A 45,207-nucleotide genomic window follows, 5' to 3' on the forward strand; every position below is an offset into this window, starting at 1 on the left:
GTACTGCAGGGGGGACCCTGTGGGAGAGTAGGACGCCGCCGAACAATTATTGTGGGAATGCCCCGCACCTTCTGGTGCGGGGCATTTCTGCGTTCTGGGGAGTTTTACGGCGTCCCACGGGTGATATTTCGTTTGCGGGTGAGGGCGCGCGGCGCGGAGGATCGGTGGATGAACCATGTGATTCGCGCCGTACAGCCCGACGAATGGGCCAAGGCCAAGGACATCCGTCTCGCCTCGCTCCAGGATCCGGCCGCGCCGGTGGCCTTCCTGGAGACGTACGAAGGAGCTCTGAAGCAACCCGATTCGTTCTGGCAGGAGCGGGCGGCCGGGTCCTCTCCCCGGCACGGGGCCAGGGCGGGGCAGTTCATCGCCGAGGCGCCGGACGGGACATGGTCGGGCACCGTGACGCTGCTGATCGAGGAGGCCGGCGACATGGACTTTCTGGGGGCCACGTCCGAGCAGGCGCAGGGGCATCTCGTGGGTGTGTTCGTACGCCCCGAGCAGCGCGGTACCGGGCTGCTCGGGGCGCTGGTCGACGCCGCGCTCGACTGGGCCTGGTCGCTGGAGGAGCCACGGCTCGCTCGGGTGCGGCTCCATGTCCACGAGGGGAATCCGCGGGCACAGGCCGCCTACCGCAAGCTGGGATTCGTACCGACCGGCGTGTCTCTGCCGTTGGACGACAACCCCTCGGTGGCCCCCGGCAGGGACCTGGAGATGGTGATCGACCGCTCCTAGGACTCCTCCAGGGGAGGGCGGACCGTCAGACGCTGTACGGATGCTCCGTCCGCGCCGTTCGCAGCGCGCGGGCCCACCAGTCGAGTTGGTCGAGCATCGCCTTGGCGGCCCCGGCGGCGCCTTCCGGGTCGTGGGCCGTGCCGTCAGCTGCGAAGACATCACTCGTGACCTTGTGGAAGCTGACGGTCTCGCGCACCGTCGTGCTGTGCAGCTCGGCGAAGACCAGCCGCAGCTGTTCGACGCTGCGCAGCCCGCCGCCCACGCCGCCGTACGACACGAAGCCGACTGGCTTGGCCTGCCATTCCTCGCGGTGGAGGTCGATGAAGTGCTTCAGGACCGCCGGGAAGCTGTGGTTGTACTCGGGTGTCACGACGACGAACGCGTCGGCCGCGCCGAGCCGGGCGGACAACTCGGCCAGGGCCGGGGTCGGTTCCGTACCCCAGTCGGGGTGGACGACGGGGAGTTCGGTGTCGGCGAGGTCGATGAGGTCGACCTCGGCGTTGCCGTGGTCGGCGGCCAGGGCGGCGAACCAGTTTCCGACGGTGGGTCCGAGACGGCCTTCGCGGGTGCTGCCGATGATGACGACGAGCCTTATCGGGGCCGTCCGCTGGGTGGACATGGCGTTGCTCCTCAAGGGTGTTCTCTCTGCGCGTGGGACATGAAGGTAAAGTACAACGTGTATGGCAATTATTGCAACGAGCGTTGTAACTTCTGAGGAGGGCGGGACCATGGCGAGCCGGGAGCGGGATGCGGAGGCGGGGGCGGCGCTGGTGTCAGGCGCGCCAAAGCCTCCGCGCAAGGGGCTGCTGGAGAAGCGGCAGGCCATCGAGCGGGGCGCGCGTACGGTCTTCGGGCGCGAGGGGTACACCCGGGCGAGCATTGACGCGATCGCCGCCGAGGCAGGTGTCTCCACGCGCACCATCTACAACCACTTCACCGACAAGGAAGAGCTCTTCCGTGCGGTCTTCCTGGCGTCCGCCGCCTCCGTGACGGCGGACTCCATGGACCTCTTCGAGCGGCACTTCCGGCACTTCGGGAGGGCGGCCGACGTCGAGGCGGACCTGCTGGCCCTCGGACGCGACTGGGTCGGCCAGAACTCCAAGCACCCCGAACACTTCGCGCTCGTACGCCAGATCATCACCGAGGGGCCGCGGATGCCGGCTGATGTGGTCGAGGAGTGGCAGCGCGTCGGGCCACGGGCCGTGCGCGCCGGACTCGCCGAGCGGCTGCGCGGGCTCGCCGATCAGGGGCTGTTCGACATCGACGACGCCGATGCGGCGGCACGGCATCTGAGCCTGCTCATCGGCGGCGTCACGCTGGAGTCGTTCTACGGCGCGGTACGGCTGAGCGCGGCCGAGGTGGAGAAGTTCGTGGCGAGCGGGGTGTGGGCCTTCCTGAAGTTGTACGGGCCTTCCTGAAGTCGCACGAGCCTTCCTGAGCCCGTGCGTGGAGAGCTCTTCCTGCCCCCCCGGTGGGACGGGGTCCTGGGCGGCGCCGTACGCCTCAGACGCTGTCGGGGACCGGCAGTTCGTAGTGCGGCCAGCGGTCCAGGCCCTGCTGTCGCGACCGGAGCAGGGCCAGGGTCGGCAGGCCGCGGTCATGACCGGTGGAGAGCAGCTCCGGGAGCTGGGGCAGCGGAGCGACGGCGGCGACATCGTCCAGGACGCATGTCATTGGTGGGTCGAGCCGACCGTCAGATGACCGTGCGGCCATGCGGCGGCCGTGCTCGACCACGTTCGAGGCGAGTGCGGTGAGCAGCGGCATCGCACCCGGGCGGGAGCGCGGATCCTCGATCGGCTCGCCCACCACATACAGAGTGCCCCCCTCGTTCACAAAAGAATCCAGCGCGAGGGAATCGGTTCGGTTGGGTGTGCAGGCGTCGCGGATATGGATCGAGGAGAGGGACGACAGCGCGCGGGCCGTCAACTGCTGGGAGACTTCCCGGCGTTCGGGGTGCGCGGTGAGCGCGGACTCCAGCAGACCCGCGAGACCGGAGGCGGCCTTGGGGTGGGTGCGGAGGATCCGGACGGCCTCATGGGCGTTCCCGCCCTGCGCCCAGCGGTGCACCTGCTTGAACGGTCGTGACTCCACCGCCGCGGCGTGCAGCCAGCAGCGCAGCAGCGTCTCCGCCGTGTCGGCCATGGCGGCGTCGAGCAGCGCGTGCGGGCGTACGGGGGAGAGCAGCGCGGCGGCACGGGCGGCGGCGGTGGTGGCGTCGTCGCATCCGGCGGTGGGGGACCAGTGGAGCCGGGCCGGAGTGTCGCAGAGATGGCCGGGGTCGTAGACGAGGACGGGGCCGAGCTTGGCCCGCGCGTCCTTGGTCGTGGACCACACGGTCGGGTCGGAGGTGACGACAAGGGCGGGGCCCTCGGCGTCCAGGATGGCCTGGACGGCCGCGGGACGGCGGGCGAGAGGGTCGCCGTATCGCACGCGAGGGGCGGGGACGGCGGCGGCATGCGAGGGAGCGGGAGCGAGTGTGGGCGCGGCAGCGGCGGTCTGGACGGGGTCAGGTGCCGGTGTTGGTGCTGGTGCCGGCGACGGCAGCGGAGCCGGTGCGGCCGTCGCCGCGACGCCCGGCGGGTACTGCTCCTTGCTGAGCGGCGGCGTTAGGGCCGGTGCCTGGCCTTGGGAGTGGCTTTGGTTCGGTACGGCAGCCCGTCGGCCTGCTCGTACCACCCGATAGCGGGCCGTCACGCCCAGTACGAATACCGTGAGCACGACCAGGACCATCATCTGACTGATCAGCAGACCCCAGAACAGGCCGTACCCGGACAGTTCGCCGGGCGGGGTGTCCGGCCAGGCGCCCGCGATGTCGTGCGGAGCCTGCACGAGCTGACGTATCGCCAGCGGCGTACGGGGAAAGGTCACCCCCTGCGGCCAGGCTCCGTGGGTGAAGAGCCCCGCCAGTCCGGTCGCCGTCCACACCAGCACCGCCAGCCCCAGCAGGAAGCCGAGCAGGCCCACGAGCAGTCCGTCGGGGATACCGCCCCGGGCGCCCCCCTGGCCGGCCTGGTAGTGCTGACCGTCGTGGTGGCGCGCCATGGTCACGCCACCGTCGACTCGGAGGACTCGTTCAACTGCCTTTGCCTTTCGAGGAGGGCCGCCCGCTGCTCCGCCTCCCACTCCGCGGCGCGCACATCGTCCGGCAGTCTGCCTTCCAGTTCCAGGGCGTCCGCGGCTTCTGATGCCTGGGAGTTCTCGGTCATCGCCCGGTCGGTGAAGACCAGGGGTCGTTCCGCTTCCGTCACCAGATGCTTGACGACCTGGACGTTGCCGTTGACGTCCCAGACCGCGATACCGGGTGTGAGGGTCGGAATGATCTCCACCGCCCACCGGGGCAGACCCAGTACCCGGCCCGTGGCTCTCGCCTCGTCCGCTTTCTGGGCGTAGATCGTCCGCGTCGACGCCATCTTGAGGATCGCCGCGGCTTCCCGGGCCGCCGCGCCGTCGACCACGTCGGAGAGATGGTGGACCACCGCGACGAACGACAGACCGAGCCGTCGGCCGAACTTCAGCAGCCGCTGGAAGAGCTGGGCGACGAACGGGGAGTTGATGATGTGCCAGGCCTCCTCGACCAGGAAGATGCGCTTCCTGCGGTCGGGGCGGATCCAGGTGTGCTCCAGCCAGACGCCGACGATCGCCATGAGGATCGGCATCGCGATCGAGTTGCGGTCGATGTGCGAGAGGTCGAAGACGATCAGCGGGGCGTCCAGATCGATCCCGACGGTCGTCGGTCCGTCGAACATGCCCCGCAGGTCACCGTCGACCAGCCGGTCGAGGACCAGCGCCACGTCCAGGCCCCAGGCCCGTACATCGTCCAGGTCGACGTTCATGGCCTCGGCCGACTCGGGTTCGGGGTGGCGCAGTTGCTCGACGATGTCCATCAGCACGGGCTGGCGGTTGGTGATCGTCTCGTTCACATAGGCGTGTGCGACCTTGAGCGCGAAGCCGGAGCGCTCGTCCAGGCCGTGTCCCATGGCGACTTCGATGATCGTACGGAGCAGGGCGAGCTGTCCGGTCGTGGTGATCGCCGGGTCGAGGGGGTTGAGCCGGATGCCGTCGTCCAGGGCCGCCATCGCGTCGAGCCGGATGGGGGTTATACCCAGCTCCTGGGCGATCAGGTTCCACTCGCCCGCGCCGTCCTCGCCCTGGGCGTCCAGGACGACGACCTGGCGGTCGCGGAAGCGCAGTTGGCGCAGGACGTAGGTCTTCTCCAGCGCCGACTTCCCGTTGCCGGACTCGCCGAGGACGAGCCAGTGCGGGGCGGGGAGTTGTTGCCCGTACAGCTGGAAGGGGTCGTAGATGTACCCCTTGCCGCTGTAGACCTCGCGGCCGATGATCACACCGGAGTCACCGAGGCCGGGGGCCGCGGTCGGCAGATAGACGGCCTGGGCCTGGCCCGTTGACGTACGGACGGGCAGCCGGGTCGTCTCCACCTTCCCGAAGAGGAAGCTGGTGAAGGCATCCGTGAGGACGGACAGCGGATCTCGCACCACAGGCCCCTTTCGGCTCGTCGGCTATCGGCGGTGTCGGTGTTGGTGTCGGATTCGGTGACAGTGTCGGTATGGGGCGGTATGGGTCGGTCGGCGGCGATGAACCGCGCTAACGGCGGATGCCGGTCGCGAACGGCAGGGTGTTCACAAAGGCGCGGTGGTGCTCGCGGTCGCACCACTCCAGTTTCAGATACGACTTGCCGGCCGACGCTCTGATCGTCCGCTTGTCCCTGGCCAGGGCCTCGGGCGACTTGGACGACACTGTGATGTACCCGACGAGGTTCACCCCCGCCGCCCCGCTGGCGAGATCTTCACCCCGCTGGTCCAGCCGGCCGTGCGCGGCGATGTCGCGCGGGTCGACGGTGCGGTTCATCTTCGCGGCGCGGCTCGCCTCCGCGTCGTCGTTCGTCTTCTCCGTCAGCATCCGCTCGATGGCGATCTCGGTCGGTTCGAGGTCCATGGTGACCGAGACCGTACGGATCACATCGGGGGTGTGGACGAGCAGCGGGGCCAGGAAGTTCACGCCGACGGGGGTCATCGGCCACTCCTTGACCCAGGCGGTGGAGTGGCACCAGGGCGCGCGGGTGGACGACTCGCGCGTCTTGGCCTGAAGATACGTCGGCTCCATCGCGTCCAGCTCGGCCGGCCAGGCGTTTCGTTTCGTCATGGCCTGGATGTGGTCGATGGGGTGGTCGGGGTCGTACATCGAGTGCACGAGGGAGGACAGCCGGCCCTGCCCGAGCGGCTGCCGTACGCGGATGTCCGCCTCGGCGAGCCGCGCGCAGATGTCGGTCAGCTCACGGGCCATCACGACGGCGAGGCCCGCGTCCCGGTCGAGTTTCTTCGTACCGGCGGCCTGGCGGGCGGCGCGGGCCATGGCCTGGCCCTCGGCGGCCAGTTCACGGGTGTAGTGCATGCAGGCGACGAGATACGCGCGGTGCTGCTCGCTGGAGGTGGACACCATCGACTGGAGCTGGTCGTAGGAATCCCGGAGCCAGCCGGGGGAGGAGGAGTCGCCGCGCTGGGCCACGTCCTTCTCGTGCGCGTCGGGGTCGGCGGGCAGCGTACGGGCGAGCATCTGGAGCCGGGTGACGAAGCCGTCGCCGTTGGCGACATGCTTGAGGAGCGTGCCGAAGCGGTCGACGAGGGCCTCCTGGTCCTCGCTGTCGCGCAGCCCGACGCCGGGGCCCTCGATCTCGATGGCGGCGGTGACGGTACGGCGGTCGGCGTGCAGCAGGACGGCGATCTCGTCCGGACCGAAGGGCGCCGCCAGCCAGTTGATACGGCCGATGCCGGGGGGCGGGCCGACCTCGACCTCGCGGCCGTCCAGGCTCGTACCGGCTTCCATGGCGGCGGAGCGGTAGGCCGTACCGCGGCGCAGGCTGCGTTTGTAGCTGCGGTTGATCTCGAACCACTTGTAGAACGTGCGGTGCTTGTACGGCACGTACACGGCGGCGAGCGCGACGAGCGGGAACCCCGTCAGCGTCACGATCCGCAGGGACAGGACGGGGACCAGCAGACCGCACATCATGCCGACGAAGGCGCCGGCGATGATCAGGGCGATCTCGCCGGTCTCGCGGTTCTTGCCGACGATCGCGTTCGGCCTGGCCCGGCCGATGAGATACGTACGACGGGGCGCGATCGGTGGCGACTGAGTCGTCAACGCCCTCTACCTCCTGTGCTGTTGTTGCCGTTACCGGTACCGCGTGAGCTGTGCGGCGTGCCGCTGGTCGGGCCGCCGCCGCGGGGCGGGGGCGCGGGGGACGGCACCGGCCCGCCGCCGCCTCCACCGCCGGACGAGGAGCCGCGTGAGCTGTGCGCGGCGACGCCGCCGGAGACGGTGTTGGCGGGCCGGCCGCCTCCACCGCCCCCGCCTCCGTCGCCCTGCTGGTGGTTGCGGCTGCTGTGGGTCTTGATGCCCTGGGAGACGAGAGCGGCGGGAGAGCTGATGACGGCGGCGGCCTTGGAGCCGTCCGTGGCCTGCTTCCGATTGGAGCGGGAGGAAGCGACCTCGTCGCCGAAACCGGGCACGAAGCGGTAGATCATCGCGGAGGCGAAGATCGCGAGCAGGATGATGGCGAGACCGGACACGACGGCGGAGACCGCGTCGGGGCCGCTGTCGGCGGAGAGCGCGCCGGCGAGGCCGAGGACGATCACGATGACGGGCTTGACCATGATGACGGCGATCATGATCCCGGCCCAGCGGCGGACATGCCCCCACATGTTCTTGTCGACGAGCCCGGCGTAGACGACGGTGCCGAGGAGCGCCCCGACGTACAGGAGCGCGGCCCTTATCACCAACTCCAGCCAGAGCACCCCGGCGGCGAGGATCGACACGAGCGAGACGACGATCAGCATGATCGGCCCGCCGCCGATGTCGTCGCCCTTCTTGAGGGCGGCGGCGAAGCCACCGAAGAAGACGTCGGTCTGTCCGCCGGTGGAGCTGGAGATGACCTGGGTGACGCCGTCGGTCGCGGAGACGATGGTGAAGAGGATGAGAGGGGTGAAGGCGGAGGCGAGGACCGTCAGCCAGAGGAACCCGAGGGCTTCGGAGATCGCGGTGGTGAGGGGCACGCCGCGGATGGCGCGCTTGGCGACGGCGAGGAGCCAGAGGACGAGGGTGAGGACGGTGGAGGCGGCGAAGACGACGGCGTACTGACGGAGGAAGGCGGCGTTGGTGAAGTCGACGTTGGCCGTCCCCTTCACGGCGTCGCTGAGCTTCCCGATGATCCAGGCGGCGGCGTCGGCGCAGCCGCGGGCGAGGGAGGAGAGGGGGTCGAGGGAGCTGGCGGGGTCGGAGACGCCGCCGCGTGGGGCGCCGGCGGCCCTCTCGCCGTCCTCGCAGTAGTCCTTGGCCAGACCGACGATGAGGTCGCACGGGTTGTCGCTCGTGCTGGGCGACGGGGAGGGGGGAGGGGTGGGTGCGGCGGACGCGCGCGTGGCGAGCGCGACGAGGAGCGTGAACGCACCGGCCACGGACGCCGCGAGCGAGGAAACGCTGAGACGGTGGCTACCGGGCATAGGTGAAGCCTCCATATCCCTGAACGGCCTTGGCGATCTCGTCGGCGGTGGAGGCTCTGTTGTCGCCGTTGACCGGTGTGGGACCCTCGGTCTGGCTCGAAGAGGAGATCTTCCAGTCACCGTCGATCCACTTGAGCTTCTCCGTGAGCGTGGACCAGGTTGCGGTCACGGGCTTGGTCGAGCCCTCGCCGGCCAGCCCCACGAGTCCGGTGAACCACACTTCGACGGTCGCCGTGGTCGAACTCATCTCGGTGACCTTGGTACCGACCGGCACGGTCCTTGACACGAAGGTGAGACCCGCGGGTGTGGAGCCGTCCTCATTGAGGCCGACGTTCGTGAGGAAGCCAGGTGAGTAGGCTCTGTCGAGATCGCTCAGAAGACCCTCGGCCGTGGCGGGGTCGTGACTGGCGCGAATGATGTCCTGCCGGGAGGTGGCCTTGAACATGCCGTCGGAACCGAGCGCCACCGCGTAGTTCGCCGCCGCGCTCGCCGCCCCCTGTTCGTTCCGTGCGAACCCCGAGGGGATCTCCCCGTTCTTCCCCGTCACCGGCTTCACGCCCGTCGCCGCCGTCGGTTCCGCGCCCGGTTCCGCCGCCGCGCCCTTGCCGCCGGAGGTATCGCCCCCTCCGCCGCGGTTCGCGAACGCGATAGCCGCGATGAGCAGGACCACGACGCCCACCACCGTGATGAGCGAGCGCGAGCCGCGTGCCGGGCGGCGGGGGCCGCCGTACATGTCGCCGTTTCTGCCGTCGGGCAGGCGGGTACGCGTCTGGCCCGTTCCGCCGAAGCCGTCGTCCGTACGGCCCGAGTCGCCGCCGTAGCCGTGCTCGTCGCCGAAGCTCATGCCGCGTACGCCCCCTCAGCCGTTAGCGGTTCCGCGGTGTCCGCGGTGACCGCGTAGTTCGACGGTAGCCGTGCTGGTTCCCGCGCGGGCGCGGTGTGGTGACTCGACATCAGGGAGACGCAACCTCAGCCGGTGGGTGCGACGGACGGGTGGTGTTGAGGGTGAACCCGGGCACGCCCGGTGCGGACCGGCGGGACGGGAGGGATGGATCGCAGGGGACTGAAGGAGACGTAGGCGACGTGGGGGACGTGGGAGACGTGGGAGACGTGGGAGGAGGAGACAGGGAGGAGCGGCCGTGGGTCAGACGGCCATCCCGTACACGATCGTGAAGAGTGTGCCCAGCGAGCCGATGATGAAGACGCCGGTGAGTCCGGCGACGATCAGGCCCTTGCCCTGCTCAGCGCTGAACGTGTCCCGTAGCGCTGTCGCTCCGATCCGCTGCTTGGCCGCGCCCCAGATCGCGATGCCGAGACAGAGCAGGATGGCCACGGCCATCACGACCTCAATCATGATCCGGGCCTCGTTCCCAAGTGTCCCGAAAGGGCCCCAGTTCGGGGCGATGCCACCGATGATGGTGGTGATGTCGCCCTTTTCGGCCGCCAGGTACATGTAACTCACCGCCCCTGTTGGGTCGTTCACGCCCGAGCCCCATGGCACGGGTCACGCTCTATCTTCGCTGATGGAACCGCCCTCGTAAGCCGCTTGGCGGCTCTCTTTACCCGATCCCCGCACATATGACCGACGACGGTGCCCCGATCAGTCACGGATCGGGTATGCGAGTACGCGTATGGTTACTCTGTGTATCACGGAGCGTGACTCCGGGCAATGACTGTCGTTGTTACACCTTTGTGGTCCCGGGCACGTTCGAGGCGCTTCGAGCCGCTGAGGCGGATCGACAAGCGACTCGTGTCCAAGGCGTCTCTTCCGGCGACCTCGTCGGACGCCCTCCTGATCCGTCTCCTCCGCGCCTACACTGGCCCAGGACAGTGGCCCTGACGCGGAGGGTGTTTGACGGTGCGTAAGGCATGGCTCGTCGTGGCCGCTGTCGGGGGCCTGGGGTTGAGTTTTGTGGCTCTGCTCGTCGTCGGGACCTACTCCGCCGCCGCCGGGCTCGTCGGGGGTGTGGGCGGGGGCGGGCGGGCTGTTGGGCTGGCCAAGGGGGCCGTGCCCGCCGCTTATCAGCCGCTTGTGCAGCAGTGGGGGAATCTCTGTCCCGCCATCAACCCCGCCCTGCTCGCCGCGCAGTTGTACCAGGAGAGCGGCTGGAATCCCAGCGCCCAGAGCCCCGCCAACGCCAAGGGCATCTCGCAGTTCATCCCGGGGACCTGGGAAGCCCATGGCATCGACGGGAACAAGGACGGCACGCGGGACATCTGGGATCCGCGTGACGCGATTCCGTCGGCCGCCTCGTACGACTGCGAATTGGCCGGATACGTCAAGGACGTGCCGGGTGATCAGACCAGCAACATGCTGGCGGCGTACAACGCCGGGGCGTACGCCGTCATCAAGTACGGCGGTGTGCCGCCGTACCGGGAGACGCAGAACTACGTCAAGATCATCCGGACTCTGGAGAAGAGCTTCGCCAGGCCCGTCGGGCGGGTCGAGCCCTCGAAGCAGGCCGCCGCGGCCATCTACTTCGCTCAGCAGAAGCTGGGCACGCCCTATCTCTGGGGTGGGAACGGGACCGCCGAGCAGGGCGGGCGGTTCGACTGCTCCGGGCTGACGCAGGCCGCGTACCGGACCGTGGGAATTGAGCTGCCTCGGGTGGCGAATGATCAGTACAACGCCGGCGAGCACCCCTCGCGGGACGAGCTGCTCCCCGGTGACCTGGTCTTCTTCTCGGACGATCTCACCAATTCGCGGGCGATCCGGCATGTGGGGTTGTACGTGGGCGGCGGGTACATGATCAACGCGCCGTATACCGGGGCCGTCATCCGGTTCGACAAGATCGACACCCCGGACTACTTCGGGGCCACCCGCGTCACCGAGGACGGCGCGAAATCGCTGCCCACCGACCTGCCCCCGAACCGGCCCGCCGCCTGACTCCGGAGGGGGCACGCGGTCGGCGTGGCCGGAACTCTCCGTCCGGACGTGGCTCTGAGCTGCGACTATGTGTCACTCTTCGATAACGTCATGGTGATCGTTCGGTAGAGAGCGGAACGTACGCGGCGCGTAGGCTGTTCCCTGGACGACAGCTGCGGTACTGATCACGCAGCATGTTCCGTACTGACCGCGGGGGTTGGTAGAGGCGTCGCCCACGGAGGTGTGGCGCGGCAGGCGACAAGAAGAGGCAAGGGGCCGCAGCAGATGGCTGGACTCGTACTGGATGGGTCGAACCCCGACGTCAGCCTGCTCTACGACATCAATGGGCTGGCCAAGGACGCCCCGACGTGGTTCGACCGCCTGATGGAGTTCGTCGGTGAGTACGGGATCATGCTCGGGCTTGTGCTCATCGGGCTCTGGGGCTGGTGGACCGTGCGTAAGCGCGGGTCCGAGGAGGACTCGGTCACGGCCGTCGCCGGGCTGGTGTGGGCGCCGCTCGCCGCCGGGATCGCGCTGCTGATCAATATCCCGATCCGGGGTTTCGTCGAACGGCCGAGACCGTTCCTGGACCACAAGGGCCTGGAGGTCCTGGTGGCGGGCAAGACGGACTACTCGTTCGTCAGCGACCACGCGACGATGGCGATGGCCCTCGCCGTCGGCGTCTTCATCGCCCACCGGAAGCTCGGTCTCGCCGCGATCGGTCTGGCCCTTCTCGAAGGCTTCTGCCGCGTCTACATGGGGGTCCACTACCCGACCGATGTCATCGGCGGCTTCGCCCTCGGCACGGCGGTCGCCCTCCTGCTGACCCCGCTCGCCCTCGCCCTGCTCACCCCGCTGGTGTCGGCGATCTCCCGGTCGCCGCACGTCGGGTGGTTCGTACGGTCGCGGGCCGCCCGCGCGGCGGATCTGGCCGCCGGTGCCGGCACCGGCGACGGGGCTGTCGGCGGGACGCGGTCGCTCGGTGTCCCCGAGCCGCGCCCCGACGACAACAATCTCGCTGCCTGAGCCGGTCACGTCGCCCCCGGTCCCGGAAGCCTCGTCCCGGAAGCCTCGTCCCGGAAGCCTCGTCCCGGAAGCCTCGTCCCGGAAGCCTCGTCCCGGAAGCCTCGTCCCGGACGCCCCGTCCCGGTACGCCGTCTAGAAGTCCGCGACCGCGCTGACCACCACATTCGAGTCCCAGTGGCCATTGGCGTCGATGACTCCCCCGCAGGTGATCAGCCGTAGCTGCGGGGTCGGCACCGGGCCGTAGACCCGTTCCGTGGGGAATCGTTTCGTACGGTACGTATCGACGGCCGTCACCCGGAACGTCAGCCGCCGTCCGTCGCCCAGCTCCGTCTCGATCGCGTCGCCGGGGCGCAGCCGGCCCAGCTTGGCGAAGACGGCGTTCTTGATGTCGTCGCGCCCGTTGCGGACCGGGACGGTGCCGGGGTTCGCCGGGGCGTCCCGGTGGCCGATCAGGACGGCCGGGCCGCGTTCGCCGGGGCGTGGACCCAGGGCGAACCAGCCGACCTTCATCGCGTTCCGGAATCCCGGCGCGTCCAGCGTCCCCTCGTCGTCGAGTGCCAGCGGCAGGACGTCCGCCCTGACACCGAGCGCCGGGATACGCAGCCGTACGGGAGCGGACGGCGGGTCCGTGACCTGGACGGTTCGTGGTTCGGCGAACCCCGGTGTCCGTGGCGCGGGCCGGAGCGGGAACACATGCAGCAGTACGGCGGCCGTCGCGCACAGGGCCGCTATGACGAAGAGGGCCTTGATCGCCCTGGCCGACCTGACCGGTGTGGCCGACCCGCCGGTCTTGCCGTCGCCGCTGGATATGTCCGCCCGACCCGCCCTTCCGGTCAGTGCTGACCGCCCGTCGAACGGCGCTGGAATCGGCGCACCACGAGGATCGTGCCGATGGAGGCCGCGGCGGTGGCACCGATGGCGAGGGAGAGTTCGGCCGCGCTGGTGCGTTCCGACGAGTCGGCGGCGGTCATGTGGTCCGCGCCTCCGCGCGCCGCGCCCGACGGCGTGATCGCCAAGGCCCCGACCGAGGGGTTCGCGGTGGTGGTGGTCGTACGGGGGACCGCCGGGTTGGCCGTACGAGTCGCCCGAGTCGCCGTACGAGTCGGGGTCACGCGGGCGCCGGGGCTGGCGGCCTTTGTCGCGGGCTTCGGCGTGGCCTTCGTCGCCGGCTTCGGCGGTGCCTTCGTAGCGGGTTTCGTGGCGGGCTTCGGCGGTGCCTTTGTGGCGGGCTTCGGCGCTGCCCTTGTCGGTGCCCTCGGCGGTGTTCTCGGAGCTGCCTTCGTGGGTGCTTTCGTGGGCTGCTTCGTGGGCGGCTTCATCACCTTCTTGGGAGCCTTCGTGGCTGCCTTCGTGGGTGCCTTCGTCGCGACCTTCCTGGGTGTCTTCGGGAGTGCCTTCGTCGGGGCACGCGTCTGAGTGGGGGCCGCTCTCGTCGGCTTCGGCGTCGCCGCGGGCTTCGCCCTGGACGTGGACGACGTCGTCCCCGACACCGTCGGATCCGGGTCCGGGCCCGAGCTCAGCGGCAGCGTCATCGCGGTGCCGTTCGGGGCGACCAGGGTGAAGCCGTCCACGTGCTGCCCGCGCGGCAGGTGCGGCTGGTCGTCCGTGTAGTAGTACAGCGGGTGCGTGTTGTAGATGACCTGTGGCTGATCGCTGTTCTCCGCGTTCAGCACGGTCTGCGAGGTGTCGTTGGCGACACCACGCCCCTTGGTCGGATAGCCGACCGCGGCGGGCCAGGTGTCGGCGCACTCGCCCGTGCAGTCCGGGTTGTCCGGCTCGTCGGCCGTCCGCATATAGAGCGGATTGCCGAACTTGTCCGCGAGTACCCGGCCGACGGCGGTGTTGATGAGGGTCAGCTGACCCGGTTCGGTGGGCCTGTCCACAGCTGTGGCGGCGCTGCCGCCGAGTGCGAGAAGGAGAACGGTGGCCGCGGCGAGCGCGGCTATCCGGGATCCGTGTCCGTGCATGGCTACGCCCTTGCGAGTCGGGATGTGCCCCCCGCTTGCCGGCCCCCCGCCTGCTAGGTACAGGCCATCGTCAACTGGCCCTCGCGGCCACCTCGGTGGGCCGTACGGGGTACGAAGAACAGCTGGGGACTCACAGCGCCTGCGGGAAGTCGAACAGCCGGTCAGGGTCGTACCGCTTCTTCAGCCGGGCCAGCCGGTCCGCGGCGGCGCCGTAGTAGGACGTGCGCCAGTCGGGCAGCGTCGGGTCGGAGTAGTTCTGGTACGCGGCGCCCGAGGCGTGCCGGCGCATCGATCCATGAGTGCTTTTCAGCCATGCGCGCTGGGCCGATCCGGCGGTACCCGGCTCCCAGCCGGCGATGTACTGCGCCAGCACCCGCGAACCCCGGTGGACGAAGGCCGTCGCGAGCGGGTCCACCCGGTTGACCGCGCCGCCGAGCGCGGTGAGGGCGAGGGAGCCGCTGCCGCCCCCGGATGCCGGGAGCCGGGTGAACGCCTCGGAAGCGGAGATGAGGGCCCCCCGGCCGCCGGGCGAGAGCGGGCGTACGTAGAAGTCGGAGGCGGCGGCGTAGGTCTCGCGCCCGAGCGCGCCCCGGTCGCCGCGGCCGGGGGTCGTACCGGGCAGCCGGCACTGCTCCTCGGTGAAGCCGGAACAGCCCGCGTAGATCAGCATCGCCTCCTCGTAATCGTGCTGCCGCACCGAGACGGAGCTCGCCGGGCCGGGTCCGCCCGGACCGTCGGCGAGCCGGTCGAGCGCGTTCTTCAGTTCGTCCTCGCCGCCCAGGGAGAGTGCGGAGAGTGACAGCGTCGGGGCGACGCCGCCCGGACCGGCGTTGAGATGGAGCGAAGACCAGATCTCGTCCGGCTGGTCGGGCCCCCACGCCTCCCAGGCGCCGAGCAGGGCGTCGGCCTTCGACCACGGCCAGCTCGCGAAGGCGACGACGGCCGGGGGCGCCGGGTGGGTACGGAAGCGCAGCTCGGTGACGACCCCGAAATTGCCGTTGCCCGCGCCGCGCAGCGCCCAGAAGAGGTCCGTGTGCTGCTCGGAGTCGGCGGTCAGTCGCCTGCCGTCGGCCGTGATGAGGGTGGCGGAGGTGAGACTGTCGCAGGTGAGGCCGTAGGCGCGGGTGGCGACTCCGTGTCCGCCGCCGAGGGTGAGCCCGGCGATGGCGACGGTGGGACAGGACCCGGCGGGGATCGTACGGCCCGCGTCCGCGAGGGCCCGGTAGACATCGGCGAGCCGGGCTCCGGCCCCGACCGTGCCGTCCGTGGCCGCGTCCCGCAGCGAGTCGAGCCGCGTCACGTCGATGACGAGCCGGCCGTCGCCGCTGGACCACCCCGCGTAGGAGTGGCCGCCGCCGCGGATGGAGACGGGCGTGCCGTGGGTCCTGGCGAAGGACAGGCACTCCTTGATGTCGTCCTCGCCCGCGGCGTAGGCGATGGCCGCGGGCCTCAGGCTGTCGAAGCGGGTGTTGTAGAGCTGCCGGGCCGTCCCGTACGCGGCGTCGTCGGGCCGTACGAGTTCCCCGTCGAGCCCCTTCGCCAGCGCGTCCCAACTCGGGGCACGGCTCGGGGCAGTTGCCGTGGGGCTCTTGGTGGTCGTGGGGGTCGTGGTGCCGCCTGCGCTGTTCTTGCCGTCCGTACCGCCGCCGGAGCACGCGGTCGCCGTGGCGGCGGTGACCAGGAGGCCGGCCGCCGTGCTCAGAAGTGTGCGCCGTTCCATGGGGCGGCCTCCTCGCGACCGGTGCGGGGCGCGCGGACGTGGTCGCGCGGTGGGACGTTCGGTGCGACGTTCGGTGGGACGTTCGGTGGCACGGCTTCCGCCTCAGCTCTTCGCCGTCCGCGTGGCGGGGTGGGCGGTGGCGTGGGTCGCGGCGTCGGTACGGGCGAGGTCGCGCGATCTGCGGGCGTGGCCTGACCAGCCACAGGTGCAGCGCGCCGTGCAGAACGAGCCGCGCTCGACGGTCGTGGTCTCGTGGAGCGGCGGGAAGGAGAGGGAAGAGGCCTTGGGGGAGGCCGGAGATGAGGCGGCGGTGGGGGGATCAGAAGTGTCTTGCTCGCACACACCTCCACCGTACCGGGGCGTCCGCGTCCCGTAACCGGGACCGGCGTGACGAGGAACGCCGGGCGTCGTTATCCGGAACGGGTGGGATTCGGACAAGCGGCGGTCAGGCGTTGGGGGTTGGCAGGCGATGGTGGTGCAGCAGCACAGACGCAGGGGCGTGGCGTTCGCCGTCGTGACCATGGCGGGGGTCGTGGCCACGACCGCCGGCTGTTCCGGGAGCGGTGGAGCGGCGGCCGACGAGCGGCCGGGCAGTGACCCCGCGGCCGTACGGAGAGCGGCCGACGCGCTGCTCGCGTCGGGCAGTTCGAAGGCCAGTACGTCCATGGAGATGGCGGCCGGCGGGACGCGCGTGACCATTCGCGGCGAGGGCGGCTATGACTTCGGCAAGCGGATGGGCCGGCTCCGGGTGGTACTGCCCAAGGAGCCCGCGGGCGCGAGCGAGCACCGGCCGATCACCGAACTGCTCTCGCCCGGGGCGCTGTACATGAAGAATCGCGGGGCCGGGGTGCCCGCGGACAAGTGGGTCAGGGTCGACTCGACCACGCTGGAGGACGGGAACCTGGTCACGGGCGGGGCGACGGACCCGCTGACCGCGGCCGAACTGCTGCGTGCCGCCAGGAACGTGACCTTTGTCGACGAACTGGATCTCGCCGGCGTTCGCGTATGGCACTACAAGGGTGTCACCCACATCGGGCGGGCCGCGCAGGCGGCGTCGTCCTACGCGCGCGGGGCACTGGGCGCGGCGGCGAAGGGGTTCGGCGAGGACGCGGTGCCGTTCGACGCGTATCTGGACGAGGCCGGGCGGCTGCGCAAGGTCAGGCACAGGTTCAGCTATGTCAACCAGGGGCGTACGGTCGCGGTCGCCTCGACGACGCTGCTGTACGCGTTCGGGGAGCGGGTCTCCGTCGGGCTGCCCCCGCAGGGCGACATCTTCGCGGGCGAGATCAAGTCCTGAGCCGAGTACCCGCGCACGGGCCGCGGATTGCGGAACGCAAAGGCTTCACGGCGGGATCGGCAAGATCAAATCAAGCCGTAACCACAGAGGACCAAGGCGGAAATGGTCCAGACGTGCCATGCGCGGCGTGTATCACGCTCCCTACGCTAGGAAGTCGACAACGGCAGGAAGAGGTGAATGCACGTGGCTCTGTTGCGCACGCCGAACGTCCAGGACCACGTGGCCCTCGCCGAGATCGAGTGGTGCGGGGAGTTGATGATCGCGGCGTCGGCCGCTGACGGGGAACGGCTCAGCCCGGACCGTATCGACGAGGTGCTGAACGTGAGGACCGAACGGCCCGCCGCTCCGCGCCATCCAGGGACGTCCCGGGGGCCGCGGCGAAGAGACTCCTGCGGGGAGTGACCGCCGGGGCCGCCCCTGGTGACGGGGGGCGGTCGGCGTCACATACGTACAGCGTGTCGGATACGTCACAGGTACGTGCGATACGTCAGCGATACGTCAGGTACGGAGCAGCCGGGCGATCGCCTTGGTCGCTTCCTCCACCTTCGCGTCGATCTCCTCCCCGCCCTTGACCGCGGCGTCGGCCACGCAGTGGCGCAGGTGCTCTTCGAGGAGCTGGAGCGCGAAGGACTGGAGCGCCTTCGTCGAGGCGGAGACCTGGGTCAGTATGTCGATGCAGTAGACGTCCTCGTCGACCAGCCGCTGGAGGCCGCGGATCTGGCCCTCGATCCTGCGCAGCCGCTTGAGGTGCTCGTCCTTCTGCTTGTGGTAGCCGTGCACCCCGCGGTCGTGATCGGTGGTGACGGCTTCTGTGCCCGACGTGGTGTCCGTGCTGTCGGCGCTGTCCGTGGTGTCCGTGGTGCCCGTCGCGCCGGTGGAGGGCGCGTCGCTCATCGCCGCGCCGGCCGCCTCAGTGGTCGTCATCGCGTCCTCCCGTTGTGCTGTCAGTGATTCCGATGATGCTGTCCGAAAAGGGGTGTATACCCTACCTGGGTATATGTTACCCGCCTCTGGTTACTGGGGCAGGGGCCTCTGGTCTCCCCCTTGCCACCATGAGTGACACTGGGAACTTGACGGTTAGCCGTGGCCGGATGTTGCGCCTACCATCACCCCTGACCGAACCCCATGTAACCCGAGGACCCCAGGTGCGATTTCGTCTGACCCCCAGGGAGACGAGCTTCTATGACATGTTCGCCGCGTCCGCGGACAACATCGTCACGGGCTCCAAGCTCCTGATGGAACTCCTCGGGGCGGATTCCTCCGCCAGGGCCGAGATCGCGGAGCGGATGAGGGCAGCGGAGCACGCGGGCGACGACGCCACTCACGCGATCTTCCATCAGCTCAACTCCTCCTTCATCACGCCGTTCGACCGTGAGGACATCTACAGCCTCGCGTCCCAGCTCGACGACATCATGGACTTCATGGAGGAGGCCGTCGACCTCGTCGTCCTGTACAACATCGAAGAGCTTCCCAAGGGTGTCGAGCAGCAGATCGAGGTGCTCGCACGGGCCGCCGAGCTGACCGCCGAGGCCATGCCGCACCTGCGGACGATGAACAACCTCACCGAGTACTGGATCGAGGTCAACCGGCTGGAGAACCAGGCCGACCAGATCCACCGCAAGCTGCTGGCCCATCTCTTCAACGGCAAGTACGACGCGATGGAGGTGCTCAAGCTCAAGCAGATCGTCGACGTGCTCGAAGAGGCCGCCGACGCGTTCGAGCACGTCGCGAACACGGTGGAGACCATCGCGGTCAAGGAGTCCTGAACCACGTGGACACCTTCGCGTTGATCGTGACCGTTGCCGTCGCGCTCGGTTTCACCTACACCAACGGCTTTCACGACTCCGCCAACGCCATCGCCACCTCGGTCTCCACCCGGGCACTGACCCCGCGTGCGGCCCTGGCGATGGCCGCGGTGATGAACCTCGCGGGCGCGTTCCTCGGCCAGGGGGTCGCCAAGACCGTCAGCGAGGGCCTGATCGCCACGCCGCACGGCTCGCGGGGGATGGGCATCCTCTTCGCCGCACTGGTCGGCGCGATCGTCTGGAACCTGGTCACCTGGTACTTCGGGCTTCCCTCCTCGTCCTCCCACGCGCTGTTCGGCGGCATGGTGGGCGCGGCGCTGGCCGGCGGGACCGATGTCATCTGGTCCGGGGTGCTTGAGAAGATCGTCATCCCGATGTTCGTCTCCCCGGTCGTCGGTCTGGTCGTCGGGTATCTGGTGATGGTCGCGATCATGTGGATGTTCCGCAGGGCCAACCCGCACAAGGCCAAGCGCGGCTTCCGCATAGCCCAGACCGTCTCGGCGGCGGGTATGGCGCTCGGGCACGGTCTGCAGGACGCGCAGAAGACGATGGGGATCGTGGTGATGGCCCTGGTCATCGCCGATGTGGAGGACTCCGGCGACGCGATCCCGATCTGGGTGAAGATCGTCTGCGCGCTGATGCTGTCCCTCGGTACGTACGCGGGCGGCTGGCGCATCATGCGGACGCTCGGCCGCAAGATCATCGAGCTGGACCCGCCGCAGGGGTTCGCGGCGGAGACGACCGGCGCGTCGATCATGTTCGGCTCGGCGTTCCTGTTCCACGCGCCGATCTCCACGACGCATGTCATCACCTCGGCGATCATGGGTGTGGGGGCGACGAAGCGGGTCAACGCGGTCCGCTGGGGGGTCGCCAAGAACATCATTCTCGGCTGGTTCATCACGATGCCGGCGGCGGCCCTGGTCGCGGCAGTGAGCTTCTGGATCGTGAACCTCGCCTTCGGCTGAGCCGCGCCGTAAGGCTGAGCCGCGCCTTCGGCCGAGCCGCGCCGTACAGCCGAGCCGCGCCGTACAAGCGCCGGCACCGTACGAAAAAAGCGGGCCCGCCCCCCTGGGAGAGGGGGCGGGCCCTTCGCCGTGCGGTGGCACCGCCATGCAGCACCGCAGGACGGACTGGCGCCTATCCGAAGCGGCCGGAGATGTAGTCCTCCGTCGCCTGCACGGACGGATTGGCGAAGATCCGCTCGGTCTCGTCTATCTCGATGAGCTTGCCGGGCTGGCCGACGGCGGCCAGGTTGAAGAACGCCGTACGGTCCGACACTCGCGCCGCCTGCTGCATGTTGTGCGTCACGATGACGATCGTGAAGCGCTCCTTCAGCTCCCCGATCAGGTCCTCGATGGCGAGGGTGGAGATCGGGTCGAGGGCGGAGCACGGCTCGTCCATCAGCAGGACGTCCGGCTCGACCGCGATCGCGCGGGCGATGCACAGACGCTGCTGCTGGCCGCCGGAGAGGCCGGAACCGGGCTTGTTCAGGCGGTCCTTGACCTCGTTCCAGAGGTTGGCGCCCTTGAGGGACCTCTCCACGACCTCGGCCAGCTCGCTCTTGCGGACCTTGCCGTTCAGCCGCAGGCCCGCCGCGACGTTGTCGAAGATCGACATCGTCGGGAACGGGTTCGGGCGCTGGAAGACCATGCCGACGGTACGGCGCACCGCGACCGGGTCGACATTCGGTCCGTACAGGTTCTCGTCGTCCAGCAGCACCTTGCCCTCGACGCGGCCACCGGGGGTGACCTCGTGCATCCGGTTGAGGGTGCGCAGGAAGGTGGACTTGCCGCAGCCGGACGGGCCGATGAAGGCCGTCACGGAGCGGGGCTCGACGGTCATCGAGATGTCGTCGATGGCCCGGTGGGACCCGTAGTAGGCGGTCAGACCGCTGACGTCGATTCGCTTGGCCATGTCAATCACTGCTTCTTTCGTGGCCCCGCGCGGCGGAGCCGGATCTCGGGCCTCAGCGGCCGGTCTTCGGGGCCTTCCAGCGGGCGATACCGCGCGCCACCAGGTTGAGGATCATGACGAACGCGATCAGCACCAGGGCCGCGGCCCAGGCACGGTCGATCGAGGCCGGCTCGAAGTCCTTGTACTGCTGGAAGACGTAGAGTGGCAGCGACGACTGCGGGTCCGAGAAGGGGTTCGTGTTGATCAGCTGGCTGCCGAAGACGAGGAGCATGATCGGAGCCGTCTCACCGGCGATACGCGCGATAGCGAGCATCACACCGGTGGTGATACCGCCGATCGCGGTCGGCAGGACCACCTTGAGGATCGTGCGCCACTTCGGTACACCGAGCGCGAGTGACGCCTCGCGCAGCTCGTTCGGTACGAGCTTGAGCATTTCCTCGGTGGAGCGCACGACGACCGGGATCATCAGGATCGACAGGGCGAGCGCACCCATCAGGCCGGACGGCCCGAGGTTGAACATCAGCATGAGCGACAGGATGAACAGACCCGCGACGATGGACGGGATGCCGGTCATGACGTCCACGAAGAACGTCACGGCCCTGGCCAGCGCGCCCTTGCCGTACTCGACCAGATACACGGCGGTCAGCAGGCCGAGCGGCGCGGAGATCAGCGTGGCGATACCGACCTGCTGCAAGGTGCCGACGAGCGCGTGGTAGAGACCGCCGCCCACCTGTGAGCTGGGGATACCGGCCATGGAGTGGGTCAGGAAGTACGGGTCGAGGACCTTGATCCCGCGGCTGATGGTGGTCCACAGCAGCGAGAACAGCGGGATGACCGCGAGGACGAAGCAGACCCAGACGACGCTGGTGGCCAGGCGGTCCTTCGCCTGGCGCTGGTTCTCGACCGCCGTGGTGACGACGTACGAGATGACGACGAAGGCGATGACGGCGATCAGGCCCCACTGGACCTTGCTGTCGAGACCGGCGGCGGAGCCGGTTCCCACGCCGATGAGAATGCCGAGGAGGGCGAAGGCGGCCGGTGCCCACCGGGGCAGGCTGCGCTGGCTGAGGCTGTTCTGCCCGCCCGACGGCGGTACCGGGGTCGGTGTGTCCTGTACGGCTGCGTGGCTCATGCGTTGGCCCCCGAGTACTCCTTGCGGCGCGCGATGATCAGCCGGGCCGCGCCGTTCACCAGCAGGGTGAGGACGAAGAGCACGAGACCGGAGGCGATCAGGGCGTCCCGCCCGAACGCGTTGGCCTCGCCGAACTTCGCCGCGATGTTCTGGGCGAACGTGCCGCCGCCCGGGTCGAGCAGATGGAGCGAGATCAGATAGTTCGGCGAGAGGACCGTGGCGACGGCCATCGTCTCGCCGAGCGCGCGGCCGAGTCCCAGCATCGCCGCGGAGATGACACCGGAGCGTCCGAAGGGCAGGACCGAGAGCCGGATGACCTCCCAGCGGGTGGCGCCCAGGGCGAGCGCCGCCTCCTCGTTCATCTGCGGGACCTGGAGGAAGACCTCCCGGCTGACGCTGGTCACGATCGGCAGGATCATGATCGCCAGCAGGATGCCGACGGTGAGCATATTGCGGGCCACACCGGGCTGGGTCTGGTCGAAGATGTACGTCCAGGCGAAGTACTGGTCGAGCCAGGAGTTGAGGCCGCCGAGGTACGGCACGAGGACGATGGCGCCCCAGATGCCGTAGATGATCGACGGAACCGCGGCCAGCAGGTCCACCACGTACGCGATGGGCGCGGCCAGTCGGCGCGGCGCGTAGTGCGAGATGAACAGCGCGATACCGACGGCGACGGGGACCGCGATGACCATCGCGACGGTGGAGCTGACGATCGTGCCGACGAGGAGGACGGCGATACCGAAGACCGGCGGGTCCGCGGAGGCGTTCCAGTCGAAGGTGGTGAGGAAGTTGCCCTCGTCCTTGGAGATCGCGATGGCGGCGCGGTAGCTCAGGAATACCGCGATCGACGCCATGATGACGAGCAGCAGAATGCCCGAGCCCCTGGAGAGGCCCGAGAAGATCTTGTCGCCCGCACGCCCGGTGGAGGTGTTCGCCGACGGCGGCGCGGACCGCGGGGGTGGTGGGGTGTCTATTGATGTGGTGGAAGCCATGGTCTTTCCGGTCTGTGTGGGGGAGTGATGGCTCCCCTGGCGGCGGTGCACCGGATGGGGTGGGACGGCAGCCGGCCCGGAGGGTTGGTCCTGGCCGGCTGCCGTCATCCGCTGAGCGGCTCACCCGCCGGGCTGGCGGCGGGTGGGACAGCGGTCGGGACTAGGAAAGGGAAGCGACCGTCTCGCGGACCTTGGCGTTGATCTCGGCCGGGATCGGCGCGTAGCCGGCCTCGGTGAGCAGCTTCTGACCGTCGGCGCTGGCGGTGTAGTTCAGGAAGGACTTGACCGTGGCCAGCGTCTCGGGCTTGTTGCCCTTGTCGCAGGCGATCTCGTACGTCACGAGGACGATCGGGTAGGCACCGTCGGCCTTGGTGGCGTAGTCGAGTTCGAGCGCCAGGTCCTTGCCGGTGCCCTTGATCTTGGCGGCGGCGATGGCCTTGGAGGCGTTCTCGGAGGTGGCCTCGACCGGGGCGGCGGCGCCCGTGTCGACCTTGACCGTCGAGATCTTCTGCGAGGTGGCGTAGGAGAGCTCGAAGTAACCGATGGCACCCTCGACCGTGGCTACCTGGCTGGCGACACCGGAGGAGCCGGAGGCCGACTGGCCGCCCGGGGCGGGCCACTTCTTCTCGGCCTCGTACTTCCAGTCGGACGGGGCCGCGGCGCCCAGGTACTTGCCCAGGTTCTGCGTGGTGCCGGAGTCCTCGGAGCGGTGGAAGGCCTGGATCGGCTCGCTGGGAAGCTTGGCGTCGGGGTTCAGGGCCTTGATCGCCGCGTCGTCCCAGTTCTTGATCTTGCTGTCGAAGATCTTGGCGAGCGTGGGGGCGTCGAGGACGAGGTTGTCCACACCATTCAGCTTGTAACCGATCGCGATCGGGCCGCCGACCATCGGCAGGTTGATGCCCTGGCCGCCGGTGCAGATCTTCTTCGAGTCGGCGACCTCCTCGGGCTTCAGCGCCGAGTCGGAGCCGGCGAAGCCGACCGTGCCCTGGTTGAACGCGACGATGCCCTCACCGGAGGAGGAGGACTGGTAGTTGACCTCTACGCCGGTGCAGGTGGCCATGTAGTTCTTGACCCAGAGGTCCATGGCGTTCTTCTGCGCGCTGGAGCCGGACGCGAGCAGCTTGCCCTCGGCGTCCTTGCACACCTCGCTCGTGGCGGCGGAGGGCTTGGAGGACGCGTCGCCGCCCTCGGAGTTGTTGTCCGAGCCGCACGCCGTGAGAACCAGGGCGCCGGAGACGGCGAGGGCACCGAGCGCGGTGGCGCGCAGCCCGTTCTTGCGCTGAAGCTTCACTTCGGGTTGTTCCTTCCAGGAGCCGCCGGTCTGAGTCTTTGTACGGCGGCGTGCGTCGGGGTGGCTGGTGCGGCGCTGTGACCGTCACCGTGTAAGGCCGAAATTAGGCAGATCAGGTGAAGCCGCCGACGGGGGCGAGTGAACGGAAGGTGAACCTCGCGGGGCGGTGTGGTTCCGGGGTGCGTGCCGTACACCCGACTGGGTGTACGGAGGGCGTACTCGCGATCACGAAAGCGCCACATGGTGACCGGGGCCGTGCCGCGTACGGCGCGCTACGTCGGGTACGGCCCGCTGTGCGGCGTAGGGCCACTACGTCGGGTGCGGGCCGCTATGGCACGTGCGTACGGACCGCTACGTCGCGTGCGACGCGTTCAGGAGCGCGTCCACCAGTAGCCGGTCGCGGGGCTCAGGCGGTGCTGCGGTGGCTCATCCCGGAGGGGAGGAGCCATGGCCGTCCGACACGAGGGGAGAGAGCGGACGAGCCCGGCAGCCCTGACGGTCAGTGCCGGTCCGAGCGTGGCGCTTGTGGCTTGCGGTGCTTGCCGGTGCCCGGCCCCAAGGTGTTGGGGGCAGGGCTCGGCTCCGGCGCGGACGCCTCTGGACAGAGCAGGCGCTTCGCCTCTGCGAGGTTCGGCACGATGGCGTGGAAATCCCAGGAGCTGCCGTTCCACCTCTCGATGACTCGCGGCGCGTCCGGGCTCACGTGAGAGCCCCTCACACTGCCCTCGCTGGTGACGGGCGCGGCGCGGAGCTTGCCAGTCTTCGCGTCACGGCGCTCCGCCCAGTCCTTCAGTGGCTCGTCGTCCATTGTGCTTCCCCAGGATCGGCGGTGGCTATCCGGGGAGGGTAGCGGCCGACGGGGCCTCCCGCGTCGTCGGAGGGCATCGGGCACTGCAGCGCCCTTTGACTTCGCTCAGGAGGCTCGGGATTGTGCCGGCGGTCGGGCGAGGCGGTGTTGCCAACGCAGTGCCGGGTCGTCATCGATCCAGTACGTGTGGGAGTCGGCGGTGATGCGAAGCCGTACGGCGGTGATATCGGGGCTTCCCGCGTCCTGCCACGCGGTGAGAGCCCGTTCGATGTCGTCCCACAGGGCCACGGGGCCACCCTGGCGGACGGTCCAGCCATCGCCGTCAGCGGTGAATTCGGCGAATGACTCCCGCTCCGGGTCAAAGACGTACAGGAGTTGGGTTTGGGTACCGTCGCTCGTCGCGGCGCGGACGAACTGCACGCCGGGTGCGGCGAGCTGGGCGAGAAAGGCGGGCATCCACTCCTCCAGCACCACGGGCGGTACCTTCGTCGCCCGCTCGCTGTCGGCGTAGGCTGTGCGGGCGGACAGGTCCCCGGACACCGGTACCGCGGCCTGAGATCGCGCCTGCATGAATGAGGAGCGATCGGTGATCCGCCCTTCGGCAGTACCGTCCTCGCCCACGGTGACCTTCGCAAGGCCGGCGCCGTAGGGCCAGGAGCCGACGGTGGCCAGGATGATGCCGCCCGGCCTGGTCTGCCGAATCCAGGTGTGGGGGATACGGCGGACGGCACAGGCGGCGATCACCCGGTGATACGGGGCGCGGTGCGGGTGCCCAAGGAGCCCGTCCCCGGTCACGGTCCACGTCGAGAACCCGGCCGTTTCCAGCGCGGCATCCGCACGGGCCGCCACCGCCGGGTCCACCTCGACCGTCGTCACGTTGTCTTCGCCGAGGCGGTGGCACATCAGGGCCGAGGAGTAACCGGTGCCCGTGCCGATTTCCAACACCTGGTGCCCTTCTTCCACGTCCAGGTTCTCGATCATGCCGACGACGGTGACCGGAGTGGTGGACGACGACGTGGGCACGCCCGTCACGAGGTCACCGGCTTGATCGGCGGTCAGGTATCCGTCGAGCTGAGTGGTCAGGGACTGGTCGCTGTAGGCGATCCGCCCCCACTCGGCTGGGTTGGCTCCAACTGCCCTGACCGGCCGCCACCGGCCGCCGTCCATGGGCAGGAACACCCCGGGGTTCAGGAACAGCTCGCGCGGTACGGCTTCCACCGCGGCTCGCCACTGGGGAGTGGTGAGGACACCGGCTTTCTCCAGCCGGTCCGCGAGGGCACGCCGGTCGGGCGCCGTGTCGGTCATGGGGATTCTCCTCGTGTGAGCAGGTCAGCGAATGCTGCGGACATCTCCAGTCCGGTCCTCTGCTCCAGCCACGCCCATTGGCCGTTGGGGTTCAGCTCCAGCCACCAGTAGTCACCCTCCCGGTCCACGGCGAGGTCAAAGCTCCCGGACGCCAGGCCGAAGTGGTCCAGGCAGGCGAGGAGCGCCTTGTTCACGTGGTCGGGCAGCTCGACCACGGTGTAGGTGTGGGCGGCGTAGTCCCTGCGCCAGTCGAGCAAACAGGAGTCGATCCGTACGGTGAAGGTTCGCCGGCCGATCACCAGCACCCGCACGTCGGCGACCTTGTCCACGCGGGCCTGGAACAGGTGTGGTGTCACGCTCACGCTGTCATCGATCTCGGCGGCGGAGACCGGGTCCGCCCACCGGGTCCGCCCACCCTGTCTCAGGCGGTACGACCCGGCCGATCGGCCTTGACGCCACTGAGGAACGTTATGAACGCCGTCGTGCTGAAGGCGAGTTGAGGGCCGTGAGGGATCTTGGAATCGCGGATGCCGGTGGTGGCGTCCGTGACGGCCACCTCGACGCAATTGTCGCCGCCTGAGCTGAAGCTGCTCTTGACCCAGTGGGCGGCTTTCGGGTCGGCCTTGCTACTCACGCTTCCTCCTTGATGAGGCCCTTGATGAACTCGCGTGACGCCGGAATGTCCAACGCCCGTGCACGCAGGTGGTTGAGCGCGGCGTCGTAGCGTCCCACGTGCTCATCTTCCTCCAAGTAGAGGGAACTCGTCAGTGGCTCCAGCACGACCAGCGGGTCGCCCGCGTCGAACCGGAACAAGGTGAACGTTCCGTCGATACCCGCGTGGACGCCGACGCTGAACGGGAGCACCTGTACATCCACGCCGGGAAGTGCCTCAGAAACGTCGAGTAGGTGACGCAGCTGGCCCGCGAGTACCTGTGCCCCTCCCATGGCCCGGCGTAGCGCGGCTTCGTCCAGTACGCACCACATGGAAAGAGGACGCTCACGTCGGAGCGCCTGCTGGCGCTTCATGCGCAGTTCCACGAATGTGCGCACCTCGCGCGCGGTTCCCCACTTGCCGCTGCCTTCAACTACCGCGTACGCGTACTCAGGTGTCTGCAACAGTCCCGGAATCAGTTGGGCCGCGTAGCAGTCCGTGTGCACGGCGAGTTCTTCGAGTTCGAGGTAGTCGGCGAAGGGGTCGCGGACGGCATCGCGGTACTGGTCGAACAGATTGGTACGTCGTGACGACGAAGCCTGCGCGGCCAACTGCCGGATCTCCTGTATCCGCTGCTCGTCCCGTACCTCGTATGCCTGAAAGTACTTGTCCAACGAGGTTGCGGGGACTCGCTGCTTGCCGTTCTCGATCTTGCTCAGCGCGGAGGGACCGGAGAGCCCCAGCAGCTTCACCGCGTCCGGCAGGTTGAGGCCGGATCGCTGTCGCAACGTACGTAGCGCCAAGCCGAGTCGACGACGCATCAGGTTTGGACGGGCATCTGCCATGCGTTGGTCACCGCCTCTCTCGGGCTGGACTTTACACAGGTAGCGGAGCCTTGCATGTGCCGATTCCTCACATTATTAAGAAACTCGACTGACCCACTTGCCTAGAAACCTTTCTCGGCATCATGCTCGCTGTGTCACGTATGGTGACCCTCCTGCGACGCGACGTGAACTTTGATCGCGTGCCCGTCAGGTCGGGTCGACATGAGCCGCTATGCGAAAGGAAGTTGAAGACGTGATCAGTTCCCTTGCTCATGCACTCGTCTTGCTGCCCGTCCTGTTGACGAAGCCGCGCCGCTGGCATCGTGCGAGCGCGTACGGCCCGGAGGTGATCCGGTGAACATCGACGGACGCCCGCTGCGGCTGCTGCCCTGGACCGACGAAGACGGTCGGCCCTGCTACCTCTCGACGGACGGCACCGGCACCGGCCCTGTGTCCAGGCTCGCCGACCGGATCGAGGGCGTACGGCTCGCTCAGGCGTTCAAGCTGCACGAGGAGGCGCTGGACGTGCTTGCGGAACCTGGGCCGGAAGCTGTGGAAGTCGACTGCCTGGTTGTCCGGCTGGCGGACGCGTTGGGGGACATGCTGCTCATCGCGGAGAGCAGAGGCGTCCGCCTCGGTCTACTGGTGTGCGGCGCCGAGGACTGCCCCGACGTCACGTAGTCAGGCGCACCAGCCTCCGGCGGGTTCACCTCACCGGAGGCTGGTGCGCTGCCCTCGATCCGTTCCGTAGGGCAATTCCCCGCATGGGGGAATCTGCGCAAGTTCATGCAAGTTTCTGTCTCCTCAGGTGAGTTCGCCGCAAGCTGAGAGACAAGCATCGTTAGCAGCGAAAGCCGCGAAGCTGGAGGTCATCATGGCTCTGCACATGCTCGGCAAGGACCCGAACTCTCTCGAAGGCAAGTCCCCGACCGTGTACTACGACGACGTGGCGGACAAGTACCTGGTTCAGGGCTTGAAGGTACTCGACGAGGAGCGGTTGTCTCAGATGGATCTTCCCGACCATGAGACCGTTGTAGAGATCCCCAAGTACATGGTCACGTTCTTCCCGGAGGTGAGCGGTGGCGGCGGAACCCACGTTTGACGAACTGTTCCGGCTCGCCAATCGGTCGGCGGTGCACCTGGAGATGCGGGACGGTTACATGAGGTCGGATCCGCGCTTCATCGCCTGGCAGCAGGATAGGACCAGCGTCTCCCCAGACGGCGATCCGGATCAGCGTCCCTGGGTGGAGCTGATGCGTGAGATCACGAGCCGCGGCGTAGCGGTTCGCCGAGCTCGGATCGTCTCCGAGCCGATCAGTGACTACATCCGGTTCGAGCACCACATGACGGCCGGTAATGCCGCCGGCGGCGAGCAGGTTCGTTGGCTTCCCCGCCGCCGGGCTTCGGATCTGGCCCTTCCCGGCAACGATTTCTGGCTGTTCGACGACAGTCTGGTCGTGTTTCTTCATTTCACCGGAGAAGGAGAGCTGTCCCCGGAAGGGGACGAGGAGCGTACGGCTGATCCTGCCGTCGCGCGGCTCTGTTCGGCTGCCTTCGAGGCGGTCTGGGAACGGGCGGTGCCACACGAGGAGTACAGGCCGTCCTGAGCTACGAGTGCAACCTGAGCTACGAGTGAAACAGGCACACTTCTCCTGTGGCCCCGTCGTCGCCGTCATCGAGCGTCCAGCAAGCCAAGGAAGCCCTCGGATCGCGCCTGCGTGAGATCCGGAAGGACTTCGGCATGACGGCCCGCGCTTTGGCGGCGGCTGCCGGGTGGCACGAGTCCAAGACCTCGCGCATCGAAAACGGCAGGACACCGCCCTCCGACGCCGACATCCGCGTCTGGACAAGGCTGTGCGATGCGGAGGACCAGACCGCTGACCTCATTGCCACGGTCCGTGGCATCGAGGGCATGTACGTCGAGTGGAGGCGCCTGGAGAGGGGCGGGCTCCGGCAGGTGCAGCAGTCTGTGCTGCCGCTCTTCGAGAGAACCCGGCGCTTCCGCTTCTACCAGTCGTGGGTCGTTCCCGGTCTTCTGCAAACTCCCGACTACACCCGTGCTGTACTCAACACGGTGGTTGCCCTGCGGGATGCTCCGGATGACGTTGACGCCGCTGTCGCGGTGCGAATGGAACGTCAACGCGTCCTTCGCTCAGGCCATCAGGGATTCGCCATGCTCGTGGAGGAGTGGGTTCTCCGCACAGTGATCGGCGACGCCCGCATCATGAGCGGCCAACTCGGCCATCTCATCGCGGTGGCATCCCAACCATCCGTGAGTCTCGGTGTCATCCCCATGGGGACCGAGCGGGGTAATGCGTGGCCGGCCGAGTCCTTTTCCCTCTTCGATGACGTACAAGCATCGGTGGAACTGGTGTCGGCGAATCTGACGGTGACGCAGCCGCGTGAAGTTGCCGAGTATGTACGTACATTCAAAGAGCTCTCCAGCATCGCGGTCTGCGGAGCGAACGCCCGCAAGTTGATCACTGCCGCAATCGACGCGCTCGGGTGAATCCGCGCAAGTCCGTAGAAGTTCATTGAGGCTCGTAGAGCCATAGGCCGATGCTCTACCTCACGTCAGTAAGCGTTACGCAGCGCGAGGTGATCACTGTGGCAACTGTGGCAAAAGCCGAGACCGAGCCGCTCAACACCATCTACAGCCTTCCTGCCGAAGGAGCAGAGTTCGAGAACTTCTGCGGAGGCAACCTGGGCGGCGAGCATGAGTCGTGCGTCGAGGTCGGTGCGATTCCGGACGCGACGCCTTCGTACGTACTTCACGACAGCAAGCCCGAGGGCGTCGGCCGCGAGCTTCGCTTCACGGAGAAGGAACTCAACGACTTCGCCGTCGGGTGGGTCAAGAAGCAGGGCCTCGTGCTCTGATCCGGCTTCCTCCTCAGCTCGCACCGCATGAGGTGGGTTGCACCCGGTCTGCCGGGTGTAACCCACGACACCCAGGAAAGGCACGGATGAGCTGGTCAGGACACTGGCATGGGTACGGTCCCTGGACCGGCAGCAGGGACGCCTACGGGCAGGAAGGGCTACGCCGCCCAGGGGCACACCCCGACGACGAGCAGACCCGTGCGTTCCTCGCCTCCACGATGCCGCCGATGCAGACCGGTCACTGGCTGATGCGCCGAAGCCAGACGTCGGCAGACCGCGCATGGACGGATCTCGTCGACGCCGTGGACTGGCTGAAGAAGACCTACGGAGCCAACCTGCCCGTCGAGCGTGAGGGTGGCGAGCAGGCGTACATCGATTTGGATACGAAGGCCGACTACGCGGAGGACGCGCTCAGACGGGGCAGTGATGCCGTCTGGGTCCACTACACCAAGTCCTCGAATCTGGTGTCGTTCTCAGTTGTGTGCTGCCCTCATCGCTTTCTCTCTCGGATTCCATGCCCGATGCCGCTTCTCTGACAGCACAGCGGGTGGGAAAGGATGCCATGTCGCTCAGTCTTCTGCTCCCGGAGACCGGCGTAGCCGACCTCTTGACTTCCTGGCCGGACGAACCTCGCGTGTACCGGCGCGACACCACGGGACTCGACCGCATTGTCACTTCGGCGTTCCTCAATGACTACGTCACCACCGGATGTGTGCCCGCGAGTGAAATCGCGGTGGTGAGGGCACCAAGCCCGTCCCTCAACCGTGATGCTTTCATGACCAACGGCCGTACCGATCCGGACAAGCTCCGAAAGCTCTATCGCAACGGATATACGCTCCGGCTCGGCAACCTTCAGAGGGTCATTCCCTTCATGGCAAGGATCTCGCGGGCCATCCAGGAGGAGACGGGATATTCGAACTACGTCCACGCGTTCCTGACGCCGCCGGGAAATCAGGGGCTTCGCCACCACTGGGATCAGCAGATGGCGGTGATCGTGCAGGCGGCGGGCGTCAAGCGGTGGCAATTGTGGCGCCCGCAAGTGGAAGCGCCGATGAGGGAGTTCAACGAATCCTGGCGGGTGTGGCGCGAGAACTATGTCCCGGACTGGGAGGCCGCCGGCCCGGACGCCGAATTCGATCTCCAGGCAGGGCAATCGCTTCTGTTGCCGAGGGGCTGGGTTCACAACCCGTATGTGGCGGACACAGACGAGGACAGCGTCCACCTGACGTTCGCCATCCGGGAGCGCACCCCGGTGTGGCTGGCCGAGAAGCTGATCGCGGGTGCGATGGAGGAGCCTGCGTTCCGTCGGATCATTCTGCCCCGCGACATCAGGGGTGCGGCGCTGGCCGAGCGTGTGCACGAGACGCGCGACGCGCTGGTGAAGTACCTCGCGGCCTTGGACGTGGACGAACTCGCCCTGGTCGTAAGGCAGGCCGCCGTGACTGAGCTGGAGTACTCCACTTGATCCGCAGGACCCCAACGCCCGGGCCGGTGACCCAGCCCGCTCCCGGCCGACAGGCGCTACGTCGCGTGCAGCGCGTTCAGGAGCGCGTCCACCAGCAGCCGGTCGCGGGGCTGCGTCAGCCGGTCGCGGGCCGCCGACGGGGGCAGCCACGCCACGCGGTCGACCTCGTCGTTCGGGACGAACGTCCCGTCCGTCGCCTCGGCGGCCCAGTACGTGACCTCTTTGGGGCGCCCCTGTGCCAGATAGCGCACGGTGGCGAGCCGGGTTCCCGGCACGCAGTGGTGGCCGGTTTCCTCCAGGACCTCGCGCAGGGCCCCGGCCAGCGTGTCCTCCGCGCGCTTGAGCTTGCCCTTGGGGTGGGACCAGTCGTCGTACTTCGGGCGGTGCACCAGGCAGATCTCCGTACCGCCGTCCCCGTACGGCGAGCGGCGCCAGAGCACGCACCCGCCCGCGCGGACGATTCCCCGCCCGCGCCCCTGGGACCCCGGCCGCCCCTCGGGCCCCGGCCGCCCCTCGGGCCCCGCGCCCGGACCCGGGCCCGGTGTCGCCGTCACCGTGCCACCGCCGCCTTCTGCCACACCTGCTGGAACGCGAAGCGCGCCGCCTCCACCTCATGGCGCTGGTCCGCGTGCAGCACGCCCAGGGCGTACGCCGTCGTCGGCGCGATCCGGGGGGTACGGGCCGCGTTCGCCGCCGCAGCCGCCGCCTCGGCCGCGTCGCGGTGCCGGTCCAGCGCCTGGCCCGCGCCCAGCAGCACCGGGTCGGGGGCGCCGCCGGGGCACCACACCTCCTGGGCGTACCGGTGCAGTCGCAGCAGCTGCCGTACGTGGTGCCAGGGAGCGTCCTGCGCCTCGCCCTCCGACGAGGTCGCGAGGCCGTGGACCAGCGCCTCCGCGTTGTACGGATGGGCCGCCCGCGCCAGCGGCAGGGCCGCGACGGCGTCCAGCAACTGCCGCTCGGTGGCCTCGCCGGGACCGGCGAGCACTTCGACGGCGGGGGCACTGGCGAGCGGTGACAGCGGTACTTCCGAGGCCAGCACGGCCACCGCGTCCGCCACCGCGTGGAAGCGTGACGAGCCGAGCGCCTGGAGCGCCGCCGAGTGCGCGCGTGTCCTGGCGAGGGTCAGCTGCCGCTCCAGCAGCGCGCCCGCGCGGGACGCGCCGACGGTGAGCGTCCCGGGCGGCGGCCCGCCGGCCCCGTCCTGGGCACGCGCGCCGGGTACGGCACCGAGCGATGAAGCCGGGGCGCCCACGGGCACGGGCGCCGCGCCCGAGAGCCTGGCCAGCGCCCCCACCAGCCGGTGCAGCCGGGCCGTACAGGCGTACTCCTGGGCCAGGGTGCCGGACAGCCAGCCGAGCTCCGTACGGAGCTGGTCGGCCCAGCCGGGGTCGAGCAGCGGCCGGAACGTATGCAGACCGCCCCCGATCCTGCGCGCCGCGCCGCGCAGTGCCAGGGCGGCCGACTCGGCCGCCGCCGTGTCCGCGCCGCTCTCCCCGTACAGCCGCAGGCCGCGCAGGAAGTCACCGGCGTGGGAGTGCAGATAGCCGGCCAGGACCTCGCCCGCGGTCAGCCCGTCGGGGCCGGACGAGGTAAGCCGGTCGGGTCCGGACGCGGTAAGCCGGTCGGTGTCCACTTCATGGTGCTGCACGCCGGCGCCTCCGGGCGTCTATGAGCATTTCCTGAACGTTCCGCAGCGGCTGGCCCTCCGCATCCGTGGAATGCCGGGTCCAGTTGCCGTCCGCGCCGAGATGCCAGGAGGACGTGGTGTCGGACATCCCGGTCTCCAACAGCCGGGTTATCGCCGCGCGGTGGGCCGGATCGGTGATCCGGACAAGGGCTTCGATACGACGGTCGAGATTGCGGTGCATCATGTCGGCGCTGCCGATCCAGACCTCGGGCTCCCCGCCGTTGCCGAAGGCGAAGATCCGGGAGTGTTCCAGGAAGCGGCCGAGGATCGAGCGGACCCGGATGTTCTCGGAGAGTCCGGCGACCCCGGGACGTACGGCACAGATCCCGCGTACCCAGATGTCCACCGGCACCCCGGCCTGGGAGGCCCGGTAACAGGCGTCGATGACCGCTTCGTCGACCATCGAGTTGACCTTGATACGGACAGAGGCGGGGCGGCCGGCGCGGTGGTGCGCTATTTCCTTGTTGATCCGGGAGATGAGCCCGTCACGCAGCGACTTCGGGGCGACCAGCAGCCGCCGGTAGGTCTCCCGGCGCGAGTAGCCGGACAGCCGGTTGAACAGGTCGGACAGATCCGCGCCGACGCGCGGGTCCGCGGTGAGCAGGCCGAGGTCTTCGTACAGCCGCGCCGTCTTCGGGTGGTAGTTGCCGGTGCCGACATGGCTGTAGCGGCGCAGGGACTCGCCCTCCTGCCGTACCACCAGCGAGAGCTTGCAGTGCGTCTTCAGCCCGACCAGGCCGTAGACCACATGGCAGCCGGCCTCCTCCAGCTTGCGCGCCCACTTGATGTTGGCCTGCTCGTCGAAGCGGGCCTTGATCTCGACGAGGACGAGGACCTGCTTGCCGGACTCGGCGGCGTCTATCAACGCGTCCACGATCGGGGAGTCGCCGGACGTCCGGTACAGCGTCTGCTTGATGGCCAGTACGTCCGGATCGGCCGCGGCCTGTTCCAGGAAGGCCTGGACGGAGGTCGAGAACGAGTCGTACGGGTGGTGCAGCAGCACATCGCGATTGCGCAGGGCCGCGAATATGTCGGGCGCGGAGGCGGACTCCACCTCGGCGAGCTGGCGGTTCGTACCCGCGATGAACTTCGGGTACTTCAGCTCGGGCCGGTCCAGCGACGAGATCCCGAAGAGCGCGGTGAGATCCAGCGGCCCCGGCAGCGGATAGACCTCCGCGTCGGTCACCTTCAGCTCGCGCACCAGCCGGTCCAGGACCTCGGGCGCGATGTCCTCCTCGACCTCCAGCCGGACCGGCGGGCCGAAGCGGCGCCGCATGAGCTCCTTCTCCAGCGCCTTGAGGAGGTTCTCGGCGTCGTCCTCCTCCACCTCCAGGTCCTCGTTGCGCGTGACCCGGAACATGTGGTGCGCCAGCACCTCCATCCCGGGGAACAGCTCCTCCAGCTGCGCGGCGATCACGTCCTCAAGCGGCACGTACCGCGAGGGGGACGCCTCCAGGAAGCGGGAGAGCAGCGGCGGAACCTTGACCCGCGCGAAGTGACGGTGGCCGCTCACCGGGTTGCGTACGGTCACGGCCAGGTTGAGGGAGAGGCCGGAGATGTACGGGAAGGGGTGCGCCGGGTCCACGGCGAGGGGCGTGAGGACCGGGAAGATCTGCTGGCGGAAGAGCGTGACGAGCCGCGCCTGCTCCTTCTCGGTCAGCTCGGGCCAGCGGATGATGTGTATGCCCTCGTCGGCCAGGGCCGGGGCGACATCCTGCTGGTAGCAGGCGGCGTGCCGGGCCATGAGCTCGCGCGAGCGGGTCCAGATCAGATCCAGCACCTCGCGCGGCTGGAGGCCGGACGCGGAGCGGGTGGCGACACCGGTCGCGATGCGCCGCTTCAGGCCGGCCACCCTGACCATGAAGAACTCGTCCAGGTTGGACGCGAAGATGGCGAGGAAGTTAGCCCGTTCGAGGAGCGGCGTGGTGGGGTCCTCCGCCAGCTCAAGGACCCGTTCGTTGAACGCGAGCCAGCTGCGCTCGCGGTCGAGGAACCTGCCCTGGGGCAGATCCGTGCCTTCCGGGCCGCTCTCCTCCTCGTAGGAGTCCAGATCGGCGTCGAGATCGGGTTCGAGGTCGGAGCTGGTCGCGGCCACGGTGTGGGGCCGGTGGGCGGCTATGAAGCCGACGGACGGCTGGGGGTGCTGGACCGGTACCTCGGCGGGCTGCTGGCTCATGTCCCTATTGTTCCGCGCTGAGGGCACGACGGGCGCGTCGGAGAGTGCGGGGGCGAGGTGGATCGTGCCGTTGGTCCTGCCGTTCGGCGTGGGGGGCACAGCGGGCTGCATTCAGAGAGGGTCGCAAGAGCGTCTGAATGGCTGGTAACGGCGACATGACGTGAAGGGAAGCGGGACGGGGCTCCCCGGGGGCGGTGTGCTGCCTCTGGGGAGCCCCACCGTAGCCGTGGGTGAGGCGGTGGCCCCGGGTGGGGGCCGCCTGACGTCGGGGGCCGGTGCGTCGTCCGGCCCCGATGTCAGGCGGGGCGGTGTGTCCGGCCTCTGACGTCAGGCGGGCCCGTGCGTGCGGCTTTTGACGTCAGGCGTGGCTGCGGCGCAGCACCCGGAAGGCCGCGAAGGCGACCGCCGCGGCCACGACCAGCACGATCCCGGTCTCCATGAGCTGGAGCGGCCAGAAATGGGAGGCGGGGTGGTAGTCGGTGAAGCGCGCGCGCCCTTCGAGGAGATCCCGGCAGGGGGACGACGCCCAGTCCGTGGCCCCGCACTGCTCTCGGGTCATCCGCTCGCCCGAGGCCAGGATGACGCCGTCCTGGAGCGTCCAGGCCGACGGGCCCGGAAGGCGTCCGTCGCCCGTGATGGTCTCTATGGGCCACAGGTACGGGCGCACCCACGTGATCATGGCGAGCATGGCCCCGCCCACGGCGAGCGCGGTGGCGGACATCGCCAGGAGCGTACGGCGCACCAGCAGCCCGGCGAGCGCGCCGAGCGCGATACCGAGGAGGCCGTACGCGATGGGCAGCGGGCCGAGCCCGGCGAAGCCGAGTTTGTCGTACCAATGGACGGTGTACACGCCCTCCGGCCCCTGGAACCTGGACCAGCGGTAGAGGACCACCAGCGCCGTGCAGCCGACGACCGTCCACGCCACGGGGACCGCGAGCTTCGACATGAGCCAGCGGGCGGGGGAGACGGACTGGGTCCAGGCGAGCTTGTACGTCCCGGACTCCAGCTCCCTGCCGATCACCGGACCCGCCACGAAGGCGCCGACGACTCCGGGGAGCACGAACAGCACGACGCCCGTGTAGCCGAGCCAGTTGTGGAGGTCCAACTGGGCGTCGAGGAAGCCCCGGACCGTGCCCCCGCAGTCGGTCGTGGTGACCTGCACGGAACAGCCCGTGCCGGCGAAATCACTCGCCGCGCTCGTCGCCGAGTACCGCTGGTAGAGCAGGATCAGGGCGGTGAGTACGAGGAGTGCGGTCGCCGCCCACAGCACGCGGCGGTGCTGGCGTACGGCGACCCAGACCGGGCCGCGCAGGGTCGACGTGCTCATGCCGCCACCGCCGTACGGTCGCGCTCGCCGGTTCCGTCGCCGTCGCCCTCCGGCGATTCGGCGCTCGGGGTGAGCAGGGCGGGCGCGCCCGGGGAGCGCAGATGTGCCAACAGCAGTTCCTCCAGGGAGGGTTCGGCGGTCTGCAAGTTGCTGTCCAGCGGTCCGTCCGGCCGGATCAGCGCCGTACCTCCGCGCCCCGCCGTACGGGACTCGACGACCGTGTGCGGCGCGAGGTCGGCCAGATCCCGTGCCGCTCCGCTCACCAGCAGGTGCGCGGTGAGGATGTCCTCCACCTCGCCGCCGAGCCGTACCCGGCCGCCGTCCACGAGCAGCAGATAGTCGCAGGCGTCGGCCAGCTCCGTGAGGATGTGCGAGGAGATCACGACGGTGGTGCCGTGTTCCTCGGCGTCGGCCATCAGGGCGCCCATCAGCTGATGGCGCGCCAGCGGGTCGAGATCCGCCATCGGCTCGTCCAGCATCAGCAGTTCGGGGCGCTTGCCGAGCGCGAGGGCGAGCGCCACGCGGGTGCGCTGGCCGCCGGAGAGCGAACGGACCCGCTGGCCGTGATCGAGCGCGCTCCCCGGGCCGCCGCCCTCGATGATCCGCTCGGCCGCCGCCGCGTCCCAGCGCTCCGGGTTCAGCTCGCGGCCCATGCGCAGCGTCTCACCGACCGTCAGCTGCGGGTACAGCGGCTTGTCCTGGGCGACGTAGGCGAGGCGCGCGCGGGCGTCGGCCGGTGCCGTGCCGTGGACGCGTACGGCTCCCTCGGTGGGAACGAGCAGCCCGGCCGCGTGGGCGAGCAGCGTCGACTTGCCGGCGCCGTTGGGGCCGACGAGGGCGCAGACGCGCCCGGCGGGAATCCGGAAGGAGCAGCCGCGCAGCGCCCAGCGCTCGCGCCGCCCCATTCCCGCGAAGCGTTTGCCGAGGCCGGTCGCCTCGATCGCCGCCACAGTCATGCGTCGTCCCCCTTGGTGCGTGTGTCATGTGTGCTGGGTGTGTCGTGTGGCTTGTGTTCGTCGAAGCGCTCTTCGACGACGGAGTTGAAGAGCGCGGTCACGTCGTCCTTGTCGAGCCCTTCCGCGCGGGCGCGGTCCGCCCAGGCGGCCAGCTCCGTCCGCAGCGCGCTGTCGGCGGAGCCCCGGCCGAGGGTGCCCCGTACGAACGTGCCCAGCCCGCGCCGCCCTTCGGCCAGCCCCTCGCGTTCCAGCTCGCGGTAGGCCTTCAGCACGGTGTTGGGGTTGATGGCGGTGGCCGCCACCACCTCACGCGCGGTGGGCAGTTTGTCGCCGGGCTCCAGCAGGCCGAGGCGCAGGGCCTGTTTCGTCTGCTGGACGATCTGGTGGTAGGTGGCGACCCCGCTGCGCCGGTCGATGCGGTATTCGATCATCCGCAACCACCCTTTCACTAGGTAAGTAGTGAAAGAGTGTCGTAAGAGAGGGGCGGCGTCAAGCACGCCGCCCCTCGACTCCCCTTGTCCGTCGGTTCAGGACTCCGTGCGGTACGTCACGATTCCGTGCGGTACATCAGATCCACCTCGTGCGTGCTGAAGCCGAGCCGCTCGTACACCGTCACCGCCGCCGTGTTGTCGGCGTCCACATAGAGCATCGCGGTCGGCAGCCCCTGCGCCGCCAGATGCCGCAGCCCGATCGCGGTGAGCGCCTTGCCGAGTCCGCCGCCCTGCGCGTCCGGCCTGATGCCGAGGACGTACACCTCACCCAGCTGCTCCTCGGCGTGCACCTTGGTCCAGTGGAAACCGATCAGCTCGCCGTCGCGCTCGGCCAGGAAGAAGCCCTTCGGGTCGAACCACGGCTCGGCGATACGGTCGTCCAGGTCCCGCTGGGCCAGCGCGCCCTGCTCGGGGTGGTGGGCGAAGGCGGCGGCGTTGACCGCGAGCCAGGCCGCGTCGTCCTGGCCGGGGACGAACGTACGGATGGTGACTCCGGCGGGCAGCACCGGCTCGGGGATCGCGGGCGGGACCAGTGGCCGCCGCAGCTGGCGCAGTTCACGGAAGAGGGTCAGCCCGAGAACCTGGGCCAGATGCCGGGCGGCCGACCTGCCGCCGTGCGCCCACACCCGCAGCCGCTTCCCGGACGCGCCGAGCAGCGCCGCACCGAGCGCCCGGCCGTGGCCCTGGCCCCGGCGCCCGGGGCGTACGACCAGCTCGGCGGCCGGGGCCTCGATGGGATCGGTGTCCTCCAGCTGTCCGTAGCCGACGAGTTCACCGTCGACGGTGAGCAGGAAGTGCCGTACGCCCTCGCGGTGTCCGCCGCGCAACTGGAGCCGGCCCTGCTCGGAGACGGCCTGCACCCCGTCCGAGTCGGCGGCCTCCGCCAGCAGGACGAGTACGTCTTCGGCCTGCTCGGGGGTGAGCGCGTCGAGGGTCTGGATCTGCCGGCCGGGCTCGCGGGCTACTGCGTCAGTCATGGGTCGAGGGTACGGCCGGGGCGCGGCGGGACGTGGTATGGCCCCGGCCGCGACAGCCGCCGCACCCGCAAAGGCAACCAGCTCGTAACCCAGTACCCCCTGTCGCGCTACGCGCGTTGACTCTAGGCTGCCGCTCGCAGTCTTCGTGAAACTTCCGACTTTCTTCACCACCCTCACGCTGAATTCACCAAGGGGATCGATGTCAGCGACACCGCAGAAGAACCGCGCGGCACGGCGGGTGCTCGCCGCTGCCGCAGGTCTGGCCACCGTCGGCGCACTTTTCGCCGCGATGCCGACCGCCACCGCGACCGAGCCCGGCCATGGCAAGGGCCACGACAATCACAAGCCGAAGACCGTTGACGTACAGCTGCTGTCGTTCAACGACCTGCACGGCAACCTGGAGGCGCCCGCGGGCTCCGCGGGGACCGTCACCGAGAAGCAGGCCGACGGCACGACCAAGGCGATCCCCGCCGGTGGCGTCGAGTACCTCGCGACCTCGCTGCGCACCGCGCGCAAGGGCAACCCGTACTCCATCACCGCGGCCGGCGGCGACATGGTGGGCGCGAGCCCGCTGCTGTCCGGCCTCTTCCACGACGAGCCGACCATCGAGGCGCTCAACAAGATCGACCTCGATGTGACGACCGTCGGCAACCACGAGTTCGACGAGGGCGCGGTCGAGCTGGGCCGTCTCCAGAACGGCGGCTGCCACCCGACGGAGGGCTGCTACGAGAAGGGGAAGAAGTTCAAGGGCGCCGACTTCCCGTATCTCGCCGCCAACGTGACGTCGGAGAAGACCGGCAAGCCGGTCCTCAAGCCGTACACGGTCTGGAAGAAGAACGGCGTCAAGGTCGGCTTCATCGGGGTGACCCTGGAGGGCACGCCGAACATCGTGACCGCCGAAGGCGTCAAGGGACTCAAGTTCCACGACGAGATAGAGACGGTCAACAAGTACGCCAAGGAACTGGAGCGGCAGGGCGTCAAGTCGATCGTCGCGCTGATCCACGAGGGCGGGGCGCCCGCGTCCACCTCGTACAACTACGACTGTGACAGCCCCGGCGCCGGTGACGGCATCTCCGGGCCGATCGTCGACATCGCCAAGGGCATCTCGCCGAGTGTCGACGCGCTGGTGACGGGCCACACGCACCAGGCGTACGCGTGCACGATCCCGGACCCGTCCGGCAACCCGCGTCTGGTCACGTCCGCTTCGTCGTTCGGCAAGCTCTACACGGACACCACGCTCACCTACGACCTGCGTACGAACGACATCGTGCGGACGAGCGTGAAGTCGGCCAACCACATCGTCAGCCGTGACCAGGCCAAGGCCCAGGACATGACCGACCTGATCGCGCGCTGGAACAAGCTGGCCGCGCCGATCGCCAACGCCCCGCAGGGCTTCATCTCCGCGGACATCAACGGCCGCGGCGCGTCGACCCCGGAGTCGCCGCTCGGCGATGTGATCGCGGACGCGCAGCTCGCGGGCACGGCACCGGCGGACAAGGGCGGCGCGCAGATCGCCTTCATGAACCCGGGCGGGATCAGGGCGGACCTGGTCCACAAGGCGTCGGGCAGTGAGGGCGACGGCGTGGTGACCTACGGCGAGGCCTTCACGGTGCAGCCGTTCACCAACATGATGAACGTGGTGGACCTGACCGGCGCCCAGCTGATCACGGCGCTCCAGCAGCAGGTCAGCGGCTCGAACGAGGCGTCCCCGAAGATCCTTCAGGTCTCGAAGGGCTTCACCTACACCCTGGACATGACGAAGACGGGCGCGGCCCGGGTCGTCACGGACTCGGTGAAGCTGGACGGCGCGGCGATCGACCCGGCGAAGACGTACCGCGTCGCGATGAACGAGTTCCTCGGCGGCGGCGGCGACGGCTTCGCGGTCCTGGGCCAGGGCAAGAACAAGCTGGTCGGCCCGTCGGACCTGGACCTCTTCAACGCCTACCTGGCGGCGAACTCCACGGCGCAGGCGCCGCTGGCCCCGCCGGCGGCGGACAGGATCACGATCCTGAAGTAGCGGTACCGGTAGTCGCGTAACACCGAGGGGCGGTGGGCCATGGGCTCACCGCCCTTTGGCGTGCCGGGCGAGCGCGGGGGTGACCGAGCGCGCTCGCTCGTAGAGTTCACGAGCCGCGTGATTCTTGAGATGGGGTGTGACGAGTCGCAGCATGGCGCGCATGCGCTGATCGGCCCGTCCCGACTGAACATGCGGATAGTCGTCCAGCGCGCTGTTCCAGGTGGCACATGCTGCTTCCAAGTGCCCCATGGCCAACTGGCGTTCGGCGGTGATTCCGCGCCTATGGACGCGAGTGCGCCGATAGACGCTGGATCTCAACCTGTCGGACTGCTGCATCGCTTCTACCGCGCCCGCAACGTCACCCAGCTCGTACCGAACCTGGCTGGTGTGGTAATTCAAGGCCGCTGGATCATAGGAACCGAAAGCTCTCCGCTGTGATTCTGCTTTGTCCATGGCCACTTCGGCCTCTCGAAGATACAAGAGGGCGTTCGAACGGTCGCCGATCTGCGCCGACGCATGGGCCTGTTGCCCGGCGAGAAAGGCCCGCATTCGAGGACCGGCCTGCGGGGAAGCCGCGGCGGCGGCATCCGCGAGTCGCATCGCGGCCTTTCCGTGTCCGAGGTCAACGGCCTGGACGCTCATTCCACGTAACGTGGTGCAATAGGTGAGATGGTCCTCGGATGCCCCGGCCAACTCCAAGGCTTTCAGATAATACTTCTGGGCCAGACCGTGAACCCCCTCGTCGACGGCCATATATCCGGTGAGGTAGCACAGATCGGAAGCCGCCGACATCATCGCTTTGCGGACGGGCTCGGGAGCATCCGCCCGTAGATACGGGGCGACCGTGTTGACCAAGAATGCCGCTGCCATGGGCCGGGCGTGCCGTCCTCCGAATTGATCGTCCAGTTCCGATACCCGCTCGGTCATGGCAATGACCATCTCGACTTCGGCCATCCCTATGCGCTGGGTCCTTCCGGTCTGGGCGGCTTCCATCCGGCCTAGAACGTCCGGCCAATTGGGAACGGTAAGAGCGACGGAGAACAATGCCGCGCCCACGACGCTGCGGCGGGACGGATCCATATCCTGCCTCCCGAGGTCAATCAGCCCTTCCACCGTACCCGGATGGGCGTTCGACCCTTCCGGGGGAGTGGGGAACCCTGCCTCGGCGTGGGTGACAGGGCGTAGCAGCCTCCGGGCGAACGCCTCCAGGACGAGTGATCGGGTGCCCTCCTTGGGCAGGTGCCCCTTCAGCCACTGGTGCACTGAGGGTTCCCGGTACTTGAGTGGTGTCCCTCGTTCGGTCCCGATGCGGTTGACCTCTTGGGCGAGTTGGCGCAGGGTCCACCCGCTCTCGCGGTACAGCCGCGCAAGTGCCGTGTTCGGCTCCGGTGTCCTCACTGGCTCCAACTCCCCGCGCGGATAGCCCTTAAAGGTATTAAGTCCTGTCGCTGTCACCACAGTAGCGCTGTGAGTAGTCGTCACGTTGCCTGGAGTGAGAAGGGAATGGAGGAGTGACGATCATGACGAAACCAGGCGACGCGCTCGGGTGGCCGGCGAGTAGGGAGTGTTGGTGGTGACTGTCTTCCACGATCTGTGGCACTACGCGGGGCTTGTCAGGCGGCGACGCGCGGTCGCGCGGTACCGAAGGGCCGTCCTCGCGGAGTTGGTGTCCAAGGCCGCCCAGTTGCGACGGTTGGAGGAACGGACGATCCATGCCCAGTTGTCCAGGCTGGACGATTCCGCCTTCTTCGCACGGAACTTTGAATTCCCGCCATCCAGGAAGAGCGGAGATTCGGAATGACCGGCATGACCGGCGAGTGGATGGCGGGCACGTGGGGCGATGACGTCATGACGGTGCACCGCGTACGTGGCGGAGTCCGAACCCGAAACGGTGTGGAGGGCGGTAAAGCCGATTGCGGTGCTCTCCCGGCTGACGGTGAGTACTGGATCCAATGGCTCCGTGTCGTCAACTGCCTCGCATGTCTGGACGCGGCGAGCTGAGTGCTCGCCGGACCAACGGTTCCCGTAAATGCGGCGGGTGCCTCGATGGTGCCACCCCGGTGATCTCCCTCATCTGGCATCACACACACGAGTGAACCAGGTCTGAAACGCTGATCGGCCGTGGTCCGCACGGACCATAATCCACCCCCTAACCAATAGGGGAGCGGCTATGGCCTGGATCTGCCCAGACTGCCAGAACCACGAGGCGATCGCCTATGTGGTCAATGAGAACGGATTGAATCCGTTCCCTTGCCTGTTCTGTAATGCCTCCACGCTGGACAGCATGGGGCGCGGAGTTCGATGGGCAACAGCAGACTGCGAAAAGTATGAATGTCCCGGACAAGTCCGGGACCTGTACCACTATTCACCCCATGCCGGGCTGACCGAGGTGACGCGGATTCCGTGCCACCGATGCGGCTCTGGTAGTCGAGAAGCGGAAGGGTTCGTCAATGGGCCAGCTTCGAGAAAACATTTCCTGCCCGACCCCAGGGTGTAATGGATCCCGCGCCGATATCTGGGAGACGGACGACGACGGCAATAAAGTCACCAGGACCGGAAGCGATCCGTGCAATGTGTGTGGCCGCTGACTGGGTCGGCGTGAGGTGAGGGCCGGGGGTAGTCGGGGTGGGCCGGGGGGTTGGGTGGCGGGTGGGGGCCGCCCCTGAGCTTTGAGTTTCGCGGTTCCGGGTCGGGTGTCAAGGGCGCTCCTGCGTCGCGTCGGCTGCGCCGATTCCGCTTCGCTTCACCCTGGACACCCGTCCCTCCACCGCAGACACGCGAGATCTCATCTCCAATGACGCGCAACTCGTCCGCGCGCTGCACACGTATTCAGCAATGGCCGCACGGCTCATGTCTGGCCACATCTCACGATTCCGAATGGTCGTCCACACGCTCTGTACCGGGCGCTTGGTCGGGCATTACGAGTGGGCGCGGTCTGTCGAGACCGGGCGTATGGTCCCCGCCGCGGAACCGTGGACGCACTGGGACGAAGAGCGGGTAGCGGCATGAGCCGGACATTCATCGTGGGGCGCGATGCGCGCGCGGACGCCGTATCCGAGTTGCACCGGCTCGCCGCCGAAATCGTCCGGGCCGGGGTTGCTGAACGGTACGGGGTCTGTCTTCACCCGTTGCCGTGGAATCTCGGAAGTATGGGGTGGGGTGTGTACCTGGACGACAGGGCACCGGGCCAGGCTCAGCCCCACGGGCTCACACGCCGCACGTTGGCCCGCCGGCTCGGGCTCGCTGCCTGATCGCGAGGCCTGATCACGACAAAGCCCCGCCACTCTTGGGGGGCGAATTCGAGGGGTCGTTGCAACACCGTGGTCGGTTGATCAGGCCGCGAGCAGTTTAGACAGGCGCTCGGCTGGGGTTTCCCAGCCGAGCGT

Annotated in this window: 44 protein-coding genes and 1 pseudogene; 16 read left to right on the plus strand and 29 right to left on the minus strand. The window is 68.6% G+C overall.

Annotated elements, in window-relative coordinates:
- Positions 1 to 168: 168 nt before the first annotated feature.
- A complete protein-coding gene (locus tag ACFRMN_RS35610; protein WP_383027928.1) occupies positions 169 to 735 on the plus strand; it encodes a GNAT family N-acetyltransferase in 567 nt (188 codons plus the stop codon).
- 25 nt (positions 736 to 760) lie between these two features.
- On the opposite strand, the gene ACFRMN_RS35615 is transcribed toward ACFRMN_RS35610, so the two are convergent.
- Complete coding sequence (locus ACFRMN_RS35615) at positions 761 to 1,354, minus strand: NADPH-dependent FMN reductase (protein WP_383027930.1); 594 nt, start codon at positions 1,352 to 1,354, stop codon at positions 761 to 763.
- Between the two features lie 109 nt (positions 1,355 to 1,463).
- Here ACFRMN_RS35615 and ACFRMN_RS35620 point away from each other — a divergent pair, with 109 nt between their 5' ends.
- Positions 1,464 to 2,153 carry a TetR/AcrR family transcriptional regulator gene (locus tag ACFRMN_RS35620; protein WP_383027933.1) on the plus strand — a complete coding sequence of 230 codons (690 nt, stop codon included), beginning with the start codon at positions 1,464 to 1,466 and terminating at the stop codon, positions 2,151 to 2,153.
- Positions 2,154 to 2,238: 85 nt separating this feature from the next.
- Here the strand turns inward: ACFRMN_RS35620 and ACFRMN_RS35625 are convergent, their stop codons facing one another.
- From ACFRMN_RS35625 to ACFRMN_RS35650, 6 genes are all read right to left on the minus strand, one after another.
- Positions 2,239 to 3,777 carry a type IV secretory system conjugative DNA transfer family protein gene (locus ACFRMN_RS35625; protein ID WP_383027935.1) on the minus strand — a complete coding sequence of 513 codons (1,539 nt, stop codon included), beginning with the start codon at positions 3,775 to 3,777 and terminating at the stop codon, positions 2,239 to 2,241.
- 2 nt (positions 3,778 to 3,779) lie between these two features.
- Positions 3,780 to 5,228 carry an ATP-binding protein gene (locus tag ACFRMN_RS35630; protein ID WP_383027938.1) on the minus strand — a complete coding sequence of 483 codons (1,449 nt, stop codon included), beginning with the start codon at positions 5,226 to 5,228 and terminating at the stop codon, positions 3,780 to 3,782.
- Positions 5,229 to 5,337: 109 nt separating this feature from the next.
- A complete protein-coding gene (locus tag ACFRMN_RS35635; protein ID WP_383027941.1) occupies positions 5,338 to 6,891 on the minus strand; it encodes an SCO6880 family protein in 1,554 nt (517 codons plus the stop codon).
- A complete protein-coding gene (locus tag ACFRMN_RS35640) occupies positions 6,888 to 8,249 on the minus strand; it encodes a hypothetical protein (RefSeq protein ID WP_383027943.1) in 1,362 nt (453 codons plus the stop codon). Before ACFRMN_RS35640 ends, ACFRMN_RS35635 begins: the two co-directional genes overlap by 4 nt.
- Positions 8,239 to 9,093 carry a hypothetical protein gene (locus tag ACFRMN_RS35645; protein WP_383027946.1) on the minus strand — a complete coding sequence of 285 codons (855 nt, stop codon included), beginning with the start codon at positions 9,091 to 9,093 and terminating at the stop codon, positions 8,239 to 8,241. Before ACFRMN_RS35645 ends, ACFRMN_RS35640 begins: the two co-directional genes overlap by 11 nt.
- A 300-nt stretch (positions 9,094 to 9,393) precedes the next feature.
- Entirely contained in the window at positions 9,394 to 9,702 is a 309-nt protein-coding gene (locus ACFRMN_RS35650; RefSeq protein ID WP_030353484.1) for a hypothetical protein, read from the minus strand.
- A 405-nt stretch (positions 9,703 to 10,107) separates the two neighbouring features.
- Between ACFRMN_RS35650 and ACFRMN_RS35655 the strand changes: the two genes are divergently transcribed.
- Complete coding sequence (locus ACFRMN_RS35655) at positions 10,108 to 11,136, plus strand: NlpC/P60 family protein (RefSeq protein ID WP_383027948.1); 1,029 nt, start codon at positions 10,108 to 10,110, stop codon at positions 11,134 to 11,136.
- A 264-nt stretch (positions 11,137 to 11,400) separates the two neighbouring features.
- Complete coding sequence (locus ACFRMN_RS35660; protein WP_383027950.1) at positions 11,401 to 12,141, plus strand: phosphatase PAP2 family protein; 741 nt, start codon at positions 11,401 to 11,403, stop codon at positions 12,139 to 12,141.
- A gap of 132 nt (positions 12,142 to 12,273) precedes the next feature.
- On the opposite strand, the gene ACFRMN_RS35665 is transcribed toward ACFRMN_RS35660, so the two are convergent.
- The 4 genes from ACFRMN_RS35665 to ACFRMN_RS35680 all read right to left on the minus strand — a co-directional run bounded on the left by ACFRMN_RS35665 (position 12,274) and on the right by ACFRMN_RS35680 (position 16,170).
- Positions 12,274 to 12,834, minus strand: coding sequence for a sortase domain-bontaining protein (locus ACFRMN_RS35665; RefSeq protein WP_383027952.1), 561 nt, complete (start codon positions 12,832 to 12,834; stop codon positions 12,274 to 12,276).
- Positions 12,835 to 12,974: 140 nt separating this feature from the next.
- Positions 12,975 to 14,108 (minus strand): hypothetical protein, encoded by a 1,134-nt coding sequence (locus ACFRMN_RS35670; RefSeq protein ID WP_383027954.1) that lies wholly within the window; start codon positions 14,106 to 14,108, stop codon positions 12,975 to 12,977.
- 130 nt (positions 14,109 to 14,238) lie between these two features.
- A complete protein-coding gene (locus tag ACFRMN_RS35675) occupies positions 14,239 to 15,828 on the minus strand; it encodes an FAD-binding oxidoreductase (RefSeq protein ID WP_383027956.1) in 1,590 nt (529 codons plus the stop codon).
- A 102-nt stretch (positions 15,829 to 15,930) separates the two neighbouring features.
- Complete coding sequence (locus ACFRMN_RS35680; RefSeq protein ID WP_383027958.1) at positions 15,931 to 16,170, minus strand: hypothetical protein; 240 nt, start codon at positions 16,168 to 16,170, stop codon at positions 15,931 to 15,933.
- A 127-nt stretch (positions 16,171 to 16,297) separates the two neighbouring features.
- Here ACFRMN_RS35680 and ACFRMN_RS35685 point away from each other — a divergent pair, with 127 nt between their 5' ends.
- Both ACFRMN_RS35685 and ACFRMN_RS35690 read left to right on the plus strand, forming a co-directional pair.
- Positions 16,298 to 17,125, plus strand: a complete 828-nt coding sequence (locus ACFRMN_RS35685; RefSeq protein WP_383027960.1) for a hypothetical protein — start codon at positions 16,298 to 16,300, stop codon at positions 17,123 to 17,125.
- A gap of 177 nt (positions 17,126 to 17,302) precedes the next feature.
- On the plus strand, positions 17,303 to 17,527 hold the full coding sequence (locus ACFRMN_RS35690) for a hypothetical protein (protein WP_382876471.1): 225 nt from the start codon (positions 17,303 to 17,305) through the stop codon (positions 17,525 to 17,527).
- Between the two features lie 96 nt (positions 17,528 to 17,623).
- On the opposite strand, the gene ACFRMN_RS35695 is transcribed toward ACFRMN_RS35690, so the two are convergent.
- The gene (locus ACFRMN_RS35695) at positions 17,624 to 18,049 is read right to left on the minus strand and encodes a metal-sensitive transcriptional regulator (protein WP_383027963.1); all 426 of its coding nucleotides are present in this window, start codon (positions 18,047 to 18,049) and stop codon (positions 17,624 to 17,626) included.
- Between the two features lie 221 nt (positions 18,050 to 18,270).
- On the opposite strand from ACFRMN_RS35695, the gene ACFRMN_RS35700 reads away from it, so the two are divergent.
- On the plus strand, positions 18,271 to 18,891 hold the full coding sequence (locus ACFRMN_RS35700; protein WP_129767944.1) for a DUF47 domain-containing protein: 621 nt from the start codon (positions 18,271 to 18,273) through the stop codon (positions 18,889 to 18,891).
- A gap of 5 nt (positions 18,892 to 18,896) precedes the next feature.
- A complete protein-coding gene (locus ACFRMN_RS35705; RefSeq protein WP_383027965.1) occupies positions 18,897 to 19,895 on the plus strand; it encodes an anion permease in 999 nt (332 codons plus the stop codon).
- Positions 19,896 to 20,067: 172 nt separating this feature from the next.
- Here the strand turns inward: ACFRMN_RS35705 and pstB are convergent, their stop codons facing one another.
- The 9 genes and pseudogenes from pstB to ACFRMN_RS35750 all read right to left on the minus strand — a co-directional run bounded on the left by pstB (position 20,068) and on the right by ACFRMN_RS35750 (position 27,869).
- On the minus strand, positions 20,068 to 20,844 hold the full coding sequence (gene pstB, locus ACFRMN_RS35710) for a phosphate ABC transporter ATP-binding protein PstB (RefSeq protein ID WP_249954241.1): 777 nt from the start codon (positions 20,842 to 20,844) through the stop codon (positions 20,068 to 20,070).
- A 52-nt stretch (positions 20,845 to 20,896) separates the two neighbouring features.
- On the minus strand, positions 20,897 to 21,976 hold the full coding sequence (gene pstA / locus ACFRMN_RS35715) for a phosphate ABC transporter permease PstA (protein ID WP_383027967.1): 1,080 nt from the start codon (positions 21,974 to 21,976) through the stop codon (positions 20,897 to 20,899).
- Positions 21,973 to 22,968, minus strand: coding sequence for a phosphate ABC transporter permease subunit PstC (gene pstC / locus ACFRMN_RS35720; RefSeq protein ID WP_383027969.1), 996 nt, complete (start codon positions 22,966 to 22,968; stop codon positions 21,973 to 21,975). Before pstC ends, pstA begins: the two co-directional genes overlap by 4 nt.
- A gap of 160 nt (positions 22,969 to 23,128) precedes the next feature.
- A complete protein-coding gene (gene pstS / locus ACFRMN_RS35725) occupies positions 23,129 to 24,259 on the minus strand; it encodes a phosphate ABC transporter substrate-binding protein PstS (RefSeq protein WP_383027971.1) in 1,131 nt (376 codons plus the stop codon).
- A 499-nt stretch (positions 24,260 to 24,758) separates the two neighbouring features.
- Complete coding sequence (locus tag ACFRMN_RS35730; protein ID WP_383027973.1) at positions 24,759 to 25,067, minus strand: DUF6087 family protein; 309 nt, start codon at positions 25,065 to 25,067, stop codon at positions 24,759 to 24,761.
- Positions 25,068 to 25,172: 105 nt separating this feature from the next.
- Entirely contained in the window at positions 25,173 to 26,372 is a 1,200-nt protein-coding gene (gene tgmC, locus ACFRMN_RS35735; RefSeq protein ID WP_383027975.1) for an ATP-grasp peptide maturase system methyltransferase, read from the minus strand.
- Positions 26,369 to 26,779, minus strand: a pseudogene (locus ACFRMN_RS35740) (ATP-grasp ribosomal peptide maturase); the annotation flags it as partial. The pseudogene ACFRMN_RS35740 and the gene tgmC, both read right to left, overlap by 4 nt.
- 14 nt (positions 26,780 to 26,793) lie before the next feature.
- Complete coding sequence (locus ACFRMN_RS35745) at positions 26,794 to 27,006, minus strand: DUF397 domain-containing protein (protein ID WP_383027977.1); 213 nt, start codon at positions 27,004 to 27,006, stop codon at positions 26,794 to 26,796.
- Positions 27,003 to 27,869 carry a helix-turn-helix domain-containing protein gene (locus ACFRMN_RS35750; protein ID WP_383027979.1) on the minus strand — a complete coding sequence of 289 codons (867 nt, stop codon included), beginning with the start codon at positions 27,867 to 27,869 and terminating at the stop codon, positions 27,003 to 27,005. Before ACFRMN_RS35750 ends, ACFRMN_RS35745 begins: the two co-directional genes overlap by 4 nt.
- 333 nt (positions 27,870 to 28,202) lie before the next feature.
- Between ACFRMN_RS35750 and ACFRMN_RS35755 the strand changes: the two genes are divergently transcribed.
- The 7 genes from ACFRMN_RS35755 (at position 28,203) to ACFRMN_RS35785 (ending at position 32,190) form a co-directional block, all read left to right on the plus strand.
- Positions 28,203 to 28,529, plus strand: a complete 327-nt coding sequence (locus ACFRMN_RS35755; protein ID WP_383027981.1) for a hypothetical protein — start codon at positions 28,203 to 28,205, stop codon at positions 28,527 to 28,529.
- Between the two features lie 193 nt (positions 28,530 to 28,722).
- Complete coding sequence (locus ACFRMN_RS35760; RefSeq protein WP_365909899.1) at positions 28,723 to 28,950, plus strand: hypothetical protein; 228 nt, start codon at positions 28,723 to 28,725, stop codon at positions 28,948 to 28,950.
- On the plus strand, positions 28,928 to 29,455 hold the full coding sequence (locus tag ACFRMN_RS35765; RefSeq protein ID WP_383027984.1) for a DUF6879 family protein: 528 nt from the start codon (positions 28,928 to 28,930) through the stop codon (positions 29,453 to 29,455). The genes ACFRMN_RS35760 and ACFRMN_RS35765 overlap by 23 nt, the downstream gene beginning before the upstream one ends.
- Positions 29,456 to 29,502: 47 nt before the next feature.
- Positions 29,503 to 30,357, plus strand: a complete 855-nt coding sequence (locus ACFRMN_RS35770; RefSeq protein ID WP_383027986.1) for a helix-turn-helix domain-containing protein — start codon at positions 29,503 to 29,505, stop codon at positions 30,355 to 30,357.
- A 50-nt stretch (positions 30,358 to 30,407) separates the two neighbouring features.
- Positions 30,408 to 30,725, plus strand: a complete 318-nt coding sequence (locus tag ACFRMN_RS35775; protein WP_383027988.1) for a DUF397 domain-containing protein — start codon at positions 30,408 to 30,410, stop codon at positions 30,723 to 30,725.
- Positions 30,726 to 30,811: 86 nt separating this feature from the next.
- Positions 30,812 to 31,261, plus strand: coding sequence for a hypothetical protein (locus tag ACFRMN_RS35780; RefSeq protein WP_383027990.1), 450 nt, complete (start codon positions 30,812 to 30,814; stop codon positions 31,259 to 31,261).
- Between the two features lie 26 nt (positions 31,262 to 31,287).
- On the plus strand, positions 31,288 to 32,190 hold the full coding sequence (locus ACFRMN_RS35785; protein ID WP_383027992.1) for a JmjC domain-containing protein: 903 nt from the start codon (positions 31,288 to 31,290) through the stop codon (positions 32,188 to 32,190).
- A 56-nt stretch (positions 32,191 to 32,246) separates the two neighbouring features.
- Here ACFRMN_RS35785 and ACFRMN_RS35790 read toward each other — a convergent pair whose 3' ends face one another.
- The 7 genes from ACFRMN_RS35790 to mshD form a co-directional block, all read right to left on the minus strand.
- Positions 32,247 to 32,651, minus strand: a complete 405-nt coding sequence (locus tag ACFRMN_RS35790) for an NUDIX hydrolase (protein WP_383028008.1) — start codon at positions 32,649 to 32,651, stop codon at positions 32,247 to 32,249.
- A gap of 89 nt (positions 32,652 to 32,740) precedes the next feature.
- The gene (locus tag ACFRMN_RS35795; protein WP_383028010.1) at positions 32,741 to 33,823 is read right to left on the minus strand and encodes a CHAD domain-containing protein; all 1,083 of its coding nucleotides are present in this window, start codon (positions 33,821 to 33,823) and stop codon (positions 32,741 to 32,743) included.
- Between the two features lies 1 nt (position 33,824).
- Positions 33,825 to 36,053 carry an RNA degradosome polyphosphate kinase gene (locus ACFRMN_RS35800; protein ID WP_383027994.1) on the minus strand — a complete coding sequence of 743 codons (2,229 nt, stop codon included), beginning with the start codon at positions 36,051 to 36,053 and terminating at the stop codon, positions 33,825 to 33,827.
- Between the two features lie 358 nt (positions 36,054 to 36,411).
- Positions 36,412 to 37,380, minus strand: a complete 969-nt coding sequence (locus ACFRMN_RS35805) for an ABC transporter permease (protein ID WP_383027996.1) — start codon at positions 37,378 to 37,380, stop codon at positions 36,412 to 36,414.
- A complete protein-coding gene (locus ACFRMN_RS35810) occupies positions 37,377 to 38,336 on the minus strand; it encodes an ABC transporter ATP-binding protein (RefSeq protein WP_383027998.1) in 960 nt (319 codons plus the stop codon). The genes ACFRMN_RS35805 and ACFRMN_RS35810 overlap by 4 nt, the downstream gene beginning before the upstream one ends.
- The gene (locus ACFRMN_RS35815; protein ID WP_383028000.1) at positions 38,333 to 38,767 is read right to left on the minus strand and encodes a GntR family transcriptional regulator; all 435 of its coding nucleotides are present in this window, start codon (positions 38,765 to 38,767) and stop codon (positions 38,333 to 38,335) included. Before ACFRMN_RS35815 ends, ACFRMN_RS35810 begins: the two co-directional genes overlap by 4 nt.
- Before the next feature lie 116 nt (positions 38,768 to 38,883).
- Positions 38,884 to 39,804 (minus strand): mycothiol synthase, encoded by a 921-nt coding sequence (gene mshD, locus ACFRMN_RS35820; protein ID WP_383028002.1) that lies wholly within the window; start codon positions 39,802 to 39,804, stop codon positions 38,884 to 38,886.
- A 199-nt stretch (positions 39,805 to 40,003) separates the two neighbouring features.
- Here mshD and ACFRMN_RS35825 point away from each other — a divergent pair, with 199 nt between their 5' ends.
- The gene (locus ACFRMN_RS35825; RefSeq protein WP_383028004.1) at positions 40,004 to 41,821 is read left to right on the plus strand and encodes a bifunctional metallophosphatase/5'-nucleotidase; all 1,818 of its coding nucleotides are present in this window, start codon (positions 40,004 to 40,006) and stop codon (positions 41,819 to 41,821) included.
- Positions 41,822 to 41,866: 45 nt separating this feature from the next.
- On the opposite strand, the gene ACFRMN_RS35830 is transcribed toward ACFRMN_RS35825, so the two are convergent.
- On the minus strand, positions 41,867 to 43,219 hold the full coding sequence (locus ACFRMN_RS35830) for a tetratricopeptide repeat protein (RefSeq protein ID WP_383028006.1): 1,353 nt from the start codon (positions 43,217 to 43,219) through the stop codon (positions 41,867 to 41,869).
- Positions 43,220 to 45,207: the final 1,988 nt, after the last annotated feature.

Source organism: Streptomyces sp. NPDC056835, from assembly GCF_042789485.1.
Lineage (GTDB): Bacteria > Actinomycetota > Actinomycetes > Streptomycetales > Streptomycetaceae > Streptomyces.

Coding starts and splice junctions, on each gene's coding strand:
- ACFRMN_RS35800 (WP_383027994.1), bottom strand. CDS start 36,053: ATGAGCCAGCAGCCCGCCGAGGTACCGGTCCAGCACCCCCAGCCGTCC.
- ACFRMN_RS35625 (WP_383027935.1), bottom strand. CDS start 3,777: ATGGCGCGCCACCACGACGGTCAGCACTACCAGGCCGGCCAGGGGGGC.
- pstC (WP_383027969.1), bottom strand. CDS start 22,968: ATGGCTTCCACCACATCAATAGACACCCCACCACCCCCGCGGTCCGCG.
- ACFRMN_RS35775 (WP_383027988.1), top strand. CDS start 30,408: ATGCTCTACCTCACGTCAGTAAGCGTTACGCAGCGCGAGGTGATCACT.
- ACFRMN_RS35610 (WP_383027928.1), top strand. CDS start 169: ATGAACCATGTGATTCGCGCCGTACAGCCCGACGAATGGGCCAAGGCC.
- ACFRMN_RS35620 (WP_383027933.1), top strand. CDS start 1,464: ATGGCGAGCCGGGAGCGGGATGCGGAGGCGGGGGCGGCGCTGGTGTCA.
- ACFRMN_RS35810 (WP_383027998.1), bottom strand. CDS start 38,336: ATGACTGTGGCGGCGATCGAGGCGACCGGCCTCGGCAAACGCTTCGCG.
- ACFRMN_RS35660 (WP_383027950.1), top strand. CDS start 11,401: ATGGCTGGACTCGTACTGGATGGGTCGAACCCCGACGTCAGCCTGCTC.
- ACFRMN_RS35750 (WP_383027979.1), bottom strand. CDS start 27,869: ATGGCAGATGCCCGTCCAAACCTGATGCGTCGTCGACTCGGCTTGGCG.
- ACFRMN_RS35675 (WP_383027956.1), bottom strand. CDS start 15,828: ATGGAACGGCGCACACTTCTGAGCACGGCGGCCGGCCTCCTGGTCACC.
- ACFRMN_RS35650 (WP_030353484.1), bottom strand. CDS start 9,702: ATGTACCTGGCGGCCGAAAAGGGCGACATCACCACCATCATCGGTGGC.
- ACFRMN_RS35640 (WP_383027943.1), bottom strand. CDS start 8,249: ATGCCCGGTAGCCACCGTCTCAGCGTTTCCTCGCTCGCGGCGTCCGTG.
- ACFRMN_RS35805 (WP_383027996.1), bottom strand. CDS start 37,380: ATGAGCACGTCGACCCTGCGCGGCCCGGTCTGGGTCGCCGTACGCCAG.
- ACFRMN_RS35685 (WP_383027960.1), top strand. CDS start 16,298: ATGGTGGTGCAGCAGCACAGACGCAGGGGCGTGGCGTTCGCCGTCGTG.
- ACFRMN_RS35815 (WP_383028000.1), bottom strand. CDS start 38,767: ATGATCGAATACCGCATCGACCGGCGCAGCGGGGTCGCCACCTACCAC.
- ACFRMN_RS35760 (WP_365909899.1), top strand. CDS start 28,723: ATGGCTCTGCACATGCTCGGCAAGGACCCGAACTCTCTCGAAGGCAAG.
- ACFRMN_RS35695 (WP_383027963.1), bottom strand. CDS start 18,049: ATGACGACCACTGAGGCGGCCGGCGCGGCGATGAGCGACGCGCCCTCC.
- ACFRMN_RS35825 (WP_383028004.1), top strand. CDS start 40,004: ATGTCAGCGACACCGCAGAAGAACCGCGCGGCACGGCGGGTGCTCGCC.
- ACFRMN_RS35670 (WP_383027954.1), bottom strand. CDS start 14,108: ATGCACGGACACGGATCCCGGATAGCCGCGCTCGCCGCGGCCACCGTT.
- pstA (WP_383027967.1), bottom strand. CDS start 21,976: ATGAGCCACGCAGCCGTACAGGACACACCGACCCCGGTACCGCCGTCG.
- tgmC (WP_383027975.1), bottom strand. CDS start 26,372: ATGACCGACACGGCGCCCGACCGGCGTGCCCTCGCGGACCGGCTGGAG.
- ACFRMN_RS35785 (WP_383027992.1), top strand. CDS start 31,288: ATGTCGCTCAGTCTTCTGCTCCCGGAGACCGGCGTAGCCGACCTCTTG.
- ACFRMN_RS35690 (WP_382876471.1), top strand. CDS start 17,303: ATGCACGTGGCTCTGTTGCGCACGCCGAACGTCCAGGACCACGTGGCC.
- ACFRMN_RS35615 (WP_383027930.1), bottom strand. CDS start 1,354: ATGTCCACCCAGCGGACGGCCCCGATAAGGCTCGTCGTCATCATCGGC.
- ACFRMN_RS35645 (WP_383027946.1), bottom strand. CDS start 9,093: ATGAGCTTCGGCGACGAGCACGGCTACGGCGGCGACTCGGGCCGTACG.
- ACFRMN_RS35780 (WP_383027990.1), top strand. CDS start 30,812: ATGAGCTGGTCAGGACACTGGCATGGGTACGGTCCCTGGACCGGCAGC.
- ACFRMN_RS35730 (WP_383027973.1), bottom strand. CDS start 25,067: ATGGACGACGAGCCACTGAAGGACTGGGCGGAGCGCCGTGACGCGAAG.
- mshD (WP_383028002.1), bottom strand. CDS start 39,804: ATGACTGACGCAGTAGCCCGCGAGCCCGGCCGGCAGATCCAGACCCTC.
- pstB (WP_249954241.1), bottom strand. CDS start 20,844: ATGGCCAAGCGAATCGACGTCAGCGGTCTGACCGCCTACTACGGGTCC.